Annotated in this window: 50 protein-coding genes, 1 other RNA gene and 1 pseudogene (2 of these 52 only partly in view); 25 read left to right on the top strand and 27 right to left on the bottom strand. The window is 72.4% G+C overall.

Features of this window, described 5'->3' with window-relative positions:
• A protein-coding gene (locus SCATT_RS06295) for a phytoene desaturase family protein (protein ID WP_014142119.1) crosses the window boundary here: on the top strand, positions 1–928 show its 3' portion. It extends 614 nt beyond the left edge of the window; 928 of the gene's 1,542 nt are visible here — the last part of the coding sequence; the start codon falls outside the window, past its left edge; it ends in the stop codon at positions 926–928.
• Here the strand turns inward: SCATT_RS06295 and SCATT_RS06300 are convergent.
• From SCATT_RS06300 to SCATT_RS06315, 4 genes are all read right to left on the bottom strand, one after another.
• Complete coding sequence (locus tag SCATT_RS06300) at positions 905–1,942, bottom strand: small ribosomal subunit Rsm22 family protein (protein ID WP_014142120.1); 1,038 nt, start codon at positions 1,940–1,942, stop codon at positions 905–907. The genes SCATT_RS06295 and SCATT_RS06300 overlap by 24 nt on opposite strands.
• A gap of 42 nt (positions 1,943–1,984) precedes the next feature.
• A complete protein-coding gene (locus SCATT_RS06305; RefSeq protein ID WP_014142121.1) occupies positions 1,985–3,106 on the bottom strand; it encodes a serine hydrolase domain-containing protein in 1,122 nt (373 codons plus the stop codon).
• Positions 3,103–4,425, bottom strand: a complete 1,323-nt coding sequence (locus tag SCATT_RS06310) for a Bcr/CflA family multidrug efflux MFS transporter (RefSeq protein ID WP_014142122.1) — start codon at positions 4,423–4,425, stop codon at positions 3,103–3,105. Before SCATT_RS06310 ends, SCATT_RS06305 begins: the two co-directional genes overlap by 4 nt.
• 108 nt (positions 4,426–4,533) lie before the next feature.
• The gene (locus tag SCATT_RS06315) at positions 4,534–4,833 is read right to left on the bottom strand and encodes a 4a-hydroxytetrahydrobiopterin dehydratase (RefSeq protein ID WP_014142123.1); all 300 of its coding nucleotides are present in this window, start codon (positions 4,831–4,833) and stop codon (positions 4,534–4,536) included.
• A 213-nt stretch (positions 4,834–5,046) separates the two neighbouring features.
• Between SCATT_RS06315 and SCATT_RS06320 the strand changes: the two genes are divergently transcribed.
• The 5 genes from SCATT_RS06320 to SCATT_RS06340 all read left to right on the top strand — a co-directional run bounded on the left by SCATT_RS06320 (position 5,047) and on the right by SCATT_RS06340 (position 10,584).
• Positions 5,047–6,249 (top strand): IS110 family RNA-guided transposase, encoded by a 1,203-nt coding sequence (locus SCATT_RS06320; protein WP_014142124.1) that lies wholly within the window; start codon positions 5,047–5,049, stop codon positions 6,247–6,249.
• A gap of 249 nt (positions 6,250–6,498) precedes the next feature.
• Positions 6,499–7,734: an IS110 family RNA-guided transposase gene (locus SCATT_RS06325; RefSeq protein WP_014142125.1), complete on the top strand. Its 1,236-nt coding sequence runs from the start codon at positions 6,499–6,501 to the stop codon at positions 7,732–7,734.
• Between the two features lie 83 nt (positions 7,735–7,817).
• On the top strand, positions 7,818–8,573 hold the full coding sequence (locus tag SCATT_RS06330) for an SDR family oxidoreductase (protein WP_014142126.1): 756 nt from the start codon (positions 7,818–7,820) through the stop codon (positions 8,571–8,573).
• A gap of 563 nt (positions 8,574–9,136) precedes the next feature.
• Positions 9,137–10,027 (top strand): PhzF family phenazine biosynthesis protein, encoded by an 891-nt coding sequence (locus SCATT_RS06335; protein ID WP_041824476.1) that lies wholly within the window; start codon positions 9,137–9,139, stop codon positions 10,025–10,027.
• Positions 10,028–10,155: 128 nt separating this feature from the next.
• Complete coding sequence (locus SCATT_RS06340; protein WP_014142128.1) at positions 10,156–10,584, top strand: DUF6299 family protein; 429 nt, start codon at positions 10,156–10,158, stop codon at positions 10,582–10,584.
• 73 nt (positions 10,585–10,657) lie between these two features.
• Here SCATT_RS06340 and SCATT_RS06345 read toward each other — a convergent pair whose 3' ends face one another.
• Positions 10,658–11,110: an ATP-binding protein gene (locus SCATT_RS06345; protein ID WP_014142129.1), complete on the bottom strand. Its 453-nt coding sequence runs from the start codon at positions 11,108–11,110 to the stop codon at positions 10,658–10,660.
• 151 nt (positions 11,111–11,261) lie between these two features.
• Between SCATT_RS06345 and SCATT_RS06350 the strand changes: the two genes are divergently transcribed.
• Both SCATT_RS06350 and SCATT_RS06355 read left to right on the top strand, forming a co-directional pair.
• Positions 11,262–12,146 carry a helix-turn-helix domain-containing protein gene (locus tag SCATT_RS06350; RefSeq protein ID WP_014142130.1) on the top strand — a complete coding sequence of 295 codons (885 nt, stop codon included), beginning with the start codon at positions 11,262–11,264 and terminating at the stop codon, positions 12,144–12,146.
• The gene (locus SCATT_RS06355; protein WP_014142131.1) at positions 12,143–12,403 is read left to right on the top strand and encodes a DUF397 domain-containing protein; all 261 of its coding nucleotides are present in this window, start codon (positions 12,143–12,145) and stop codon (positions 12,401–12,403) included. The genes SCATT_RS06350 and SCATT_RS06355 overlap by 4 nt, the downstream gene beginning before the upstream one ends.
• Positions 12,404–12,703: 300 nt before the next feature.
• On the opposite strand, the gene SCATT_RS06360 is transcribed toward SCATT_RS06355, so the two are convergent.
• From SCATT_RS06360 to SCATT_RS39350, 3 genes and pseudogenes are all read right to left on the bottom strand, one after another.
• Positions 12,704–13,048: a DUF6086 family protein gene (locus tag SCATT_RS06360; protein ID WP_014142132.1), complete on the bottom strand. Its 345-nt coding sequence runs from the start codon at positions 13,046–13,048 to the stop codon at positions 12,704–12,706.
• Between the two features lie 254 nt (positions 13,049–13,302).
• Positions 13,303–14,370 (bottom strand): IS3 family transposase, encoded by a 1,068-nt coding sequence (locus SCATT_RS06365; RefSeq protein WP_014142133.1) that lies wholly within the window; start codon positions 14,368–14,370, stop codon positions 13,303–13,305.
• A pseudogene (locus tag SCATT_RS39350) lies at positions 14,316–14,495 on the bottom strand (transposase); the annotation flags it as partial. The gene SCATT_RS06365 and the pseudogene SCATT_RS39350, both read right to left, overlap by 55 nt.
• 93 nt (positions 14,496–14,588) lie before the next feature.
• On the opposite strand from SCATT_RS39350, the gene SCATT_RS06375 reads away from it, so the two are divergent.
• Genes SCATT_RS06375 through SCATT_RS06385 form a run of 3 tightly spaced genes read left to right on the top strand, consistent with a single transcriptional unit; the run spans position 14,589 to position 24,354 of the window.
• A complete protein-coding gene (locus SCATT_RS06375; RefSeq protein WP_157894811.1) occupies positions 14,589–15,317 on the top strand; it encodes a hypothetical protein in 729 nt (242 codons plus the stop codon).
• Complete coding sequence (locus tag SCATT_RS06380; protein ID WP_014142136.1) at positions 15,314–22,039, top strand: DEAD/DEAH box helicase; 6,726 nt, start codon at positions 15,314–15,316, stop codon at positions 22,037–22,039. Before SCATT_RS06375 ends, SCATT_RS06380 begins: the two co-directional genes overlap by 4 nt.
• Positions 22,036–24,354, top strand: a complete 2,319-nt coding sequence (locus tag SCATT_RS06385) for a UvrD-helicase domain-containing protein (RefSeq protein WP_014142137.1) — start codon at positions 22,036–22,038, stop codon at positions 24,352–24,354. The genes SCATT_RS06380 and SCATT_RS06385 overlap by 4 nt, the downstream gene beginning before the upstream one ends.
• A gap of 57 nt (positions 24,355–24,411) precedes the next feature.
• Here the strand turns inward: SCATT_RS06385 and SCATT_RS06390 are convergent, their stop codons facing one another.
• A complete protein-coding gene (locus SCATT_RS06390) occupies positions 24,412–25,470 on the bottom strand; it encodes a PDDEXK family nuclease (protein WP_014142138.1) in 1,059 nt (352 codons plus the stop codon).
• A gap of 675 nt (positions 25,471–26,145) precedes the next feature.
• Positions 26,146–26,546, bottom strand: an RNA gene (gene rnpB, locus SCATT_RS35725) — RNase P RNA component class A.
• Between the two features lie 175 nt (positions 26,547–26,721).
• On the opposite strand from rnpB, the gene SCATT_RS06395 reads away from it, so the two are divergent.
• Together SCATT_RS06395 and yaaA are read left to right on the top strand one after the other, a co-directional pair.
• Positions 26,722–28,665, top strand: coding sequence for an FUSC family protein (locus tag SCATT_RS06395; RefSeq protein ID WP_014142140.1), 1,944 nt, complete (start codon positions 26,722–26,724; stop codon positions 28,663–28,665).
• 406 nt (positions 28,666–29,071) lie between these two features.
• The gene (gene yaaA, locus SCATT_RS06400) at positions 29,072–29,851 is read left to right on the top strand and encodes a peroxide stress protein YaaA (RefSeq protein ID WP_014142141.1); all 780 of its coding nucleotides are present in this window, start codon (positions 29,072–29,074) and stop codon (positions 29,849–29,851) included.
• Positions 29,852–29,863: 12 nt separating this feature from the next.
• On the opposite strand, the gene SCATT_RS06405 is transcribed toward yaaA, so the two are convergent.
• Together SCATT_RS06405 and SCATT_RS06410 are read right to left on the bottom strand one after the other, a co-directional pair.
• Entirely contained in the window at positions 29,864–30,448 is a 585-nt protein-coding gene (locus SCATT_RS06405; RefSeq protein ID WP_014627592.1) for a PadR family transcriptional regulator, read from the bottom strand.
• Positions 30,449–30,612: 164 nt separating this feature from the next.
• Positions 30,613–31,974 carry an FAD-dependent oxidoreductase gene (locus tag SCATT_RS06410; RefSeq protein WP_014142143.1) on the bottom strand — a complete coding sequence of 454 codons (1,362 nt, stop codon included), beginning with the start codon at positions 31,972–31,974 and terminating at the stop codon, positions 30,613–30,615.
• A 166-nt stretch (positions 31,975–32,140) separates the two neighbouring features.
• Between SCATT_RS06410 and eda the strand changes: the two genes are divergently transcribed.
• A complete protein-coding gene (eda, locus tag SCATT_RS06415) occupies positions 32,141–32,815 on the top strand; it encodes a bifunctional 4-hydroxy-2-oxoglutarate aldolase/2-dehydro-3-deoxy-phosphogluconate aldolase (RefSeq protein ID WP_014142144.1) in 675 nt (224 codons plus the stop codon).
• On the opposite strand, the gene SCATT_RS06420 is transcribed toward eda, so the two are convergent.
• From SCATT_RS06420 to SCATT_RS06430, 3 genes are read right to left on the bottom strand one after another with little or no spacing between them, the layout of a single operon-like run.
• Positions 32,787–34,046: a bifunctional RNase H/acid phosphatase gene (locus tag SCATT_RS06420; protein ID WP_014142145.1), complete on the bottom strand. Its 1,260-nt coding sequence runs from the start codon at positions 34,044–34,046 to the stop codon at positions 32,787–32,789. The two genes, eda and SCATT_RS06420, sit on opposite strands and share 29 nt — an antisense overlap.
• Positions 34,046–34,789, bottom strand: coding sequence for a zinc ribbon domain-containing protein (locus SCATT_RS06425; protein ID WP_193789282.1), 744 nt, complete (start codon positions 34,787–34,789; stop codon positions 34,046–34,048). The genes SCATT_RS06420 and SCATT_RS06425 overlap by 1 nt, the downstream gene beginning before the upstream one ends.
• On the bottom strand, positions 34,786–35,646 hold the full coding sequence (locus SCATT_RS06430; protein WP_014142147.1) for a Nif3-like dinuclear metal center hexameric protein: 861 nt from the start codon (positions 35,644–35,646) through the stop codon (positions 34,786–34,788). The genes SCATT_RS06425 and SCATT_RS06430 overlap by 4 nt, the downstream gene beginning before the upstream one ends.
• A 372-nt stretch (positions 35,647–36,018) precedes the next feature.
• Here SCATT_RS06430 and SCATT_RS06435 point away from each other — a divergent pair, with 372 nt between their 5' ends.
• The gene (locus SCATT_RS06435) at positions 36,019–37,152 is read left to right on the top strand and encodes a hypothetical protein (protein WP_014142148.1); all 1,134 of its coding nucleotides are present in this window, start codon (positions 36,019–36,021) and stop codon (positions 37,150–37,152) included.
• 134 nt (positions 37,153–37,286) lie between these two features.
• Positions 37,287–37,442, top strand: a complete 156-nt coding sequence (locus tag SCATT_RS38475) for a hypothetical protein (RefSeq protein WP_014627595.1) — start codon at positions 37,287–37,289, stop codon at positions 37,440–37,442.
• Between the two features lie 103 nt (positions 37,443–37,545).
• Here the strand turns inward: SCATT_RS38475 and SCATT_RS06440 are convergent, their stop codons facing one another.
• Genes SCATT_RS06440 through SCATT_RS06450 form a run of 3 tightly spaced genes read right to left on the bottom strand, consistent with a single transcriptional unit; the run spans position 37,546 to position 40,532 of the window.
• Positions 37,546–38,487 (bottom strand): 3-oxoacyl-ACP reductase, encoded by a 942-nt coding sequence (locus SCATT_RS06440; RefSeq protein ID WP_014142149.1) that lies wholly within the window; start codon positions 38,485–38,487, stop codon positions 37,546–37,548.
• A 44-nt stretch (positions 38,488–38,531) separates the two neighbouring features.
• Positions 38,532–39,608 carry a Zn-dependent alcohol dehydrogenase gene (locus SCATT_RS06445; RefSeq protein ID WP_014142150.1) on the bottom strand — a complete coding sequence of 359 codons (1,077 nt, stop codon included), beginning with the start codon at positions 39,606–39,608 and terminating at the stop codon, positions 38,532–38,534.
• Between the two features lie 51 nt (positions 39,609–39,659).
• Positions 39,660–40,532, bottom strand: a complete 873-nt coding sequence (locus tag SCATT_RS06450; protein ID WP_014142151.1) for a MaoC/PaaZ C-terminal domain-containing protein — start codon at positions 40,530–40,532, stop codon at positions 39,660–39,662.
• 386 nt (positions 40,533–40,918) lie between these two features.
• Here SCATT_RS06450 and SCATT_RS06455 point away from each other — a divergent pair, with 386 nt between their 5' ends.
• Positions 40,919–42,139 (top strand): sensor histidine kinase, encoded by a 1,221-nt coding sequence (locus tag SCATT_RS06455; RefSeq protein ID WP_014142152.1) that lies wholly within the window; start codon positions 40,919–40,921, stop codon positions 42,137–42,139.
• A gap of 53 nt (positions 42,140–42,192) precedes the next feature.
• On the opposite strand, the gene SCATT_RS06460 is transcribed toward SCATT_RS06455, so the two are convergent.
• The 3 genes from SCATT_RS06460 to SCATT_RS06470 form a co-directional block, all read right to left on the bottom strand.
• A complete protein-coding gene (locus tag SCATT_RS06460; RefSeq protein WP_014142153.1) occupies positions 42,193–42,540 on the bottom strand; it encodes a BP74-related protein in 348 nt (115 codons plus the stop codon).
• Between the two features lie 272 nt (positions 42,541–42,812).
• Positions 42,813–43,034, bottom strand: coding sequence for a DUF397 domain-containing protein (locus SCATT_RS06465; protein ID WP_014627598.1), 222 nt, complete (start codon positions 43,032–43,034; stop codon positions 42,813–42,815).
• Positions 43,031–43,861, bottom strand: coding sequence for a helix-turn-helix domain-containing protein (locus SCATT_RS06470; RefSeq protein ID WP_014627599.1), 831 nt, complete (start codon positions 43,859–43,861; stop codon positions 43,031–43,033). The genes SCATT_RS06465 and SCATT_RS06470 overlap by 4 nt, the downstream gene beginning before the upstream one ends.
• Positions 43,862–44,077: 216 nt before the next feature.
• Here SCATT_RS06470 and SCATT_RS06475 point away from each other — a divergent pair, with 216 nt between their 5' ends.
• Positions 44,078–44,326, top strand: a complete 249-nt coding sequence (locus tag SCATT_RS06475) for a hypothetical protein (protein WP_014142157.1) — start codon at positions 44,078–44,080, stop codon at positions 44,324–44,326.
• A 56-nt stretch (positions 44,327–44,382) separates the two neighbouring features.
• Complete coding sequence (locus SCATT_RS06480; RefSeq protein ID WP_014142158.1) at positions 44,383–45,024, top strand: response regulator transcription factor; 642 nt, start codon at positions 44,383–44,385, stop codon at positions 45,022–45,024.
• A 7-nt stretch (positions 45,025–45,031) separates the two neighbouring features.
• Here the strand turns inward: SCATT_RS06480 and SCATT_RS06485 are convergent, their stop codons facing one another.
• Entirely contained in the window at positions 45,032–46,477 is a 1,446-nt protein-coding gene (locus tag SCATT_RS06485) for an MFS transporter (RefSeq protein WP_014142159.1), read from the bottom strand.
• Positions 46,478–46,687: 210 nt separating this feature from the next.
• Between SCATT_RS06485 and SCATT_RS06490 the strand changes: the two genes are divergently transcribed.
• The 4 genes from SCATT_RS06490 to SCATT_RS06505 all read left to right on the top strand — a co-directional run bounded on the left by SCATT_RS06490 (position 46,688) and on the right by SCATT_RS06505 (position 50,398).
• Entirely contained in the window at positions 46,688–47,362 is a 675-nt protein-coding gene (locus SCATT_RS06490) for a class I SAM-dependent methyltransferase (protein ID WP_014142160.1), read from the top strand.
• A 63-nt stretch (positions 47,363–47,425) separates the two neighbouring features.
• On the top strand, positions 47,426–48,328 hold the full coding sequence (locus SCATT_RS06495; protein WP_014142161.1) for an N-acetylmuramoyl-L-alanine amidase: 903 nt from the start codon (positions 47,426–47,428) through the stop codon (positions 48,326–48,328).
• A gap of 162 nt (positions 48,329–48,490) precedes the next feature.
• Positions 48,491–49,297 carry a DUF5336 domain-containing protein gene (locus SCATT_RS06500; RefSeq protein WP_014142162.1) on the top strand — a complete coding sequence of 269 codons (807 nt, stop codon included), beginning with the start codon at positions 48,491–48,493 and terminating at the stop codon, positions 49,295–49,297.
• A gap of 90 nt (positions 49,298–49,387) precedes the next feature.
• Positions 49,388–50,398 (top strand): LLM class F420-dependent oxidoreductase, encoded by a 1,011-nt coding sequence (locus SCATT_RS06505; RefSeq protein ID WP_014142163.1) that lies wholly within the window; start codon positions 49,388–49,390, stop codon positions 50,396–50,398.
• A 10-nt stretch (positions 50,399–50,408) separates the two neighbouring features.
• On the opposite strand, the gene SCATT_RS06510 is transcribed toward SCATT_RS06505, so the two are convergent.
• From SCATT_RS06510 to SCATT_RS06525, 4 genes are all read right to left on the bottom strand, one after another.
• Positions 50,409–51,191, bottom strand: coding sequence for a maleylpyruvate isomerase family mycothiol-dependent enzyme (locus SCATT_RS06510; RefSeq protein WP_014142164.1), 783 nt, complete (start codon positions 51,189–51,191; stop codon positions 50,409–50,411).
• Between the two features lie 133 nt (positions 51,192–51,324).
• Positions 51,325–52,416: a prenyltransferase/squalene oxidase repeat-containing protein gene (locus SCATT_RS06515; RefSeq protein ID WP_014142165.1), complete on the bottom strand. Its 1,092-nt coding sequence runs from the start codon at positions 52,414–52,416 to the stop codon at positions 51,325–51,327.
• On the bottom strand, positions 52,413–53,150 hold the full coding sequence (locus SCATT_RS06520) for a class I SAM-dependent methyltransferase (protein ID WP_014142166.1): 738 nt from the start codon (positions 53,148–53,150) through the stop codon (positions 52,413–52,415). The genes SCATT_RS06515 and SCATT_RS06520 overlap by 4 nt, the downstream gene beginning before the upstream one ends.
• Before the next feature lie 13 nt (positions 53,151–53,163).
• On the bottom strand, positions 53,164–54,570 hold the full coding sequence (locus tag SCATT_RS06525; protein ID WP_014142167.1) for a glycosyltransferase family 4 protein: 1,407 nt from the start codon (positions 54,568–54,570) through the stop codon (positions 53,164–53,166).
• Between the two features lie 243 nt (positions 54,571–54,813).
• Between SCATT_RS06525 and SCATT_RS06530 the strand changes: the two genes are divergently transcribed.
• The gene (locus SCATT_RS06530) at positions 54,814–55,440 is read left to right on the top strand and encodes a TetR family transcriptional regulator (protein WP_014142168.1); all 627 of its coding nucleotides are present in this window, start codon (positions 54,814–54,816) and stop codon (positions 55,438–55,440) included.
• A gap of 321 nt (positions 55,441–55,761) precedes the next feature.
• On the top strand, positions 55,762–56,496 hold the full coding sequence (locus SCATT_RS06535) for a response regulator transcription factor (protein WP_014142169.1): 735 nt from the start codon (positions 55,762–55,764) through the stop codon (positions 56,494–56,496).
• On the opposite strand, the gene SCATT_RS06540 is transcribed toward SCATT_RS06535, so the two are convergent.
• Positions 56,473–56,602, bottom strand: the end of a protein-coding gene (locus SCATT_RS06540; protein ID WP_014627603.1) for an ATP-binding cassette domain-containing protein. It continues 1,646 nt past the right edge of the window; only the last 130 of its 1,776 coding nucleotides appear in the window; its start codon lies beyond the right edge, outside the window; its stop codon occupies positions 56,473–56,475. The genes SCATT_RS06535 and SCATT_RS06540 overlap by 24 nt on opposite strands.

Here is a 56,602-nt window from a genome sequence, read left to right on the forward strand (position 1 = left end):
GCTGCGGCAGAACCGCTGCTTCCTGTACCACGTGATCGGCGGCGGCACCGGCGAGTGGCGGGTGCCGGTGGGCGGGATGGGGGCGGTCACCGGGGCGCTGGCGGCGGCGGCCCGGTCGGCGGGGGCCGAGATCGTCACCGGGTGCGAGGTGACCGGGGTGGCCACCGACGGCCGGCGGGCCGAGGTGAGCTGGGACGGCGGCCGGGCCGGGGCGCGGTACGTGCTGGTGAACGCGGCGCCGCGGACGCTCGCCGGGCTGCTGGGCGAGGCCCCGCCGGAGCCGGCGGCCGAGGGCGCCCAGCTCAAGGTCAACATGGTGCTGCGGCGGCTGCCGCGGCCGGCCGATCCGGCGGTGCGGCCCGAGGAGGCGTTCGCCGGCACCTTCCATGTCGGCGAGTCCTACGGCGAGTTGGCGACCGCCTACCGGCAGGCGGCGGCCGGCCGGGTGCCGGAGGCGCCGCCGTGCGAGCTGTACTGCCACTCGCTGACCGATCCGTCGATCCTCTCCCCCGCGCTGGCCGCCTCCGGCCACCACACGGTGACCCTCTTCGGGCTGCACGCCCCGGCGCGGCTCTTCGCCGCCGACCCGGCGGGGGCCAAGGCGGCGCTGCTCAAGGCGGTGCTGGCCCGGCTGGACGCGGTGCTCGCCGAGCCGGTCGAGGGGTGCCTGGCCACCGACGCCGAGGGGCGGCCGTGCCTGGAGGCGAAGACCCCGCCGGAGCTGGAGGCCGAGGTGGGGCTGCCCGGCGGCCACATCTTCCACGCCGACCTGGCCTGGCCCCACGCCACCGAGGCCACCGGGCGGTGGGGCGTGGAGACCCGCCACGCCAACGTGCTGCTGTGCGGGGCGGGCGCGGTGCGCGGTGGCGGGGTGAGCGGCGTCCCCGGCCACAACGCGGCGATGTCAGTGCTGGAGCGGCCCGTCTGACCCGCCGGGTTCCCGCGGCGCCTGGGCCGGCGGCCAGGGGTCGCCCCAGCCGGCGTCGCGGGCGTCGCGGTAGGTGGCGCCCTGCCGTTTGGAGACGGTGACCCGGCGCAGCCCCTCGTCCCGGGTGCACAGGTCGAGCAGCACCTGTCCCTTGCGGATCTGCGGGTGGCGCACCACGCGGGACGGGGCGGGGCGGCCGGGCAGGCGGGCGGCGGCGACGTAGGAGAACTTCTCGTCCTCGTGGCCGAGCGTGCCGCCCTTGACCTGGCGGTGCAGCGAGGAGCGGGCGACCCGGGCGGCGAAGTGGCACCAGTCGTTCCCGGCCATCGGGCAGGCGGCGTCGTGCGGGCAGGGGGCGAGCACCGTGAAACCGGCGTCCACCAGCGCCTGCCGGGCCTGGAGCACCCGGGCGTAACCGGCCGGGGTGCCCGGCTCGACCACCAGCACGGCGCGGGCGGCGGGCACCACGGCCCGCAGCAGCGCGTCGCGGTCGGCCTCGGTGAGTTCGCCGAGCAGGTAGGAGACGGTGACGAGGTCGGCCTCGGGGACCTCGGGGGCGCCGCCGACGCCCTGCCGGCGCCACTGGGCGGAGCGCAGCGCCGGGTGCGGGGCGGCGGCGGCCAGCGACCGGCCGAGGTCGAGCGCCGCCTGCGACCAGTCGAGCACCGTGGTGCGGTGGTCGCCGTCGGGCCAGGCGTCGGCGACGGCCCAGGTGGCGGCGCCGGTGCCGCCGCCGAGGTCGACGTGGACGCGCGGCGCCCAGTCGCCGGCCCGGGCGCGGAACGCCGCCAGCGCCGAGCGCACCGCCTCGAAGGTGGCCGGCATCCGGTAGGCGGCGTACGCGGCCACGTCCGCCGCGTCACGCAGCACCGGGGCGTCGGTGGGGGTACGCCCCCGGTAGTTCGCCATCAGCCGCTCGACGGCGCGTGCGGCCTCCCGTGACGGCAGCCCGTCCAGGGCGGCGGACAGGGCGGTACGCAGCTCGTCACCGAGCGTGGCAGTGGGGACGTTCACGCCGTCCACCCTACGTGGCCGCCGGGACGGCGGCTGCGTCCCCTAGGCGGGCCGCCGGGGACGGTGGCGGGCGAGCGCGGTGGCCACCGCGGCCCGTACCGCGTTCCCCCGCCGCCAGGTGCGGCAGGGGTGGACGGCGTTGGCGAGGAGCACCACGTAGTGGCCGGTGGCCGGGTCGAGGACGAGGCTGGTGCCGGTGAAGCCGGTGTGTCCGGCGGTGCCGGGGCCGGACAGCTCGCCCATGTACCAGGGCTGGTCGAGTTCGAACCCGAGGCCGTGCGGCCGGCCGGGCAGACCGTGGTCGGCGGTCAGCTGCCGTACGGTACGCGGCTGGAGGATCCCGGCGCCACCGTCGAGCAGCGCGCGGCAGAGCAGGCCGAGGTCGGCGGCGGTGGAGAAGAGCCCGGCGTGCCCGGCGACGCCGCCGAGGGCGTGGGCGTTCTCGTCGTGCGCGGTGCCGTGCAGCATGCCGCGGTCGGCCTTGGCCCAGGGGCGGCGCTGGTCCTCGGTGGCGGCGGTGCGCGGCAGCCAGGAGGCGGGCGGGCGGAAGCGGGTGTCGGCCATGGCGAGCGGCCCGGTGACGCGGTCGCGCAGCAGGGTGTCGAGCGGGGTGCCGGTGACCCGTTCCAGCAGCAGCCCGAGGGTGATGAAGTCCAGGTCGGAGTAGCGGTAGGCGGTGCCCGGCCGGGTCAGCGGCTCCTCGGCCCACAGCGGTTCCAGCCGGGCGCTTCCGGTGGGGTGGTCGTAGAAGGGCAGCTCGGCGCGGAGTCCGGAGGTGTGCGTCAGGAGCTGACGCGGCGCCAGCTCGTGTTTGCCGGCCGCGCCGAACTCCGGCAGCGCGGCGGCGACCGGCGCGTCCAGGTCGAGTTCGCCGCGTTCGGCCGCCTGCACGGTGAGGATCGCGGTGCACAGTTTGGTCAGCGAGGCGAGGTCGAAGACGGTGTCGGCGCGCACCGGCAGCCACGCGTCGCGCGGCAGCTCCACGCCCTCGTCGCGCACCGGGTCGTACGCCGCGTACCGCACCGCCCACCCGGCCGTCTCGCACACCTCGTCGCCGCCGGCCGCCCCGGCGAGCACCACCGCCCCCGCGCACCACGGATGGCCGGAGGGCGGCGGCTCCACCGCGGCGCGCAGGGCGGTTCGCAACTGGCCGCGCAGGGTCATCCCCCGACGGTAGCGCTCCGGTCGGTGCGCCAGGGGCGGCACAGGCCGAGGAAGCACACCATGGCCACGACCGCGCAGCCGAGCTGCACCAGCGCCATCGGCACCGCGGTGTGCGCCCCGGCGATGCCGACCAGCGGCGAGGCGACCGCGCCGATCAGGAACTGCGCGGTGCCCAGCAGCGCGGAGGCGGAACCGGCCGCGTTCGGGGTACGCATCAGCGCCTGCGCGTTGGTGTTGGGCATCGCCAGCCCCATCGCCGACATCAGCACGAAGAGCCCGACGGCCACCGGCACCAGCCCGACCCGGCCGAAGACCCCCGAGGTCATCAGCAGCAGCGCCACCGCGGCCACCGTGATCACCGCCAGCCCCACGCCCAGCGCCCGGTCCAGCGACACCCGCCCCACCAGGAACTTGCCGTTGAACTGGCCCACCGCCACCAGGCCGACCGAGTTGATCCCGAACAGCAGGCTGAAGGTCTGCGGCGAGGCGCCGTAGATGTCCTGGACGACGAAGGAGGAGGCGGAGACGTACGCGAAGAGCGCGGCGAAGGCGAAGCTGCCGGCCAGCAGGTAGCCGGTGAACGGCTTGTCGGCCAGCAGGGCGCGCATGGTGGGCAGCGCCTCGCCCACCCCGCCCTCGTGCCGGCGGCCGGCCGGCAGCGTCTCCGGCAGGCGGCGCACCACGAGCAGGGTGAGCAGCGCGCCGACGACGGTGAGCACCACGAAGACCCCGCGCCAGTCGGTGAAGCGCAGGATCTGGCCGCCGATGAGCGGGGCGACCACCGGCGCCACCCCGGAGATCAGCATCAGCGTGGAGAAGAAGCGGGCCATCGCCTGTCCGTCGTACAGGTCACGCACGACCGCGCGGGCGATGACGATGCCGGCCGCCCCGGCCAGCCCCTGCAACAGCCGGAAGGCGATCAGCAGCTCGGTGTTGGGCGCGAAGGCGCACACCGCGGTGGCCAGGACGTAGCTCACCATGCCGGTGAGCAGCGGGGTGCGCCGGCCCCACTTGTCGCTCATCGGGCCGACGACGAGCTGGCCGAGGGCCATCCCGAGCAGACACGCGGTCAAGGTGAGCTGCACGGTGGCCGGCGGGCTGCCGAACGCCTTGGTGACGGCGGGCAGCGCGGGCAGGTACATGTCCATCGACAGCGGCGGCAGCGCGGTCAGTCCGCCCAGGACCAGGGTGACCAGCAGCCCGGACCGGCGTGCCGAGTCCCGCGACACCCCTGCCTCGTGCGCCTGGTGCCCGTTGTCGTCGGATATTCGGTCGTGTTCGCGGGGGGTTTCGGCCGCGGTGGGGCCGGGCTCGGTCATCTCGGTCTCCATGCTTGCGGCAACACGTGGGTGACCTGCCGGGATTCCGGCGTGTTCGATTCGTTACCCGAGGGCGGCCGGACCCGAACGCCGGGGCGCCGCCGAAGGTCACGCGGAGGCGAGGTCGCTGATCCGGCGGGCGAGGTCGAAGTCACCCTCGGTGAACGTCTCGTTGGCGTCGTGCGCCGTGATGGCGACGGTCAGCCGGTCGCGTTCCAGGACGATCCGGGCATAACGGCCGTCGGACTCCTGAAGACGGGCGATCTGCTGCACGAGCCGGGCGGCCACCAGGTGCGGCAGCCGGTGGACGAGGCAGAGCGTGCGGCCGTCCGCGCTCAGCTCCCAGCCGGGCAACTCGGCGAGGCGGTCCGCTATCTCCTTGTGCGACAACGGGTCGGGGATCGTCATCGGGTGCTCCGTAAGTTGTTAGGCGGCCCGGGAGGGCCGGATGTGGCTGATCGGGTCCTGCCAGTCGTGGCTCGAAGGGAGTGGCCGTCCGGTTCTCCGGGGCGCCCTGGCTGCTGATTGAGATGCGCGCGCCTTGCGCGGTCGCTGTTTACGGAGATGACAGCGGGGTGTTCCTCGGGCCGACGGCAGTTCACGCGGAACGAGGAGGGGCGAGTGAGCGAGCGGCGAGCCCAGGTCTGGGCCGGCATCGACGCCGGCAAGGGCCATCACTGGGCGGCGGTGGTCGACGAGAGCGGCCCGACCGTGTGGTCGAAGAAAATCGACAACGACGAGACGGCGATCCTGGCCGCGCTCGGTGAGATCCTCGACCTGGCCGAGAAGGTCCACTGGGCAGTGGACATCTCCGGTACCTCCTCCGCGCTGCTGCTGGCTCTGCTCGCGGCCCACGGCCAGCAGGCCGTCTACGTGCCCGGACGGACCGTCAACCGCATGTCCGGCGCCTACCGGGGCGAGGCCAAGACCGACGCCCGCGACGCCTACGTCATCGCCGAAACCGCCCGTCACCGCCGGGACTTGGCCGCCATCGACGTGCCCGTCCAGCTCGCGGCCCACCTCGCGCTGCTGACCGGCCACCGCACGGACCTGGTCGCCGACCGCGTACGGATGATCAATCGGCTCCGCGACGTGCTGACCGGCATCTTTCCCGCCCTGGAACGAGCCTTCGACTACTCGGCCCACAAGGGCGCCCTGGTCCTGCTGACCGGCTACCAGACCCCGGCCGCGATCCGCCGCCGAGGACGGACCCGCCTGACGGCCTGGCTGGCCAACCGCGGTGTCCGCGGCGCCGACGCGGTGGCCGCCACCGCACTGGAAGCCGCTGAGGCCCAGCACACCGCGCTGCCCGGCGAGGACATCGCCGCAGCGATCGTCGCCGACCTGGCTGCGCAGATCCTGGCCCTGGACGACCGCCTCAAGCGCATCGACAAGCAGATCCGCGACACCTTCCGCGCCCATCCTCAGGCCGAGATCATCGAGTCCCTGCCCGGCATGGGGCCGATCCTCGGGGCGGAGTTCGTCGTCGCGGCGGGCGACCTCACGGCTTACGCCGACGCCGGCCACCTCGCCTCGGCGGCCGGGCTGGTGCCCGTCCCGCGTGACTCGGGCCGGCGGACCGGCAACCTGCACCGGCCCAAGCGCTACAGCCGCCGCCTGCGCAGGGTTTTCTACCTGTCCGCGCAGACCAGCATCATCCGCGAGGGTCCTAACCGGGACTTCTACCTCAAGAAGCGCGGCGAAGGCTGCAAGCACGTCCAGGCGATCATTGCGCTCGCCCGCCGACGGGCCAGCGTCCTGTGGGCACTCCTGCGCGACGGACGGGCCTTCACCTCCGCCCCGCCTGCCGCGCAGGCGGCTTGACTCAGTCATTGAGTGATCCGATCTCCTGACGGCGACTCCCCAAAGGGGAGAAAATCGGGTTACGGCCGTCCGGCTGACGTCGCGGAATCTTGGTGCCACCGGAACCCGACATTGAGTAGGACGCCGGGGACCCGTCGTCAGGCACCCGGAAGTGTTGCTTCGAGCATGTGCATCAGATTCTTTTGCCTGCTTGGTCCCCGCCGGACGGCTGCTGCACAACAGCACACCGCGCGAGGGGAGGACCGGGGCATGGACGTTGTCCACGAACGATGCGCCGGGATCGATATCGGCAAGGCGGACGTGAAGGTCTGCGTCCGCGTTCCAGGGCCGGGCAAACGGCGCCGGAAAGAGGTACGCACCTTCTCCACCATGACCCGTGACCTGCTGGCGATGCGGGACTGGCTGATCGCCGAGGGCATCACCGTGGTCGGCATGGAGGCCACCGGCTCGTACTGGAAGCCGGTGTTCTACCTGCTGGAGAACGACATCGGGACCTGGCTGCTCAACGCCCGGCACATGAAGAACGTCCCCGGCCGCACCGACGTCGCCGATTCCGAGTGGATCTGCAAGATGGTCGAACACGGCCTGGTCCGGCCCTCGTTCGTCCCGCCGCCGGAGATCCGGCAGCTGCGGGACCTGACCCGCTACCGCACCGAGGTCATCCGCGAACGCACCCGCGAGGCCCAGCGGCTGGAGAAGCTTCTCGAAGACGCCGGGATCAAGCTCTCCGCCGTCGTCTCCGACCTGCTGGGCAAGTCGTCCCGCGCGATGCTGGAGGCCCTGATCGCCGGAGAACGCGACCCGCTGGTCCTGGCGGAGATGGCCAAGGCCAGCATGCGAGCCAAACGCGCGGTCCTGGCCCAGGCGCTGACCGGCCGGTTCACCGACCACCACGCGTTCCTGGCCCGCACCATGCTCGACCGCATCGGCGCGGTAACCGCGACCGAGGCCCGGCTGAGCGAGGAGATCACCCGCCAGCTCGCCCCCTTTCGCCGACAGGTCGAGCTGCTGACGACGATCCCGGGCGTCAACGCCAAGTCCGCCGAGGTGATCCTCGCCGAGATCGGCGTGGACATGAGCCGTTTCCCCACGGCTGCCCACCTGGCCTCGTGGGCCGGGATGTGTCCGGGCAACCACGAGTCCGCCGGCAAGCACACCTCCGGCAAGTCCCGCCCCGGCGACCCCTGGCTCAAGGGCGCCCTCGGGCTCGCCGCAACAGCAGCCGCCCGCACCAAGGGCACCTACCTTGCCGCCCGCTACAAACGCATCGCAGTCCGCCGCGGCAAGAAACGCGCACTGGTCGCCATCGGCCACACCATCCTGACCCCGATCTGGCACATGCTCACCAACGACGCCGAATACGCTGAACTCGGAGGCGACTACTTCGTCCAACGAACCGGCCGGGCCAGGCAGACGCGGCGCCTGGTCAGCCAGCTCAACATGCTCGGCTATCAAGTGTCCCTCCAATCAGCGGAAGCGGTCTGACCTGCGGGGGTGGTTGATTTTCGAATCAGACTCCCTCCGAAGGGCCTGTGACCGCATGGTCCCACCGCCTACGCTGCGTGCGCATGAGCGAAATTCAGAAGACCGCGGTGGTCACCGGGGCCGGCTCGGGCATCGGCCGCGCGGTGGCGCTGGCGCTGGCCGGGGCCGGCTGGCGGGTCACGCTCGCCGGCCGCCGCGCCGAGGCCCTGCGCGAGACCGCCGACCTCGCCGGCCCCGGCGCCCCGGTCGCCGTCCTCCCCACCGACGTCACCGTCCCCGAGCAGGTCGACGCCCTGTTCACCGCGGTACGGGAACGCTTCGGCCCGCTCGGACTGCTCTTCAACAACGCCGGCACCGGCACGCCTGCCGTCCCCGTGGACCAACTCCCCTACGACACCTGGCGGTCCGTGGTCGAGGTCAACCTCAACGGAGCCTTCCTCTGCGCCCAGGCGGCCTTCCGCGCCATGAAGAACCAACACCCGCGAGGTGGCCGGATCATCAACAACGGCTCCGTCTCCGCCCACGTCCCCCGCCCCGACAGCATCGCCTACACCGCCACCAAGCACGCCGTCACCGGCCTGACCAAGTCCCTCTCCCTCGACGGCCGCCCCCACCGGATCGCCTGCGGCCAGATCGACATCGGCAACGCCGCCACCGACATGACCGCCCCCATGCGCGACGGCATCAAGCAGGCCGACGGCACCGTACGCCCCGAACCGGTGATGGACGCCGCGGACGTGGCACGCACCGTGGTGCACATGGCGTCCCTGCCCCTGGAGGCCAACGTGCAGTTCGCGACGGTGATGGCCACGTCGATGCCGTACATCGGCCGGGGCTGAGGGGCCCCGGCCCCGGGGTGGCCGGCTACCGCCGGGGTTCGCCCCCGAGGGGGTGTCGGGGGCACGGGAACCGGTGCGGGGCGGACCCGCGCGGAGACGCCCCGGCGCACCCGGGTGCACGGCAGCGGTGGCTGGACGACGGGCGTCGACGGCGCCACGGGGTGGCAGGGCACCCGGCGGAGCGGGCCTCGACCACGTGGAAACGCCCGGAGGCACCCGAGCCGGTGCGGCGCAGGCGCCCCGTGAGAAGCCGAGGCAACCGACCTCGACCGCGCCACGGGGCAGCGAGGCACCTGGCGGAGCGGGCCTCGACCACGCGAGGCCGCCGGAGGCACCCGAGCCGATGCGACGCAGGCACCCCGCGAGAAGCCGAAGCAACCGACCTCGACCGCGCCACGGGGCAGCGGGGCAACGGGGCAGCGGGGCACCCGGCGGAGCGGGCACGTCGACTCGGCAAGAAGCGCCCGGCCGTAACGTCGACGCGGTGGAGCGCCCCGTCCCGCGGGCGGGTGGTTTCCCCGGAACCCGGGAACACCTCGCCCGGGGTCGGCGTTGGGCCCGGCATGACGACGAATTCCGTGGCCGCGCGGGACACGGCCACCGAGGTGCTGCGGTACACCGCGTTCTCCGCCGACCCGGCCGGCGGCAACCCGGCCGGGGTGGTGCTCGACGCCCGGGGGCTCGACGACGCCGCGATGCAGCGGATCGCCGCCGGGATCGGCTACTCGGAGACCGCCTTCGTCACCCCCGGTCCGACCTGCTCCGCCGAACGCGACGTCACCGTGCGGTACTTCAGCCCCGTGGCGGAGGTGCCGTTCTGCGGCCACGCCACCATCGCCACGGCGGTCGCGCTGGCGGAACGGGCGGGCGAGGGCACGTTCACGTTCGCCACCCGCGCCGGTGAGGTGCCGGTGTCGGTGGTCCGGGACGCCTCGGGCGCGTTGTACGCCACGCTGTCCAGCGTCGATCCGTACGTGGAGCCGATCGCCCCCGCCGACCTGGCGGAGGCGCTGGCGGCGCTGCGCTGGCCGGTCTCCGACCTCGACCCGGCGCTGCCGTCCCGCGTCGCGTACGCCGGCGCCCGCCACCTCGTGGTGGCCGCCGCCACCCGGGAACGCCTCGCCGACCTCGACTACGACTTCGCCCGGCTGGCCGCCGTGATGACCCGACTCGGCCTGACCACCGTGCAGTTGGTGTGGCGCGAGTCGCCGGAGGTCTTCCACGTCCGCAACCCCTTCCCGGTCGGCGGTGTGGTGGAGGACCCGGCCACCGGTGCCGCCGCGGCGGCGTTCGGCGGCTATCTGCGCACCCTCGGCCTGGTCGGCACGGACGCCTCGCTCACCCTGTTCCAGGGCGCCGATCTGGGCCGTCCGAGCCGGCTCACGGTCGAGTTGCGCCCCAGCGACCCGCGGGTTCATGTCAGCGGCACGGCAACGCGGTTGACGCCCGGCTGAGCCGAACGGGCGAACGCGCCGGGCACGCCAGGCGTGCCCGGCCCCTTCCGGCGGGCGGCGGGGGCAACCCTTGTGGGGTTTACCGCCACCGCGGTGACCCACCGCCCACCAGGAAGGAAGAGCTTCCGATGCGCAACCCTGCTCGCCTGATGTGCACCGCACTGGCGGGACTGGCGCTGGCCACGCTGCCGGTCCCGGCCGGCGGCGCCGAACCCGGGGACACCGGCCGGATCACCGTCGACCCCGTCGGCCACGTCACCCCGGCCGGTGACGTCCGCCTCTCCGGCACCTACCGCTGCTACGGCGACGGCTCCGAAGACCCCGTCTTCGTCAGCTCCACCCTCAAGCAACACGGCGCCAACCAGTCCGTCGGCGGCACCAACGCCCGCTGCGACGGCCGCGTCCACCGCTGGGTCAACGAAGAACACCAGCAATGGACCGCCTTCACCCCCGGCCCCTCCCGCGTCGAGGCCCACATCCTCCGCCTGAGCGAGCGCAGCGGCCTGCCGCTCCCGGCGTTCCTGGCGTCGAGGGAGAGGACGGTGGTGTTGCGGTAGCCCCGCGCGGGGCGGTGGTCACCGGAGTCTTGCCGCACCAACGTTTTCGCGGGGCAACGGAGTCGGACACACGTCACAGCGCCCCATGCAGATCCAACTCCACCCGCACCGTCTTGCCGACCGGCACCCGCTCGACCACCGTCCACCGGTCCGCCAGCGCCTCGACGAGCACGAGCCCCCGCCCGCGCTCGGCGAGGGCGCTCGGCACCGTGACCGTACCGGGCGCGGGCAGCCACCGCTCCGACCTGGTGTCGGAGACCTCGATCCGGACCGTCCCCGCCACCAGCGCCAGCCGCACCTCGAAGTCCCGCCCCGGCACCCGCCCGTGCGTCACCGCGTTCGCGGCCAGCTCCCCCACGATCACCCCGGCCGCCTCTACCACCCGCGTACCGGGCCCCGTCCCCCACTCCTCCAGCCGTTTCACCACCACCCGCCGGGCGAGTCGCGCCCCGAGCCGGGTCGCGCTGAAACACTGGCTGAACACCCGTACGGTGACGGCATTCTGGCTGGAAAGAGACGCTGTCATGGGCCCAATCTGGCCCGGACGCCCCCGGTTCACCAGCCCCACCCCGCGTACGCCGCGTCAGCGTACACGCACGCACGGTAGACAGTACCGGTGACCGTCCGTAACCATGAACGCCTGCCGCAGACGGTACGGGTACAGGAGGTCGCCGACGATGGGCGAGGACACGGTGGGGCCGGACGACAACACACACTCCGTGGCGGACGCGGCCACCCCGTCCCCCTGCCGCGGCGAACCCGAACCCTCCGACAGTCTGCGCACCTTCGGCGCCGTCGTCCAGGCCCTCCGCGAACACGCCGGCCTCACCCGCGAACAGTTCGCCGCCCTCGTCCGCTACTCCAAACACACCGTCGCCTCCATCGAACTCGGCCGCCGCATGCCCGACGCCGCGTTCACCGAACGCGCCGAAGAACTTCTCGGCAACACCGGCGCCCTCCGCAAAGCCGCCCAACACCTCGCCCACCAACCCGGGTTGGCGACGTGGTTCCGCCGGTGGGCGAGGCTGGAGGCGGTGGCGGTCAGTCTGTACACGTACGAGTGCCGGGTGGTGCCGGGGCTGTTGCAGACGGAGGCGTACGGGAGGACGTTGTTCGAGAACCAGTTGCCACCACTGGGTGACGAACAGATCGAGGCCCAGTGGGCAGCGCGAGCGGAACGGCAGCGGTTGCTGTGGGAACGACCCAACACCACGTACAGCTTCATCCTGGAGGAACACCTGTTCCTGCGGCGCACCGGCGGGGTAAGCATCACGCAAGAGCTGATCGACCACATCCTGGCCATCGCGGAACAGCGGAACGTCGAGATCCAGGTCATGCCTCTGGTGAGGGAAACGCATGCGGGACTGGCAGGCCCGATGCAGTTGCTGGAGACGCAGGAGAGCAGGTGGTTCGCCTACAACGAGGGCCAGCGTGGCGGGCTGTTCGTCTCCGACCCCAAGGAGACCAGCATCCTGCAACGGCGGTATGCCAGGATGCGTTCGCAGGCTCACACGCTCGAAGACTCCGTGAGTCTGTTGCGGCGAATGCGAGGAGCGCTATGAGCAGCAGCGAACTGGCCTGGTTCAAGAGCAGCTACAGCAGCAGCGGGGACGGCGACTGCATCGAGGTGGCCGTCTCCTGGCGCAAGTCGAGCTACAGCAGCGGTGGGGACGGCGACTGCATAGAGGTGGCCGCGTGCCCCTCCCTCGTCCACGTACGCGACTCCAAGGACAAAGAGGGCCCCCAGCTCACCTTCTCCCCCTCCGCCTGGTCGGACTTCGTCGCGTTCGCGGCGGGGGCACCGTACGCGGAGAGGTGAGCCAGCGCCCCCCTGCTGACTGGGACGGGGCCGGGCTGGCGGGCTGCACTCGTGGCGCTCAACGACGCCTGGACGCCCGGTTGGGTCGCAACCACCCCCGGGCAGACCAGGGAGCAGGCCGTCCTCCAGTGCTGACGGCCCCGGTCCGACCCCATCGCGACGACTCTATGCGGTGGGTCTGACAACCCGGCCGGGTACGCATGCGCGCAGTTCGCCGCGGGAACAGGAGCGGCAGACGAGTCGAGCGGTACGCCGGGAAAGCAGCGGGTGTCCATGCACGGACACCCGCTGCAACTGCTGCTACAGGAGCTTGTCCCGCGCCTCGGTCAGATACCGCCGCTCCTGCTCAGTGGTCACGGCCAAGGTGCCGCCTCCCTTCTCCACTAGCATGATCGACAGCGGAAGAATGCCGTCCAGCATGATGCTCATAGCCGGGTGGCCGACCTCAATGCGGTAAGCAAGCATCTTTTGCACCAGCACCTCGAAGACCGGCATGTCGATATAGGACTCGTCGGCACCCGGAGTAAGCCCGCTCGGCACTTTCAGTACCGCAGCGGCAGCCTCGAGCATGCCCACATAGAGTTCACCCACCCGTGACGCCGGATTCCAGACGGTCTCGTCGCCCACTTCGAAGTAGTAGCTCATGACGGCCACTTTAGCCGGATGTCCACGCCCGGGAACTCGGCTCTCAACTCTCTGATCCTCTGCTCCACCAGGGCCCGCAGGCCAGGGTTGGCCGTGTTCACGGCAGGGTCGGTGAACCAGACCCCGATGGGCGCGTGCTCGTAGTGCTTGATGTAGCGCTGGGCCTCGATGTAGCTCCGCAGCTTCTTGTCAACCTGTTTGTTGACCCACCTGTCTGAGCTGCCCCGACTTTCGTAGAGTCCGCGATCGTGTGATCAAGCGGTCTGTGGGACTTGCTCCGGTCTCGCCCAGTACGCCTGTTCGTACTCGTCGGGTGGCAGGTAGCCGAGGGCGGAGTGGAGTCGTTCACCGTTGTACCACGCGACCCACTGGAAGACGGCCCGCTCGACTTCGTCGAAGTCCCGCCACGGGCCCTGATGCTCGATCAGTTCGGCCTTGAATGTGCCATTCAAGGCCTCGGCCATCGCGTTGTCGTACGAATCGGCGACGGAGCCCACGGACGCGGAGGCGCCGGCCTCGGCCAATCGCTCCGTATAGCGAATGGACACGTATTGCGACCCGCGGTCGCTGTGATGAATGAGGCCGGCGTCCTTCTTGATCTGCTGCCGCCACAGCGCCATCTCCAGTGCGTCCAGCGGCAGGTCCGTGCGCATGTGGGTGGCGGCCTGCCAGCCCACGATCCGGCGGGAGTACGCGTCCAGGACGAACGCCACGTAGACCCAGCCCGACCACGTGCGGATGTAGGTCAGGTCCGCCAACCACAGCTGGTTCGGCCGCTCGGCGGTGAACCGCCGGTTGACCAGATCCGGCGGACGCGGCGCGGTCGGCTCGGGGACCGTGGTGCGACGACGTTGCCCGCGGATGACGCCCTCGATCCCGAGCTCCCGCATCAGCCGCTCGACCGTGCAGCGGGCCACCGCGTGGCCGGCGCGGACCAGCGCGCGGGTGACCCGGCGGGCGCCGTAGGTGCGGCCGGAGTCCTCCCACGCGGCTGTGACCAGCGGAATCAGCTCTTCATCACGCAACCGGCGGGCGGACTTCGGTCGCGTCTTGCGCGCGAAGTACGTCGAGGGAGACAAGCCCAGCACCCGGCAGACGGGATCGACCCCGAGGCCCTTGTCTCGCAGGTGGTCGATCACCTGCTCGGCCTCGTCCGGGGACGGTCGATCTCCTGGGCAAAAAACACGCTGGCGGCCTTGAGAATCTCGTTGGCCCGCCTCAACTCGGCATTCTCTTTCCGGAGTTGCTTCAGCTCCTCCAGCTCGGAGCTGGTCAGGCGGTCGTCGCGCTCGCCGGCGTCGGCCTCGGCCTGGCGAACCCATGACCGCAGGGCCTCCTTGTGGATGCCGAGGTCGCGGGCGACATGCGTCACTGGGCGGCCGGTCGAGCGGACCTCGCGGACGGCGCGCTCGCGGAGTTCATCGGGGTACTTACGTGGTGCTGGCACTGCAGGTGGTTCTCCTTACGCCTGGATCGTAACCCAGGCTTCAAGGACTCCACGAAGATCAGTGCAGCTCAACATGCTGTGCATTCCCTGGCTTTGGCAGACAACCGCGCTACTGCTTTGAATGCCGGCTTCTGGGCGTCCCTTCCGCTGGATTATCTGCTGCGGATCACTGGCCGCTCCGATCTGCAGGTCACCGAGGCGCTCAGGATGCCCGCCGCCGTTACTGACCATCCCCTCGCGCATCCGCTTCTGCTGCGTACCTTGCGCCTGAACTGCCTAACCGAGGCATACGGTCCACTGTGGCAAGAGCTCTATCACCCCACCTGGCCGCACTACGAGAACTGGGCCACCAGCTGGCCCGAGACGGTAGCGCCGCTCGCAGTCTCGCTCGCCCCTACATGGAGCACCAGGACCCCGCTGCGCACCGAGCTGGAGCGCCGTGCCGCTTTGGTCGAGCTCGACGCCCTGGTCTCGGTCTGGCTTGGTATCACGGCCGACCAACTGGTCGCGATCTACTCCTCGCGCTACGGCGTGCTGTTTGAGCGGGAGGCCGAGATGTGGTTCGACGGGGCCGGCCGCCGGCTCGCTCGCGACCCGTACGCCTACGGTCATGGCCAGGTCAAGGAGCACTTCCAGCAGTTCGAGGCGTATCGGCAAGACCCGACCAACGCTCCCGTCCCTGAGGGCTACACGACTCCCTTCTACAAAGCCGACCGTGAGAAAGAAATGCGCGAGGCGCACGCCTATTTCCAGAAGCGACTCGACGACGCGATCGCCCGCGGTGAGTGGGACCCGGTGAAGCAGGAGGTGCCCAAGCCGTGAGGCCGACGCTGCAAGCACGCGGGCTCAAGGAGAGTCTGCTGCAGTATCTGTCCACCACGTACGCGCTCACCGACGAGGGGGCGCGGGAGGCGCTGCACCGGTTCCTCGGGGACGAGACCTCCGGCATGTTCCGGGGTCCGTACCTGCGGATCCGAACGCCCTTCACCGTCGCCGACGAGACATGGCGCAAGCACCTGGAGTGGCAACGGGAGGGGTTCCGGCCGTACGCGCACCAGGCAGTCGCGTTCGCGCGGCTGAGCTCCGCGCACGGCCATACCCCACAGCCGACGCTGGTCACCACGGGTACCGGTTCCGGTAAGACGGAGTCGTTCCTCTACCCCGTGCTCGACCACTGCCGCCGGGAGCGCGAGGCGGGCAATACGGGCGTCAAAGCGGTGTTCCTCTACCCGATGAACGCCCTCGCCACGGATCAGGCGCAGCGCATCAACGAGTTGCTCACGCAGAACGCCGAACTGGGCAAGTTGTCGGCCGGGTTGTACATCGGTGAGCGGGCTGCGACGCAGTACGAGAAGGTGCTGACGCGGCGCTCGGACATGCAGCTGTCGCCGCCGGACATCCTGATAACGAACTACAAGATGCTGGACCTTCTCCTCCAGCGCGCCGACGACGCGCCGCTGTGGCGGGAGTCGGGCATCCGCTACGTCGTCGTGGACGAGTTCCACACCTACGACGGCGCGCAGGGCACGGACGTCGGGATGCTGCTGCGGCGACTCGCAGCAGCCGTGGGCGCGTCCGAGGAAGGCCGGCCGCTGGGGAAGATCTGTCCGGTGGCGACCTCCGCGACGCTGGCGTCGGGCACGGACGAGGACGGTGTGGCGCGTCTGCTGGAGGTGGCCACGCATGTCTTCGGGACGGAGTTCACTCCCGACGCGATCGTCGGGGAGAACCGGCTGTCGGTGGACGAGTTTCTCCCTCTCGGGGAGGTGACGTTGCAGCCGATGCCGACGCCGGAGGAGTTGCTGGCGTTGCCCGATCCGTCGTCCGGGGACGAGGCGTTGCTGGATCTGATCGAGAAAGTGACGGGCGTCCGTGACCTCGATCCCTTCACGCTCGGCGGGAATCTCAAGCGGCATCTGTTCACCCGTGCGGTGATGCAGGCGCTGGGTGGTGAGGTGAAGACCAGCGCCGAGGTGCTGGATGTGATGTGGCGAGCCGGGGCTGCGGGCTGGTCCGAGGCGGTGACCCGGCAGCCGGAGAAGGCTGCGGAGGCACTGGCACGGTTCGTCGCACTGCTGTCCTACGCACGGGATGCGGATTCCTCGCCCCAGGAGCCACGGCCGTTTGTTCACGTGGAGGTGCATCAGTGGGCGCGTTCGGTGTCGCGGCTGCTGCGCGGGGTGCTGCCGTGGCCAAAGGCGGAGTTCCGCTGGGACGCGGCCGGGATGGCGGACGCCGGAGCGGCCGACAGCGGCCGTACGGCGCCGGTGACGACAGCGACGTCGGGGCAGAACGCGAACCTGTTCCTGCCGGCGGTCTACTGCCGTGATTGCGGGCGGTCGGGCTGGGCGGTGTTCTCGCCCGAGAGTGACGACCACGACGTCCAGTTCGACACGTACAAGATCCGGCGAGCCTCGCTGGGCCAGGACAAGGTGCGGGTGCGGAACCTGATCGCCGCGACGAACCATGAGGCCCGTGAGGGTTCCGGCGCGGCACTGCTCACGGCGGCCAGCGGCAAGCAGGGTCCGGCCGCCTCGCAGGGGGCGGGCGGCATCCTGATGGTGCTGGACGGCACGCGCAAGCGGCTGCGGCTGCCCGATCCGCTCAACGACTACGACCGGGAGACGAAGGAGCCGCGGCTGACGGCTCGTGACTCGGCGTTCGTGCTGGTGAACTTCGGGGAGACGGCGAATACGGCGGCCAAGGAGGACTGGTGTCCGGCATGCGGTGAGCGCAACGCGATCCGCTACCTGGGTACCGGTGCCGCGGCGATGGCCGCGGCGTCGATCACCCAGCTGTTCACCGGCGGGGAGCTCGACAAGAAGCTTCGCGAGGACAAAACGCTGATGTTCAACGACTCGGTGCAGGACGCCGCGCACCGGGCCGGATTCGTCGCGAACCGCTCCTACACCTTCTCGCTGCGCGCGCTGCTCGCCGAGCATCTGCGCCACGATGAGCCGACCGCGTTGAACGATCTGCTCGCGAACGTTGTCGAGGCGACGACGGACAAGGACACCCTCTCCGCGGTGGTGCCACCGGACTTGCACGGGTTCAAGGGCGTGGACCGGCTGCTGTCCGGCCAAGGCCGTGGCGGCGACCTGAAGACATGGCGGCTGATCGGTCAGCGGCTGGCGTTCGAGGCGCTGATGGAGTTCGGGTTCCGCTCCCGTAACGGCCGCACACTTGAGCTGACCCGGACCGCCGCCGCGCAGGTGCGCATCGACGACCCGTCGGCCGTGACCGCGCTGGTCAGGCAGGTGCATGAGGAGTGCGTGCGCGACGGGCTGCCGCTGGTGGTGCAGGACGACGCCCGGTATCTGGCGTTCGTACGCATCTTCCTGGAGCGGCTGCGCACCCGTGGTGCCGTAGCCCATCAGTGGCTGGACAAGTACATCGACGAGGCGGGCACCAGCCGGTACTTCATCTGGGGCAAGCGGGCACCGGGTATGCGTGCCTTCCCCAGAGGGATCGCCGCCCCGGTATTTCTCCTCGGTCAGCCGAAGAACGGCAGCGAGTTCGACTTCGCGACCGGCAGGCTGTCCTGGTACGAGCGGTGGGCGGGACGGTGCCTGGAGCTGCCCCGTGAGCTGATGCCGGAGCTGTGGAGCAGGCTGTTGCCCGAACTCGCCTCGATGGGCCTGCTGTCGGTGCGTACGCCGAATGACACTTCGGTGCGGGTGTACGGGCTCAAGCCCGGCAACATCGAGGCCCGGCTGCTGGACGACGCGCAGGTCCGGGTCTCGTATGTGCGCTGCCCGGTGTGCTTCTGGGAGCAGACGGTGCACCCGTCGCTGCTGGACCAGTGGCATGGCCAGCCCTGCCCCTTCTACCGGTGCCGCAAGGGCCGCCTGGTAGCCGGCGACCGGCCCGAGGGCCTCGGGATACACCACCGCGACCGCGACTACACCAACGACTACTACCGGCGCCTGTACCTCAAGGCGGGCACCTATCAGGTGGTCACGGCCGAGCACACCGGCATGCTCACGCGGCACCAGCGGGAGAAGGTCGAGGAAGCGTTCAAGCGCGGCGGGGGCTTCAAAGACCCCAATGTGCTCTCCTGCACACCGACGCTGGAGATGGGCATCGACATCGGTGACCTGTCAGCCGTCGTACTGGCCGCGTTGCCGCGCCGCCCGGCCTCCTACGCACAGCAGGTCGGGCGGGCCGGGCGCCGCACCGGCAATGCCTTCCTGCTGACCATCCCGGACCGGCGGCGGCGCGATCTGTACTTCCTGGAGCGCCCCAAGGACCTGATCGCCGGCACCATCGTGCCGCCCGGCTGCTATCTGTCCGCCGTGGAGATCCTGCGCCGGCAGTACCTGGCGCACCTGCTCGATCTGGCCGCCGCCGGCCGCCTGGTGCGAGCGGACGGCATCGTGCTGCGCGCGCTGCCGCACAAGGCACCCCGCCTGTTCGGGCCGTCGGGGTACCTGGCCGATCTGGTCGAGGTGGCCATCGCGCAGGGCGAGGAGCTGGTCAAGGGGTTTTTGCGGCTGTTTCCGACGGGCGTCAGCGACCAGGCCAAGGCCGACCTGGCGGCGTACGCGACCCATGGCCTGCGCAGCGCGGTGGAGGAGGCCGAACGCGAGTGGCGGCGCGCCGAGGACGCCTTGCGGGCGCGGCTGCGTGACATCGACGAGGCTCACGGCGAGTTGCACGACTCCGATCCCGACCAGGCCCGGCAGAAGGCGGAGCTGGACGCTGAACGACGCGGTGTGGGCAGGCAGTTGCTGCGCTTGGGCGACACCTCGGCGCAGAGCGCGCTGTGCGACCTTGGGCTGCTGCCGAACTACGCGCTGATCGACTCGGCGACGACGCTGTCGGCAACCCTGTACGGCGAAGACGGCATCGATCCGAAGACCGGCAAGGTGGTGTACTCCTCCGAGACCGTCTCCTACGAGCGGCCCCGTCGCTTGGCGATTCAGGAGCTGGCGCCGGGCAACACCTTCTACGTCAACGGCTACCGCCATGAGATCACCGGCCTGGAACTGTCCACCGGCGGGCGTCAGGAGTGGCGGACTTGGCGAGTGTGTCCGGGCTGCGGCTACGTACGCACCGAGAACGCCGCCGAGGACCGCTCTCCGTGCCCTCGCTGCAAGACCAGCCAGATCGCCGACGACGGCTCCTGCCTGTTCCAGGTCGTCGAGCCGGCCACCGTGACCTCGCGCGACAAGCGCGAGGACGCCCGGATCCGGGACGACAAGGACGACCGTGACCGCCGCGCGTACACCGTTGTGGACGCGGTCGATATTCCGGTCGAGAAGATCGAGCGGGGTCTGTCCTGGCGGCACGACCGGGAGACGTTCGGCGTGGACTACTGCCGCACCGCGGTGATCCGCCGGATCAACGTAGGGCCGGTCCGCTATGACGTGCCGGCCCGCGACGACTTCGCCGGCCACCTGGTCCGCCTCAACCCCTTCCATGTGTGCACCGCGTGTGGTGCCGCCTCGGCGGACGGCCGTCCGGTCTTCGACCACGACACCGATGCCCTGGACTCTGCCGCGGCCCGTGCCCCGCAGCTCAAGCACCACCGCCCGTGGTGCCCGCTGCGCCGCGGGAAGAAAGACGGCGTCACGCAGGAGCAGGTACTGCTCGCGCACCAGCTGCAGACCGAGGCCCTGCGGATCCTCATCCCGGCGGCGACTGCGGACGTGGACGCACGGGTGCACTCCTTCCGGGCCGCCCTGCGACTGGGCGTGGACCTGCACTTCGGCGGCGACCCGCAGCACCTGGACACCACGGTGGCATCCATGCCGGACCTCGACAGCGGCGAGCGCCGCTGGTTCCTGGTGCTCTTCGACTCTCTACCGGGCGGCACCGGCTACCTGGACCGGCTCACCGACCGCCACGCCTTCCGGGACACCCTTGCGCGGGCGTACGAACAGCTCACAGCATGTCCCTGCGCGGAAGAACAGCGGCGCGCCTGCCACCGCTGCCTGCACCGCTACACCCCCGAGCAGTTCCAGGACGTCGTCTCCCGGCAGGCGGCACTCACCGTGCTGGAATCGCTGCTGTTCAAGAGGGATGGCGAGGATGGCTGGGACGTCAGCGATGTGGAGCACACCGGGCTGGTCGGACTGGACGCCCAGGTCGAATCCGACCTGGAAGCCCGCTTCCTGGCCGCCCTGCGGGACTGGGTGAAGGTCACCGACGACGCGGCCCTGGACGAGGACGGTCACGCCAGCGGGCATCTGCGGTTCACCGATGGCTCGGACATCATGCACTGGCGGCTCACTGCCCAACGGCAGCTGGAGGGAACCCGTACGGACTTCACCTTCACCCGGGTCGGCGGGCCGACGCAGAGCGTCCACGTCTATCTCGAAGGTTTCCGCTTCCACGCCACCCGGGAGCACAACCTCATCGCGAAGAACGCCGCTCAGCGCACCCGCCTTCGCGCCGACGGGACGATCGTCTTCCAGATCACCTGGGCGGACATCGACCTGTTCGAGCAGCGTCCCACCCGTACCAAGGCCGTCTGGCCGCCGTACCGGGGGACCGCCCAGGAGCAGGCCAAGGCCGCGTACGAGCAGTACGGAGGCAACCGCGCCCACCTCGGCGAAGCCGTGTTCACCAACCCCATCGACACGCTCATCGCCTACCTGCGCGATCCCGACGGCGAGCGCTGGGCCCGCCGCGCCCGCGCCCTGGTCACCGGCCTGACCGCCGTACCCGACACGACCGCTGTGGCTGCGACCAGCCGACGCAGCGAGCTCGTCGCCGCACTGCGTGACCAGCTCGCCTCTCTCGCGCCCGGCGAGCATCACGCCAGGCCGGTCAAGGCGGATACAGCGGGCATCGGTCCGGTCCATGTCTTCCGCACCCGGGACGAGCACGGTCTGCCGATCGTCTTCGCCCTGGACGCCGCCGATCCCGAGAACCTGCGGTGGACGGCCCTGACCGTCCTCGACGACACCGAGGCCATTCTCGACACGGAGGAACACAAGCTGCGGTGGCGGTCCTGGCTGTACTGGACCAACATCACCCAGTTCCTGTCCCTCGCCGGCGGTGATGGTGTCCAACTCGCCGCCAGCCGGGCGGCGGACTTCGAGGTCGAGGTCCTCGCCGTCTGCGGCGGGCTCGGCGAACTCCACTCGCTCACCGCCGCTGTGCCACCGGCAGCCGAGCAGGCCGTGCGCCTCCCCCACCTGGAGCGGAAGACCGACTCGTCGGCGGAAGCCGCCCTTCGCCAGATCATCCGGGACGCGGCCTGGGACGAGGACATTCTGGAGATCCTCCGCGAAGACCCGGACGAGGCGCCCGATCTCCTTCGCCTCGCCGAGACGCTCGCCGACCACGGCAAGCAGGCCCCCGTCTTCGGCTTCGAACTCGGGCCGAGCCGCTGGCAGGTCGACTTCGCCTGGCAGATCCCCGGCCTCAAGATCGCCGTGGTCATGTCCCACCAAGGTGACGACGACCCTGAGGCCCAGCGACGCAACGCCGCCTACGCCCAGGACGGCTGGACCATCCGCACCGCCGCCGAATGGCTCGACCACCTCGACACGCTGCTCGAACAGCTCCCCGACACGGAAGGCACCACTCGATGACCGCCCGGCTCAGCCTGTACCGCAAGGCCGAACAGGAGCTGTACAAGCTCAACGGCTCGGTCAAAGCCGAGTTCTACAACTTCTGCCACGTCTTCCGGAACAATCCGAAGCAGCCGGGCCTGAGGCTCAAGAAGCTCAAGGGTGATTCGCGCATCTGGTCGGCGCGGGTCAATGATTCCTACCGGGCCCTGCTGGCGCGGGCCGGTGTCGATCCGGATGGCACGGAGAGCTGGCTGGTCATCGCCGTCCGCCACCGCAAGGACGTCTACGAGGAACTCCAGGTCGCGGTCAACCGCATCACCGGTGAGATCGAGTTCGTCGACCTCGCCGTCGTCGGCGACAGCGCTCTGCGCCGCGCCGGCATCACCCTGACCCCGGCCGAGCCCGACGAGGCCGTGCCCTCCACCGTGCCCGCCCCGGCCCCGCAGCCCGCAGCAGCGGCTGATGTCCCTCCGCTGCTCGCCGCATACAGCGCCGTCGATCTACGGGAGCTGGGCGTTGCCGACCAGCTGATCGAGTTGGCCCTCGCCGTCACCGACAGCGCCGAGCTGGACCAGCTCGTCGAGGGTGCGCCGCTGCTGTCCAAGGACATCCTCTACGGCCTGGCCTCAGGCATGTCCATCGACGAGGTCCGTAAGGAGATCACCCAGCCCGTCGAGCTCGGCCACGAACCCGACCTCGGCGACTTCGCCGCGGCCCTGACCCGGACCAAGGTCACCACTGTCGACGACGCCGTGCAAGCGATCATCGACGAAGGTGACTTCCGCGCCTGGAAGGTGTTCCTCCACCCCACCCAGGAACGCATCGTCCACCGCCACTACAACGGCCCCGCACGCGTCTCCGGCGGCCCCGGCACCGGAAAGACCATCGTCGCCCTGCACCGGGTCAAGCACCTCGCCGAGCACCTTCCTCCCGGCAACAACAAGCCCATCCTGCTGACCACCTTCACCAAGAACCTCACCACCGACCTCCGGCAGCGCCTGGCGTCCCTCATCGAACCCAAGCTGCTTGCTCGCGTCGAAATCGCCCACATCGATCAGCTCGCCGCCCGCGTCCTGGGCGAGAACACCGCACCTGGACGCGCCAAACAACGCGTCTACAACCACGTGGCGCTGAACGAAATGCGCCAGCTCCTCGCCGAACTGGACGACCACCGCTGGGAGGCGGAGTTCCTCCTTGAAGAATGGGAACAGGTCATCCTCGGCCAGTCCGTCCCCACCCGCTCCGCCTACTTCCAAGCCCGCCGCGCCGGCCGCGGCCGTTCCCTGACCCGGCCCGAACGCAACCACATCTGGAAGTTGATCGAACAGTTCACCGCCCGCCTGGACAAGCTCGGCGTGGAGACCTGGGGCCAGGCGTCCGAGCGCGCCGCCCGCTTCGAGATCGAACGCGCCGCGAAGATCCGCGCCCGCCGCGAATACAAAGACGAGATCGGCGGCGTGGACCTCATCCACCGCGACAACAGCTCCGGCATGCGCTACCTCGGCTACCGCTACCGGCACATCATCGTCGACGAAGCACAGGACCTCAGCCCCGCCCACTGGAAGATGCTGCGGGCCATGGCCGACCCGGACCTGTCCAACGACATCTTCATCGCCGGCGACACCCACCAGCGGATCTACGACCACCAGGTCTCGCTCGGCGCCCTCGGCATCAACATCCGAGGCCGCTCCTCCCGCCTAACCCTCAGCTACCGCACCACCAAGGAAATCCTCGCCGAGGCCCTGCGCGTCGTCGAACCCCGCAACCCCATCCAGAAGGTCAGCTACGACGACCTCGACGACGGCACCGACAACCTCGTCGGATACCGCTCCGTCCTCCACGGCCCCGCCCCCACCTTCACCCCCTACGAAACCTGGGACGAAGAACTCGCCGGGCTCGCCGCAACACTGACCACCTGGCGCCAGGAACTCTCAGTTGACGACAAAGGCTCTCCCCGTGACCCCAGCGGCCACATCGCCGTCTGCGTCGCAGACCGCGACATGGTCAGCCAGACCATGTACTACCTGACCACCAAGGCCAAAATCACCTGCGCCGAACTCACCAAGGACGGCCCCAAGGGCAACGGGGAGGTCCACGTCGGCACCATGCACCGCTTCAAAGGTCTGGAGTACCAGCGCCTGGCGATCGTCGGCGCCAGCGACGGCATCATCCCCAGAACCCACGTCATCGACCGATACCGCACCGAAGACCCGCCCCGCTACGAGCGCGAGCAACGCAAGGCCCGCTCCCTGCTGTTCGTCGCCACCACCCGGGCCCGCGATGCCCTGGCCATCAGCTGGCACGGCAAGCCCAGTCCCTACCTGCCGGTCTGACCTTCACGGTCGGCCTCCCCCCGCCAGGGGGAGGCCGGGCCCCAAACACCACCGGGCTCAGAAGCGGGAGAGGGAACCCGCCTCATAGCGCAACTGATAGGCCCGCACCCCGCCGCCATTCATGCGGTAGATCGTGATCACAGACAGGAACTGCTCCTTCACCTCAAGCGTGCGCAGCCGCTCCTTGCTGTCGTTGTCGCTGATCCACTCCTCCACATGCTCCGGCAGTTTGAAGGCCAGCTCGTAGGCGTCTTCCTCACCCAACGGCGACAGTGTCCACTCCGCCGAACCGCCGCTGCCCCGGCGCCGAATGCGCACCGCGTGATCAGGCCGGACATCCGCGTAGGCCGTGAACGCCAGGTGATTGCTTACCGCCAACGGCAAAATGAACGGTGCCGAGGGAAAGCCCAGCAGCAGCTCGGCCTCATTGTTCTGCCGCAGCGCGGCAACGAAGCCTTCGATCGCCGCCACAGCCGCTGTCCGGAACCTGCCTGCGTCAGGAGCCACCGTCGGCAGCAGCGTCGGCGACGCCGTCCAGGTCCCCAATTTCTTGCGCAGCTCCGTACGCATCCACGTCACCGGGAACGCTTCGGAGGCATCGAGATGCTTCTGCTCCTGTTCCAACGTCCACGCTGTGGTACCGATCGCCCCGAGCAGCCAGGCGAACGAGGCACCTGACATGTCCACCAACGAGATCTGGTGCGCCAATGCGTATTTCTGTGCATCCGCCGTGAACCCACTCGTCGAGAACAGGGCGTACGCGTACTGGTACCGCTGTTGCGGCCTTTTGCCAGCGTGCATCATGAAGTTCTCGTTCACGTCGTGCAGCACGCCATGGGCGTTGCGCACGATCTCCAGCCCACAGGGTTGCTGGTAGAACTTCGCCTCCAGAAACAGCCGCACCGGCATCGAGAACGCCGGCGTGAACGCGAACTCCCCCAACGCGTCGACCTGATGCAGCGCACCCCGGCCCCGCACTCGCAGCGTATACCCGTCGGTCACCAGCTCTTCAGGATCCTGGCTTCCATGCACCAGCAGGCGGTAACCGGACGAGCGAAGAAGCCAGGCGAGTGCCTCCTCCAACAGGTAGCCGCGCAGCGCGGACCCTTTGACCACTGGCTATTCCTTCCCCTGCTCGGCGGTGACCGCCCGATCATCCCACCGGACGACCGCCCCCCTTCGCCCATCTTCATCTCGGCAGCAAACTGGCCTCGTGTGCCACCTGGCCACGCGGGAGGTCAGTCGACGTCTTGAGTTCCACGACCGTAGCGAGGTCCACCATCATGGACAGAGTGCCACGCAGTTCCTCCGGGGCGATGGCGAATACCTTGCGGTAGCGGTGGAGCAGCGTGGGGGTCACCGTCCAGGGCGCGTTCGGCGGCGACTCGGTCCAGTGCGCTGCGCCTCTGTTCGACGTTCACATAGTTGTGGCGGGCGAATTCGGTCGGCCAGTGGCTGATGTCGTAGTTGATGATCGCTTCGAGGAGACGCGCGGCGCCCTGGCCGCCTAACGGCCGTCATGTAAGCACCTGACGTGCAAAAACGCCTGGGAACTGTCCGGTTTCCGGAGCCGCGTGCGCAGGTTCGAATCCTGCCACGGTTCGAACCTGCGCAGCACTCGCTCGGCAACCCGTCCGACGAGGCGTGTCGCGCCCCGCCACCCGCTCCCCCATTTCACAACCGTTGCACGATCACGCGGGGGCTCCCGGGCAACCGCAGTAGAAGCAGGAACCCTCTCTCTGCCAAACCGGCCCTGACCCGAGTAAATCCCCAAGTCAGAGCCATAAGCGGCAGACGAGTCGAGCTGTACGCCGGGTTCTGTGCCCGGGGGCCTCGCGGCCCGCCGGGCGGCGGCCATCCATCTAGGACCGACGTTGCCGCCGGCCTCGTGCGGTCTACCCGCGGACTCGGGCGGGCAGCCCTCGGTCGTCCGCGCAGGAGCCGCCGGGGCGGCTCCCTTTTGACCTTGCTCCGGGTGGGGTTTACCGAGCCGTCCGGGTCACCCCGGACGCTGGTGGTCTCTTACACCACCGTTTCACCCTTACCAGGTGCCTTGCGGCCCTGGCGGTTTGCTTTCTGTGGCACTGTCCCGCGGGTCACCCCGGGTGGGCGTTACCCACCACCCTGCCCTGTGGAGCCCGGACGTTCCTCGGCGGGGTCGATGACCCCGACGCGACCGCCCGCTCGGCTCGTCTGCCGTGTCGCCATCGTAGTCGATGAACGGAACGCGCAACGCCGGGCCGGTCGCACATGTGTTCACTCATCCGGGTGAAACACTCTGGTTACGGAATGTCCTCATTGCCGCTGTACGTTCACCGTACGTACGCGATGCCGCAGGGGCATCGCATCGAACGACGAGGGGGAACCTTGTACAGCTTCCGGCCCGCGCTTCCCGACTGGCTGACGCATCCGGTGCGTGGCCTGCGCGGGGTGGCCGGGCCGGTGCCGTGGGGTGCGGTGCTGCGCGGGGCGCTGGGGGTCGGCCCGGTGCTCGGCGCGGGGGTGGCCGCGGGGCGTCCGGCGATGGGGGTGATGGCCGGGCTGGGCGCGATGTTCGCGCACGTCAACGATGTTCCGGCGACCCGGAGCACCCGGGTGGTGCGGATCGGGCTGCCCGCGCTGGCGGGGGCGCTCGGGCTGCTGGCCGGGGCCTGGCTCGGCGGGCTCGGCATCGGGATGTGGATCGCCCTCGGCCTGGCCGTGGTGGGCCTGGTCTCGGGTGCGGTGAGCGCGATCGGCCCGGTCTGCTCGGCCGCCGGTGTGCAGCTGGTGGTGCTGGCGATCGTGGGGGCCGGGATGCCGCTGCCGATATCCCCGCCGGTGCGGGCCGCGCTGCTGCTGGCCGGTGCCGGCTGGGTGATCCTGTGGGCCACGTTGCTGCCCCGGCTGCTGCCCCGCCGTCGGCACGGCGCCGCGCTCCCCGACGACCGGTACGCCGTCGCCGCGGTCTACGACGCGCTCGCCGCGCTCCTCGCCGCCGTCGGCACGGAGCGGGGACGGACGACGGCCCGGCGGCGGCTGACCAAGGCGTACGACACCGCCTACGAGGCGTTGTACGTGCACCGCCTGCCGGGGCGGCGCCCGTCGGCCGGTGAACGCCTGCTGCGGGACCGGCTGGCGGTGGCGGGCGCGCTCAGCGAGGCGGCGCTCACCCTGCTGTGGGAGGGCACCCGGGTTCCGTCGCGGGTGGCCCGCACCCCGGCGCTGCTGGCCCGCTCGATACGCACCGGCCGGCCGCCCGGTCCGCTGGCGGCGCCGGCGCCGTCGACCCCGGGCGGGCTCGCCGCCCACCGCGCCGTTCTGCTGGCCGCGCGGGTCTTCGACGGCGAGCCGGCCCCGGCGGTCGGCGCGGTCGGGCCCGGATGGCGCGAACGGCTGCGGCGGCTGACCGGCTCGGCGGGACGGGAGTACGCGGCCCGGGTGGCGCTCTGCGTGGGCGTGGGCACCGTGCTGGCCCGGTGGCTCGCCGAACCGCACTGGTACTGGCTGCCCGCGACCGCCGCCTTCCTGGTCAAGCCGGATCTCGGTCCGTTGTTCTCGCGGGCGGTGTGCCGGGCGCTGGGCACGGCGGTGGGCGTCGCCGCGTTCGCCGGGCTGGACGCGGTGGCCGGCCCGCACGGGGCCTGGCCGGTCGGGGTGGCGGCGGTGTGCGCGGCGCTGATACCGGTGTCGGTACGCCACTTCGCCACGCAGACCGCGGTGCTCACGCCGTTGCTGCTGGCGCTGGTCCAGCTCGGCGGTGACCCCGGGGCGGGGTACGCGCGGCTGGTGGACACGTTGCTGGGGTGCGCGGTGGTGCTGGCGGCCGGGGCGCTGCCGGGGCTGGGCGGTCCGCGGGCGCAGGTGTCGGTGCGGCTGTCGCTGGCGGTGCGGGCCACCCGCGACCACCTCGACCGGGTGCTGGCGGCCGAGGCGCCCTACCCGGTACGGCTGCGGCTGCGGCGCGAGGCGTACCGGGCGCTGGCCGAGGCCCGCCGGGCGGTGGAGGTCGCCGGTGCGGAGCATCCGCCCTTCGGCCGCGACCTGGCGGCGTGGGCACCGGTGGTCACCGCGCTGGAGGAGATCGTGGACGCCGCCACGGCCTGCGGGGTCCGGCTCGACCTGGGCGCCGCCCAGCCGGATCCGGCGCTCGCCGACCGGCTGCGGGCCGGCCTGTCCGACCTCGCCGAAGCCGTGGCCGCCCGGCGTCCCCCGGCGCCCGTCCCCCTCCCCGCCGCCCCGGCCGTGGCCGGCTGCCCCACCCTCGCCGACGTGACCGCGGGCCTCCGCAAAGCCCGCCGCCTCGCCGCCGCCACCGCGCAAGCCGCCTGACGCCCCGCCCGCCCCCGTGCCCGTGCGCACCCCCGCCGGGAGGAGCACGTCACGGCCGTCGTGGGCCCGCTCGCGGACGCCCGGATCCGCAGCCTGTTCCCGCCAGGGGCGCGTCGCGGACGGCCCGGCCGGGCACTCTCGTGCCGGCCGAGTCGGCACACCAACCCCGGCCGCGCCGGCCCGGCAACCGGGGACGTGAACCCCCCGTGGGTCCGGACACCCCCGTCCAGCCGCGCACCCGGGCCCGGCTGCGCGCCGAACGCCAACGCCCTCCGTGGTGGAGCGCCGCCGCACGGCCACGCAGCCAAGCCCTCCGTTACCGGGCCGTCCCCGGTCCCGGGAACGGCACCCGTACGCTTGGGGCTCAGTCGTCGTTTCCTACGAGGCCGTCCGAGGGAGATCTGCCGTGCTCGTCCTGTTGCCGCCGTCCGAGGGGAAGGCCACCGGGGGGACCGGTGGGGTGCTGGATGTGGGCGGGTTGTCGGTGGAGGGGCTGCGGGGGGCGCGGGAGAGGGTGCTGGCGGAGCTGGTCGAGCTGTGCCGGGGGGACGAGGGCAAGGCGATGGAGGTGCTGGGGCTCGGCGCGAAGTTGCGGGGGGAGGTGGCCCGGAACGCGGAGTTGCGGTCGGCGCCGACGATGCCGGCGGGTGAGCTGTACACCGGGGTGCTGTACGACGCGTTGGGGCTGGCGACGCTGGACGCGGCGGCACGGCGGCGGGCGGAGGAGGCGTTGCTGGTCTTCTCCGGGTTGTGGGGCGCGTTGCGGGTGACCGACATGGTGCCGGCCTACCGCTGTTCGATGGGGGTCAAGCTGCCCGGCCTCGGCGCGCTCGGCGCGTACTGGCGGGGGCCGATGGCCGAGGTGATGCCGGAGGTGGCCGGGGACAGGCTCGTGCTCGACCTGAGGTCGGCGGCGTACGCGGCGGCGTGGAAGCCCACCGGGGAGGTGGCGCGGCGCACGGTCACGGTGCGGGTGCTCCAGGTGCGCGTGGTGGACGGTGTGGAGAAGCGCTCGGTGGTGAGCCACTTCAACAAGGCGACCAAGGGCCGTCTGGTGCGGGCCCTGCTGACCGAGGGCGCCGATCCGCGCGACGCGGGCCAACTCGCCGACACCTGGCGGGACTTGGGCTTCACGGTGGAGGCGCCGGCGGCGGGCGGGCTGGACGTCCTGGTCACCGAGGTGTGACGCGCGGGCGGCTCACTCCGGCTCGGCGGCGAACCCCTCGATCGCCCGCTCCAGCCAGGCGAGTTCGGCGGAGCACATGGTGCGCAGGTAGTCGTACTCGATGAGGTTGACCGGTTCGAGGTGGCCTTCGGGGAGGGCGGCGATGGCGGCGGCGACCTCGGCGTCCTCGCGTTCGAGGCGTTCGGCCAGGGTACGGGCGCGTTCCCGCAGGGCGGCCAGGACGGTCTCGCGGGGCAGGACGCCGAGGAAGGCGAGGGCGGCGGGGAAGGAGGGGTATTCCTCCACGGGTTCGGTGAGCAGTTCCAGCAGCCAGCGCCGGGCGGTCTCGGCGCCCTCCTCGGTGGTGCGGTAGAGCGTCTTGTCGGGGCGCTTCTCCTGCTGGGCGGTGCCGACCTGGGTGATCAGTCCGGCGCGTTCCAGCCGTTCGACGGTCTGGTAGACGGAGTTGCGCTGGGTGACGTTGACCACGCGGTCCTTGTCCCAGTCGTGGATGCGCCGGCGCAGTCCGTAGGGGTGCAGCGGCTCGATGCCCAGGAGCAGCAGCACGGCCATGGCCAGCGGTGATCTGCGTGGGGCTGCGGAGGCGGGGCCGGCCATCGGTGGACTCCTCGGACGGGACGGGCGGAACGTGCGGAACGGGCGGGTGCGAACGCGTACGGACGCGTGTCGCGGGTGCCGTACGCGGAGGTGGTACGCCGCGTACGGCACCGGCGCCGATGGTATGCGCCGCGCACCGATCCCCCGCGCCCCACCCGCCCCGCTCACCCCTCGCGTCCCGCGCCCCGGCTGTCCGCCATGCGCTCGGTGAACTTGCGCTTCAGCGCCGGGAAGCGGTTGACCGCGCGGAGCATGGTGCGCTGGCCGACCAGGGCGAGGGCGCCGACGACGGGCTTGTGGACGATGGCGTCGCCGGTCATCCGCTCGCGGGAGGCGAGGACGGCGGGGTAGGCGTAGTCGCGCATCCGTTCCTCGTAGTCGCCGACGGCGTCGAGCAGGGTGCGGCGGCCGGCGTGGTGGTCGGCGAGGTTGCGGCCGAGGAGTACGGCGTCGCGCAGCGCGGTGTTGGCGCCGACGCCCATGCCCGGGGTCATGGTGTGGATGGCGTCGCCGAGCAGAGTGACGTTGCCGGGTTTCCAGGGGGCCACCGGTTCGGAGGTGCGGATGACGAGCGGGAAGGCCGAGGAGGAGTCGGAGAGCGTCATCAGGGTGCGCAGGTCGGGGTGCCAGTGCGGGGTGAGCCGCAGCGCGAGGTCGACGACGTCCTGGCCGCGCAGCCGTCGTACGTCCGGCGGGAACTTGTCGGTGGCCGCCCAGATGCCCCAGTTGATGTAGTCGCGGGTGTTGTCGTAGAGCAGGCCGGGCCAGCGGGCGATGAGTTCGGCGTCGTTGCCTCCGATGCCGTTCTTCACGACGCCGTCGCGATCCCAGTTGAACTCCATGGTGTGCAGGATGCCGTTGAAGCCCCTGGGCGCCACGATCAGTCCGACGCCCTCGGCGACGTGCGCGGGGACGAGGGAGCGGGTGCGCGCGGTGAGCGGGGCCTTGGCGGTCAGGCCGACGATGCCGCAGTCGGTCACCCGGGCGTGCGGCAGGTACTGGGCGCGGACGCGGGAGTTGGCGCCGTCGGCGGCGACCAGCAGGTCGGCGTTGGCGTGGGTGCCGTCGGCGAAGTGGGCGGTGACGGTGGCGTCGTCGTGGCGCTCGTAGTGGGTGAACTCCTTGTCGAAGTGGACGACGTCCTCGAGTCCGGTGAGGAGCACCTGACGTAGCGTCATGCGGCTGACGGAGTGTTCGGCCTCGCCCGGGTCGGCGCCGGGGTCGAAGGGGATGTCGAGGAGGGTGCCGAGTTTCTCGGTGACCATCGTCATCCGGCGGGGCGCGCGGGCGCAGGTGGCCGCGAAGGTGGCGAACAGGTCGGGCGGCAGGCTCGCCTTGAGGGCCCGGCTGCCGTCCGGGTCGATGCCGACGCGGTAGCCGTGGAGGCCGTCCGCGCGGGTGCGGTCGCATTCGTAGACGTCCACGGCGATGCCGGAGCGCTTGAGGTGGTGCGCGAGGCACAGGCCGCCGAAGCCGGCGCCGACGACGGCGACGCGCAGCGGCCGGGTGGAGGAGGGGCTGGGCATGGTGACGGATCCCTTCCGAGGGACGCGATATAGCCATAACTTCTCTAGTCATATTATGGCTATCGCGTTGACCGTCAAGCCCCGCGGCGTTCGCAGGTCAGAGAGGGGTGTTGCAGTATGTGCAATGATCGTTGCGCAACGTGGCGGACGGGGTCAGGATGACGCCATGACGTCCGTGTTGGATCTCGCCCGCGTGCTCCCCGTCGTCGTGCTGGAGGACGTGGCGGACGCCGTGCCGCTGGCCCGGGCGCTGGTGGCGGGCGGGCTGCCGGCGATCGAGGTGACGCTGCGGACCCCGGCCGCGACGGCGGCGATCGAGCGGATCGCGGCGGCGGTGCCGGAGGCGGTGGTGGGCGCCGGGACCGTGCTGTCGCCCCGGCAGGCACGGGCAGCGGCGGACGCGGGGGCCCGGTTCCTGGTGAGCCCGGGGTGGACGCCCCGGCTGCTGGACGCCATGGCCGCCACCGGGCTGCCGTTCCTCCCCGGCGCCTCGACCGCCTCGGAGGTGATGGCGCTGCTGGAACGAGGGGTGGGCGAGGTGAAGTTCTTCCCCGCCGAGGCCGCGGGCGGCGCCGCCTATCTGGCCTCGCTCGCCGGCCCGCTGCCCGGTGCGCGGTTCTGCCCGACCGGCGGGATCGACGCCGGACGAGCCCGCGCCTACCTGGCGCTGCCCAACGTGGGCTGCGTGGGCGGCTCTTGGATGCTGCCGCGGTCGGCGGTGGGCGCCAAGGACTGGCCGGCGGTGGAACGACTGGCCCGGGCGGCGGCGGAGCTGACCCCCGCCGCCGCTCCCGGGCCCTCGGCCCCCGGCGTCAACCCCGCAGGTGCGCCGTGTCGTTGAGCAGCCGCACCGAGGCGTTGCCGTCCGCGTAGTACGCCACCGCCGACAGGGAGCCCGCCGACAGGTCCATGCGGAACAGCGATTCCGGCGGCGCCCCGAGCGCGAGCCGGACCAGGGTCTTGACCGGGGTGACATGGCTGACCAGCAGCACCGTCATCCCCGGGTAGCGGGCGAGCAGCCGGTCGCGGGCGGCGGCCACCCGGCGGGAGACGGTGGTGAAGCTCTCGCCACCGCCGGTGGGGGCGGCCTTGGCGGAGTTGAGCCAGGCGTCGAGGTCGGCCGGGTGGCGTTCCCGTACCTCGGCGAAGGTCAGCCCCTCCCAGGCCCCGAAGTCGGTCTCGCGCAGCCCGTCCTCGACCACCACCTCCAGCCCGAGGCGGCCGGCCACGATGGCGGCGGTCTCCCGGCAGCGCGCCAGCGGGGAGGTGACGACGGCCTGGACGCTGCCCCGGGCGGCCAGCGCCTCGGCGGCGCGCTCGGCCTGCCACCGGCCCTTGTCGGTGAGCTCGGGGTCTCCCCCGCCGCTGCCGGAGAACCGCTTCTGCGGGGTGAGCGGGGTCTCGCCGTGCCGCAGCAGGACGAATGTGGTGGAGGTGCCCAGATCGGGCGCGGCGGTGCGGGCGGCCGGCGGGGCCACCGGTTCGCGCGCCGTCTCCTCGGCCGCGGTCACCGCGTCGACGGGACGAGTGGCCCCGCGCAGCGCGGCCCGGGCCGCGGCGAGACCGGCCGCGGCGTCCCCGGGGGCGGTGGCCGGGGCGATCCGGGCGACCCCGGTCTCCTCGCGCACCACGGTGCCGGAGTCCTTGGGCTGCCACTGCCTGCCCTGCTTGCCGGCGTCCATCGCCTCGTTGGCCAGCCGGTCGGCGTGCTTGTTGCGGGCGCGCGGCACCCACTGGTACGTGACCCGCTCCGGCGCGAACGCGGTACGGGCCTCGGCGGCCAGCGGGCGCATCCCCGGGTGCTTGATCTTCCAGCGCCCCGACATCTGCTCGACGACGAGCTTGGAGTCCATCCGCACCTCGACCCGCGCCTCGGGGTCGAGTTCGTGAGCGGCCCGCAGTCCGGCGATCAGGCCGCGGTACTCGGCGACGTTGTTGGTGGCGGTGCCCAGGTACTCGGCGGCCTCCACCAGCGTCTCGCCGGTCTCCGCGTCGAAGACCACGGCACCGTAGCCCGCGGGTCCCGGGTTGCCCCGGGACCCGCCGTCGGCCTCGACGACGAACTTGCGCATCACAGACCGGAGTCCGGGGTGCGCACCAGGATGCGCCGGCAGTTCTCGCAGCGGACGACGGCGTCGGCGGGGGCCGAGCGGACGTCGTTCAGCTCGGTGATGTTGAGTTCCAGCCGGCAGCCCTCGCAGCGCTTCTGGTAGAGCTTGGCCGCGCCGACGCCGCCGGACTGGGCGCGCAGCTTGTCGTAGAGGGCCAGCAGGTCGGCCGGGACGGCGGAGGCGACCACCTCGCGCTCCTTGGCGGCGGTGGCCGCCTCGGTGTCGATCCCCTCCAGCGCGGCGGCCCGGCGTGCCTCGGCCTCGGCGACCTTGGCCCGCACCGATGCCAGCCGCTCGGCGAGTTCGGCGGCGCGCTCGGCGGCCTTCTCGCGGCGTTCCATCACCTCCAGGACGACGTCCTCCAGGTCGCCCTGGCGCTTGGCGAGCGAGGCGATCTCGCGCTGGAGGTTCTCCAGGTCACGCGGGGAGGAGACGGCGCCGGAGTCGAGCCGCTGCTGGTCGCGGGCGGCGCGCTGGCGCACCTGGTCCACGTCCTGCTCGGCCTTGGTCTGCTCGCGGGCGGTGTCGCTCTCCTCGGTCCTGGCGGCCACCAGCAGGTCGTTGACCTGCTTGGCGTCGGCGCTCAGACGCTCGATCTCGGCGTGCTCGGGCAGGTTGTTGCGCTTGTGTTCCAGCTGCCCCAGGCGCAGGTCGAGGGCCTGGACCTCGAGGAGTCGGATCTGGTCGGCGGGCGCGGCGTTCAGCTTGGGGCTCCTGATGGGGTATGGGGGTCGATCGGGGAAGGGGCGTGGAGCGTCCACGGGTCGGTGACCCGACGCGACACATGGGTCCGCAGGGCCCAGCCGTGCCGGTCGGAGATCTCGTCGAGCTGTCCGGCCGCCTGTTCGCACCACGGCCACTCGGTGGCCCAGTGGGCCGCGTCCAGCAGGGCCGGGCCGCCGTGCTGGCAGGCCTCGGAGGCGGGGTGGTGGCGCAGGTCGGCGGTGAGGTAGGCGTCCACCCCGGCCCGCCTGACCTCGTCGAAGAGGCTGTCGCCGGAGCCGCCGCAGACCGCGACGGTACGGATGGTGCGCTCCGGGTCGCCGGCCACCCGCAGCCCGGTCGCGGTGGCCGGCAGCCCGGCCGCGGCCTGCGCGGCGAACTCGGCGAGGGTCAGCGGGGCCGGCAGCTCGCCGATCCGCCCGAGGCCGCGGCGGCCCGCCGGGTCGGTGGCGTCCGGCACGAGCGGACCGGTGATGCGCAGGCCCACGGCGGCGGCGAGGGCGTCGGAGACCCCGGGGTCGGCGCGGTCGGCGTTGGTGTGCGCCACGTGCAGCGCGATGTCGTGCTTGATCAGGTCGTGCACGACCCGGCCCTTGAACCCGGTGGCCGCCACGGTGGTGGTGCCGCGCAAGTAGAGCGGGTGGTGGGTGACCAGCAGGTCGGCGCCGATCCGCACGGCCTCCTCGGCGGTCTCCCGGACCGGGTCCACCGCGAAGAGCACCCGGCTCACCTCGGCGTCCGGGTCGCCGCAGACCAGGCCCACGGCGTCCCACTGCTCGGCCCGCTCGGCGGGCCACAGGGTTTCGAGCGCGGCGATGACGTCGGACAGTTTGGGCACGTGTGGAAGGTTACCCCCCGCATGCGTACACCCCCCAGGCCGATGTCCCCGCCCGCCGCGGCCCCGCCCGCCGAGCGTTCCCGGCCGTGGCGGTGGCGGCCTCGGGGTGGGCGGGGGTGCGTCGGTGGTGACGGCCTCGCGCGGGTGCGGGTGCGGGCGGGGGTACGTCGGTGGTGACGGCTGGGCCTCGCCCGCGCCGAGGGCTGTCCACTCGTCACGGCGACAAGGGACCCCCCGACCCGATACGCACACACCGACGCCCGAACGGCGGGAAATGGGGTGGGGGCCACACGAACGGGTGAATGCGCTCAACTCGGCTTGTTCGGCTGGAAGTGCGAAAAGCTAGCGTCTGGTGGCGGAGGTGAGGTCACCATGACGGCCTGTGTCCTGGCGGACGGCACGGGGGTGCGGGCGCCGGTGGTGGGGCGGCGCGGGTTCACGGTGGCGGCGGGGGGCGGGTACGCGGCGTGCCTGGCCGACGCCGGGGAGGGCTGCTGGTACCCGGAGCGCTGGACGATGGACGGACCGGAGCCGTACGCCGTGGCGTTGCCGGGGAACCAGCCGGAGGAGCCGGATGCGCAGGTGGTGCCGATGGCGGACGGGCGGGTGCTGATCCGCCGCCGGGTGGCCGCGCGCCATGATCTCGCGCTGCTCTATCCGGCCGGGCCGGGTACGGGCGAGCTACCGCTGGGTTCGCTGCCCGGGCCGGACGGCGTGCTGCTGCCGCCGCCGCCCGGCCCGGGCGTCTGGGCGCTCACCGGTACCGCGGAGGCCACCACGGTGTGGCTGGTGGACCCGGACGACGAGGGCGGCCCGCGGGCCCGCGCCCGGGTGCCGGGCCGGTGCACCGGCGGGGTCTGGCTGGACCGGGCCGGACGGCTGCTGGCCCTGGACCGGGAGGCGGACGGCCGCACCAAGACGGTGGTGGTGGACCTGGCCACCGCGGAGGTCACCCCGCTGCTCCAGATCACCGAGGACAGCGACGACCGGCTGCTGCTCGCCGACCCCGACAGCGGTCTGCTGCTGGTGCGCAGCGACGCCCCCGGGAGCGAGCGGATCGGCTGGGGGGTGCTGGGCAGCCGGCAGCCGGTGCGGTTCCCCGAGGCGCTGCGCGGTTCCCCGGAGGAGGACCGGATCACCCCGCTCGCGGCGCAGCCCGGTCGGTCGCTGACCCCCGGGGAGTGCGCCGTGGTGCTGGCGGTCGGCGACAGCGCGGTGCTGTGGCGGCCGGACGCCCGTGCCACGTTGCCGTTGCCGACGCCGCCCGGCTGGCTGCCGGGTGGTGTCCGGTGGTCCTCGCCGGACCGGCTGCGGCTGCCGTACTCCGCGCCGGAACAACCGTGCGGTGTGCGGGAGTTGGGCCCGCAGGAGCTGGCCTTCCCGGTGGCGCCGGAACCGGGGCCGGAACCGGGGCGGTCCGGCCGCCGGGTGATGCCGCTCCAGCAGGCCCCGCTGGCCGCCGTGGGGCGCGGCCCCTCCTGGCCGGTGGATCTTGTCCGCCGTTAGACTTCGCCAAGGGCTACGCAGCCGGGCAGCCCGGCCACGACGGTGAGCCAAGGGCGGCTGGTGTAGACGCACCGTCCGGTGCGGTCCGCCCCGACTGGCCAACCCCACAAGCGATCCCGACGGAGAGACTCCTGATGTCCGAAGCCCGTACCGACACCGCCGACGACCGCGCCCACCAGCCGGCCGCCCTGGGCGCCGGGGGCGGAAAGCACCGCGGTTCTGCCTCTTCCGCCGACCAGACCGACATCCCCGCGCACGGCAAGCACCGGCGCCCGGAGGACAACGGCTGAGCCGGCACGTCACCAGGCACGTCGTCCACGGCGGCCGGTGCGGGGGAACGCCCCGCACCGGCCGCCGTGTCGTGGTAGCCGGCGCGGGCACCTGACCACGGAGTCAGCCGCCCTGGCCGCGGCGGAGCCCGAGCACCTCGGTGGCCGCGAACGTCTCGCCCGGCTCGCGGGCCGCGAAGAACGGGGTGAGGGTGTCGTCGAGTTCGGCGTAGGAGAAGGCGTCCTTGGCGGTGTCCCACCGGGCGGCGACCCGGGGGCGGTCCAGCAGGGCGACCATGCCGCCGTGCACCACGAAGACCTGGCCGGTGATCCGGGCGGCGGCCGGGGAGGCGAGGTAGCCGACGAGCGGCGCGACGTGCTCGGGGGCGAGCGGGTCGAGCCCGGCGGCCGGTGCCTGGAAGGCGGCGAAGACGTCCTCGGTCATCCGGGTGCGGGCGCGCGGGCATATCGCGTTGGCGGTCACCCCGTACTTGGCGAGGGCGGCGGCCGTGGAGGTGGTCAGCCCCACGATGCCGCCCTTGGCCGCGGCGTAGTTGGGCTGGCCCGCGGAGCCGGCCAGGAACGCCTCCGAGGAGGTGTTGACGATCCGCGCGCCGACCGGTTCACCGGTGGACTTGGCCCGTTCCCGCCAGTGCGCGGCGGCGAACCGGATGGTGTTGAAGTGGCCCTTGAGGTGGACCCGGAGCACCGAGTCCCATTCCTCCTCCTCCATCGTGAAGACCATCCGGTCGCGCAGGATGCCGGCGTTGTTGACGAGGATGTCCAGCGAGCCGAACCGGTCGAGGGCCAGCCGCACCAGCGCCCGGGCCTGTTCGAAGTCGGCCACGTCACCGTGGTGGGCCACCGCGGTGCCGCCGGCCGCGGTGATCTCGGCGACGGTCTCCTGGGCCGGGGTGGCCGAGGCGGCCCCGGTGCCGTCGCGGCCCGGCTGTCCGAAGTCGTTGACCACGACGTTGGCGCCGAGCCGGGCGAGTTCGAGCGCTTCGGCCCGGCCGAGGCCGCGCCCGGCCCCGGTGACGATCGCGGTCCTTCCGTGCAGCACCATGGCGGCCCCTCGTCGGTCGGTCGGATGTCGGCTCGTGTCCGGGTTCAGATGGTGATGGTGGTGCGCAGCGCCTCCCCGCTGCGCATCTGCGTCAGGGCGTCGTTGACCTCCTCCAGCCGCACCCGGTGGGTGATCAGGGAAGCCAGGTCGATGCGGCCGGCCCGCCACAGCCGGATGACGCGCCGGTAGGAGCGGAGCACGTCACCGCCGCCGTACAGGGAGGGCAGGATGCGCTTCTCGTCGAAGAACAGCTCGAACATGTTGAGCTTGAGGAAGTCGTCCATGGCGCCGGCGCCGACGACGCACAGGGTGCCGCCGCGCCGGGTGGTCTCGTAGGCGGTGCGCGCGGTGGCGGAGCGGCCGACGACCTCGAAGACGTAGTCGAACCCCTCGCCGCCGGTGAGCCTGCCCTTGGCGTCGGCGAGCCCGTCCGGCTCGACCGCCTCGGTGGCGCCGAACCGCAGCGCGGCCTCCCGGCGGGCGGCCACCGGGTCCACGGCGACGATCTCGGCGGCGCCGGCCGCCCGGGCGCCCTGGAGCACCGAGAGCCCCACGCCGCCGCAGCCGATGACGGCCACCGAGGAACCGGGCTCTACCCGGGCGGTGTTGAGCACCGCGCCGATGCCGGTGGTGACGCCGCAGCCGATCAGCGCGGCGATCTCGAACGGCAGGTCGTCCGGGATGGGCACCGCGCAGGCCGCGCCCACCACCATCTCCTCGGCGAACGTGCCGGTGCCGGCGAAGCCGTACAGATCCCCGGACGGGCGGCGGTAGTTGGGGGTGCCGGCGTTGAGGAAGCCGGTCAGGCACAGCTGGGTCTGGCCGCGCAGACAGGACGGGCAGTCGCCGCAGGCGGGCAGCCAGCACACCAGCACCCGGTCGCCGGGGCTCAGCCCGGTGACCCCCTCGCCGACCTCGACCACCTCGCCCGCCCCCTCGTGGCCGGGGACGAAGGGCGCCGGCTGCGGCAGGACACCGCTCATCGCGGACAGGTCGGAGTGGCACAGTCCGGTGGCCTTGATCCGCAGCCGTACCTTGCCCGGTCCGAAGCCCACCGCTTCGGCGTCGTCGACGACTTCGAGTTTCTCCTGGCCGGTCTCCTGGAGTACGGCTGCGCGCACGGTGCGGCTCCTTCCGTAGGGCGGCGGTCCGGCGGGTGCGGACGCGCGGTGTCAGACGTGCTCGACCACGGTGTCGGTCAGGACGGGGGCGTCGGAGCGCTCCGCCGCGACGGCGGTGACCAGGATCCGGCCGGCCTCGGCCCACATGCGCACGCGCAGCGTCTCACCGGGGAGGACGACCCCGGCGAAGCGGGCGGAGCAGGCGCGTATCCGCAGGACGTCGCCGTCGAGGAGGGTGTCGGTGACGGCCTTGAGCACGATGCCGTAGGAGCACAGGCCGTGCAGGATGGGGCGGTCGAAGCCGGCCCGGCGGGCGAACTCCGGGTCGGCGTGGAGCGGGTTCCAGTCACCGGAGAGCCGGTAGAGCAGCGCCTGGTCGGGCCGGATGGGGCGGGTGACCTCCCGGTCGGGGGCGCGGCCGGGCGGGTCGGTGCGGACCGAGGGGCCGCGGTCGCCGCCGAAGCCGCCCTCGCCGCGGACGAAGATCTGGGTGTCGCAGGTCCACAGCGGGCCGTCGGCGTCGGCGACGTCGGAGCGCAGCACGATCACGGCGGCCTTGCCCTTGTCGTACACGGCGGCGACCCGGGAGGTCTGGACGGCGCTGCCGCGTACCGGGATCGGCCGGTGGACCTCGACGCGCTGGCCGCCGTGGAGCACGGCCGCCAGGTCGACGTCGATGCCGGGGGCGGTCAGCCCGCCGGCGAGCGCCATGCCGCCGCCGGCGACGGTGGCGAAGCTGGGCAGCACGTGGAGCCGGGATTCCAGGGTGTAGCGCAGTTCGGCGGGGTCGGTGGCCGGGTCGGCGAGGTCGGGCCGGGATCCCGCGCCGATGCCGAGGTGGTAGAGCTGGACGTCCTTGTGGTCCCAGGAGATGGGGGTACTGCGGGGCTCGGCCGAGGTGGCCTTGACGGCGTCGATGGGCATGTTCGGCTGCTCCCTCGCGGTCGGCTGCGCCGTGGTCTGCTGCTGCTCCCCTGCTCGTGTGGTCGCCGCGTCCGGATCGCCGGGGTGCGGCGGGCCGGACCCCGGCGCGACCGTCCGCACCGTCGGCCGCACCGGGGCGATCGGGCATCTCCGGAACGGCGGCCGTCGGGCCGGGGTCGTCTCCGCGGCGGGATGGAACCCGTTCCAGCGATGGGGACTGTATAACGCATCCCACCGGAGCCAGGGAAGACTGACGGACCGTCAGCTGTGGACAACCCGCCGGTTGTGGATACCGCCATCACCCTTGTCGGAGCACGGGCGCATGATGGATTCGCGCGGCCGTTCCGTGACCGCGCCCATAACCACGAGAGGCGGGGGACGGAACGATGGCGGGACCACGGGGGACGTCCGGTGCGCGAAGTCGCACCGACTGGCGTGCGGTGCTCACCGGACGCGGTGCCGCGGGCGGCGGCTACAGCCTGGAGCGGGAGATCGAGCGGCTCAAGCGGCCGGACGGACGGGCGCTGCTGCCGTGGGTGTTGATGGCGTTCGCCCCGGCCGCCGACATCCTGCACCAGCGGGCGACCCCGCCGGTGGTGGCCGGCGCCGGACTCGCCGTCCACGTGGCCCTCTACGTGGCCACGGCGCTGTCGGCGTTCCGTCCCGGGACCAAGGAGGGCCCGCTGCCGCGGCGGCTGCTGGCGGCGCTGGCGGTGGTGACGTACGCGCTGGCGATCGCGTTCGGCCACAACTTCGACATGCTGTTCATCCTGCTCTCGCTGGCCTGCGGGGCGCTGCTGCGCGGTCTGCGGTTCGGGCAGGTCATGATGGCGCTGGGCGCCTCGGCCGGGCTCGTCGCGGCGCTCCGCGGCGCGGACACCTGGGACGCCGTCAGCACCGGTTACTCGACCATGCTCTCCGGTCTGGTGACCGCCGCCATCCTCACCCTGCACGACGCGGTCTCCCAGTTGCGCGCGACCCGGCAGGAGCTGGCCCGTACCGCGGTCTCGCAGGAACGGCTGCGGTTCTCCCGCGACCTGCACGATCTGCTCGGCCACACCATGTCGGTGGTGGTCGTCAAGGCGGAGGCGGTGCGCCGGCTGGCCCCGCGCGACCTGGACGCCGCGCTGGCCCAGGCCGCCGACATCGAGTCGGTGGGCCGCCAGGCGCTCACCGAGATACGCGAGGCGGTCAGCGGCTACCGCGAGTGCAGCCTGGCCACCGAACTCGACCGCGCCCGCTCGGCGTTGGACGCCTCCGGCATCACGCCGCGGGTGCGCGAGTCCGGTCCTCCGGTGCCGCCGCAGACCGAGGCGCTGCTGGGCTGGGTGGTCCGGGAAGGGGTCACCAACGTGGTGCGGCACAGCGGTGCCGGTTCCTGTGTGATCACCGTGGACACCGGCGGCGACCGGGCCCGGCTGGAGATCACCGACGACGGCGACGGCTCCGGCGCGGGCGGCGGCAGCGGCACCGGGCTGACGGGGCTCACCGAACGCCTGGCCATGGCCGGCGGCTCGCTGCGCGCCGGGCCGGACGCCCGGCGCGGTTTCCGGCTGGTCGCCGAGCTGCCGGTGGAGGAGCCGGCGGTCGCGGTGGACCCGGGGTGAGACGTGCCGGAGCGGCGCCGGGCGTCGTCCGGCGCCGCTTCGCGCGGGCCCGGTCAGCCGCGCTTCACCTCACGCGTCAGCCGGGAATCCCACGGACACCAGTGGCCGCCCGGCAGAAAGGCACCGCCCGCCTCGTCGAGATGGTCCTCCACGTATTGCATGTTGGCGTCGCACACTTCGATCGCGATTTCGAAGAAGTTGATGGTGGACGGGTCCAGATGGAAATCCCAGGCCGGGTTGTAGGGTTCCTTGCGCTTGATGATCCGGCCGTGGACGTGGACCTTGTTCTTTTCCCCGCCGGAGAGGATCTTCCGGGCCTCGGCGATCCGGTCCTCGTCGGTGAGTTTGAAGATGAACTCCTGTCCCTGGTACTGGGTGAGCGCGAAATATGCTTCGGCCATGCCGGGAACCCCCCTGCCTCATAACATTATGCGGATGATCGCACCGAAGGTATCCGCCCGTTCAGCGGAGCCACAATTACCCGATGGAGTGACACGCAATCCGTTGCGCGACCTGACGAATTGGCTCCGGCGAAACGTTAATCCGTTCGACCGTCACGCAGACGCACGGCCCCCGGGCAGCAGAGCGCCCCGCCGCTCCGGGGGTGGTGGGCAGCGGGGCTCAGGTCGCGGCCTTACGGTTCAGGCAGCGGACACGGCCTTACCGTCACGGCTCAGGCAGCGGGGAATTCACCGTCACGGACAGCGGCCACGAATTCCGCCCAGGCGGCCGTGGTGAACGCCAGCGCCGGACCCTGCGGGTCTTTCGAGTCCCGGACCGGGACGACGCCGGCCGGGGCGAACTTCGGTGCCCACTCGAGGCAATTGGCTCCGCCGTTTCCGCTGTACGACGACTTGGCCCACTCCGCGCGGGAGAGGTCAAGGTGGGTGCTCATCTTGGTAGTGCCTCCATAACGGACCGGATGAACGCTGCCGAATTCTTCGGCGACAGGGCGCACGCCCTGAGCAGATCGTAGGCCCGCTGCCGGGCCGTCACGTCCCCCGGATCCTCCAGCAAAGTGCCGGTGGAGATGCCCTCCTCCCAGGCGACCTGCGTTCCGTCGGCCATGGTGAGCAGCGCCATCGAGCCCCCCATCAGGGCATGTCCGCCGTGTTCGAAGGGGAGGACCTGCACGACGCTGGTGGGGGTGAGGGTCAGGTCGGCCAGTCGCGCGAGTTGTTCACGCATGACCGCGGGTCCTCCGAACGAGCGGCGCAGCACCGCCTCGTCGAGGATCATCGAGTGGTCCGGAGGGGGGTCGGCGCGCAACAGCGCTTGACGGCTCATGCGCGCGGTGACCAGTTCCTCCATCTCCCCGGCGGGCGCCTTGGGGTTGTGGGTCCGGAAGAGCGCGCGGGCGTACTCCTCCGTCTGCACCAGCCCCGGCACGATCTGCCCGGAGTACTCCTGGATGAGCCGGGCCTGGGCCTCGATCTCCATCCGGCGGCGGAACTGGTCGGGGTGGATCTCCCGCCGGGCGAGCCCGTAGAGCCGGCCGAACGACCCGTCCGTGCCGAACGCGGCGTCCAGACTGCCCGGCAGATCGGGCGGGACCATGCATTCCGCGCTCTCGATCCGGGCGAGATGGCTCTTGCTGTACTTCACGACCTCCGCCAGGCGCTCCAGGCTCATCGCGGCGAGCTCCCGGTGCCGGCGCACCTCGGCGCCGAACAGGTGCCGGGCCGATCTGTCGGGGGTCAGCGGGCGAGGGGTCCGTGCCATGCGTGCTACCTCCAATTCCCAAGGTCGCGCTCGGGACATGGGAACAGTTCAGATTCTAGTCACGGATGGCGACTCTCTAGGTACGGAAAGTAATCGAGAGACGGAAGGGCCGATCGTGAAGCTCTCCCCCGAACTGGCATACCGTGCCGCCGAGTTGTCTCTCGTCACCGGCCGGACGGCCATAGACCCGCCGCCGCACGGGCGGGGGGTGGCCTGATGAGGCGCAAACAGGTGTCCCGGCGGCCGGCCAAGGTTCGGCGGCGGGAGATCGTCGAGGACCTCAGGACCGGTGAGGTCGGAGAACTGATGGACATGTACATGGGGTTGTGTTTCGTCCGTCCGCTGCACGGCGGCCGGGAGTGGTCCGTGGCCCCCGAGTTCGTCCGGCGGCTGGGCAGCGCGGATCTGTTGCGGGTGCGCAGGGCCGACCGCGAACGGGCCCGGCGCGGCGCCGACGCCGGATAGCGCGCGCTTCCGGCGGCGCCGACTCCGCCGGACGAGGTCCCGTCTACCCTGGCCGCATGACCGATCTTGCGGACGGGGAGCGCCTGACGGGGCCGACGCGGATCCTGCTCGCCGAGGACCAGGGGATGATGCGCGGCGCGCTGGCGCTCCTCCTCGGTCTGGAGGCGGACATGGAGGTCGTCGCGCAGGTGGGGGACGGGGACGCGATCGTGCCCACGGCCCGCCGGCTGTGCCCCGACGTGGCGCTGTTGGACATCGAGTTGCCCGGGCGCAACGGGCTGGACGCCGCCGCCGAGCTGCGCGAGGCGGTGCCCGGGTGCCGGGTGCTGATCCTGACCACGTTCGGTCGCCCGGGGTATCTGCGCCGGGCGATGGAGGCCGGCGCCGCGGGGTTCATGGTCAAGGACGGTCCGGTGGAGGAACTGGCGGCGGCGGTGCGGCGGGTGCTGGCCGGCGAACGCGTGGTGGACCCCACGCTGGCCGCGGCGGCGCTGAGCGCCGGCCCCAACCCGCTGACCGGGCGGGAACGGGACGTCCTCGCCGCCGCCGCGGACGGCGCGACCGTCGCCGACGTCTCGGCCCGCCTCGGCCTGTCGCAGTCCACCGTGCGCAACTACCTGTCCGCCGCGATCGGCAAGACCGGCACCCGCAACCGGATGGAAGCCGTCCGCGCCGCCCGCGCCAACGGCTGGCTGTGAACCCCGGTCACGCCTCGGCCGGCTGGGCGGTGCGCTTGACGCGCGGCAGGGTGGTGAGGACGAGCACGGTGGCGACGAGGACGAAGCCGGCCGCCACCAGGTAGACGCGGCCGTATCCGGCGGAGAGGGCGGCCGGGTCGGTGGCGGTGCCGATGCGGTCGGCGGCCACCGTGGTCAGGACGGTCAGGCCGAGGGCGCCGCCGATCTGCCGGGAGGTGTTGACCAGCCCGGAGACGAGCCCGGCCTCGGCGGGGCCGGCCCCGGAGGTGGCGGCGGCGGCCAGCGGGGTCATCAGCAGCCCCGCGCCGAAGGACATCACGATCGCGGGGCCCAGGATCGTCCCGGTGAAGGTGCCGTCCGCGGAGAGCCGGCTCACCCAGGCGAACCCGGCCGCCTCCAGCACCGCGCCCACCGCGGCCAGCGTCCGGCCGTCGAACCGGGTCATCAGCCGCGGGGCCAGCGTGGAGCCGGCCACGATCGACAGCGAGAACGGCAGGAAGGCGAGACCGGCCCGCAACGGGCTGTAGTGGAGCACGTTCTGCAGGTAGAGCGACATGAAGTACCACATCGAGAACATCGCGGCGCCGCACACCAGCATCACCGCGTTCCCCGCCGACACCGAGCGCACCCGGAACAGGGCGAGCGGCATCAGCGGTTCACGGGTACGGGACTCCACGACGCCGAAGAGCACCAGCACCGCCACCCCGCCGAGCAGCGGCAGCAGGGCGCCGGCGGAGCCCCAGCCGCGTTCCCCGGTCTGCACGATGCCGTACGCCAGGGCGGCCACGCCGCCGGTGACCAGGACGGCCCCGGGTATGTCGAGCCGGCGGGCGGCGGCGGACCGGGACTCGGCGAGGCGCAGCGCGCTGAGGACCAGCACCAGGGCCCCGATCGGCACGTTGACCAGCAGCACCCAGCGCCACGACAGGTAGTCGGTGAGGACGCCGCCGACCAGGCCGCCGGCCGCGCCGCCGCCGGCCCCGACCGCCGTCCAGGTGCCGATGGCCCGGGTGCGGGCCGGGCCGGCCGGGAAGGAGGTGGTGAGGATGGTCAAGGTGGCCGGGGAGAGCACGGCGGCGCCCAGGCCCTGCACCGCGCGGGCGGTGAGCAGCTGCCACGGCTGGTGGGAGAGGCCGCCGGCCAGGCTGGCGAGGGTGAACAGGGACAGGCCGGTGAGGAAGACCCGCTTGCGGCCGAAGAGGTCGGCGGCCCGGCCGCCCAGCAGCAGGAACCCGGCGAAGGTGAGCGCGTAGGCGTTGACCACCCATTGCAGCCCGGTGGCGCTCAGCCCGAGGGTGGTGCGTATCGCGGGCAGCGCGACGTTGACCACGGAGACGTCGAGGACCACGAGGAACTGCCCGGCGCAGGCGGCGACCAGGACCGCCCACGCCGGAGGGGTGCCACCGGAACGTACGGCGGGTCGTCGGCTCTGCTGCTCGGTGAGGTCGGTCATGCTCCCATGGTCTCGTCGGTCGCGTGTGCGACGCATCGGTTTTTGGAAGGAAGACCCGGCGTACCGGTCCTAGGACGCGCGACGTACCCGGGCCGACGCCGCCCGCCCCGAACCTGATGACGCGTCAGCCACGTGCCCCACCCGTCGCCCCGTGCGCCGCGGTAGGGCACGATGGGCCGCACATCGACGACCGGAGAGGCGGCAGTACGTATGACCCAGGCACCGGTGCCGACGCGAGCGGGGACGGGGGCACGGCCGGACGAGGCCGTGCTGGCGGCCTTCGAGGCGGCCAAGGGGTTCATGCCCGTGGACGAGGGGCTGGCGCTGTACGCGGCGGCGGTGACGGCGGGGCGGCTGGGGCTGCCGCTGCTGGAGGTCGGCACGTACTGCGGGCGCTCCACCATCCTGCTGGCCGCCGCCGCGCGGGAGGCCGGGGTGAGCGCGGTCACCGTGGACCACCACCGCGGCAGCGAGGAGCAGCAGCCCGGCTGGGAGTACCACGACCCCGGGCTGGTCGACCCGGAGGTCGGGCTGATGGACACGCTGCCCTCGTTCCGCCGCACCCTGCACGCGGCCGGCCTGGAGGACCAGGTGATCGCGCTGGTCGGCCGCTCCCCCCGGGCCGCCGCGCTCTGGGCCGCCCCGCTCGGCCTGGTCTTCATCGACGGCGGCCACACCGACGAACACGCCACCGCCGACTACGAGGGGTGGACCCCGCACCTGGCCGACGGCGGCCTCCTCGTCATCCACGACGTCTTCCCCGACCCCGCCGACGGCGGCCAGGCCCCCTACCGCGTCTACCTCCGCGCCCTGGACTCCGGCCGCTTCGAAGAGCTCTCCGTCACCGGCTCACTCCGCGTCCTGCGCCGCACCCCGCCCCGCTGACGCCTCCGGGCGGAGCCGCCCCGGGGCCGGGCACTCCGCGGGGCGGGAGGTAGCATCGCGGGGATGTCCGGCGACAGCGGCGAACCGACGAGGGGCCCGCGCCGTGGCCCTGGCGGGGCGGCGGCGCTGGCGGTGGCGGCGTTGGTGCCGACGGGGTTCGCCGGGTGGCTGGTGTACCAGGCGGCGCAGGGGCACGCGCAAGGGCACCCGCACGCCGCACCGGCGCCGGTCCACACGCCGACGGCGTCCGCGTCCCGGCCCGTACCCTCCCCCACCGCCGCCGGCCGTCCGCTGGCCGGCAAGGTGGTCGTGCTGGACCCGGGCCACAACAACGGCAACCAGTTCCACACGGTCGAGATCGACCGCCAGGTCGACATCGGTACCAACCGCAAGGAATGCGACACCACGGGCACCTCCACCGACGCCGGTTACCCGGAGGCGTCCTTCACCCTGGACGTCTCGCGGCGGGTGCGGACGCTGCTGACCGCGCTGGGCGCCAAGGTGGAGCTGACCCAGGACGGCGACCGGGCGTGGGGGCCGTGCGTGGACGAGCGGGCCCGGATCGCCAACGAGGCGCACGCCGACGCGAGCGTGTCGGTGCACGCGGACGGCGGCCCGGCGGACGGCCGGGGCTTCCATGTGATCATGCCCGCGCCGGTGCGCGCCGGGGCGGCCGACACCACCGGCATCGCGGCCCCGTCGCGCCGGCTGGGACTGGCGGTGCGTTCCCGTTTCGCGGCCGACACCGGCACCTCGTACGCCGACTACCTCGGCGGCGGCAGCGGGATGACGGTCCGCGACGACCTCGGCGGGCTCAACCTGTCGAAGGTCCCCAAGGTCTTCGTCGAGTGCGGGAACATGCGCAACGCGCGGGACGCGGCGCTGCTGACCGATCCGGCGTGGCGGCAGCGGGCCGCCCGGGGCATCTCGGACGGGATCGCCGCTTTTCTCCAGGGCCGCGGCTGACGTTCGCGCCCCGCGAGCGCCCCCCGCACGTCAACCCGGGTCACCCGATCGAGTAAGCCCCCGTACCATGGGGCCCGCCCCCGCGCTCCTACCGCCGTGCGGAGCCGGCCCAGGCCACCGCCGCCGGCGACGAACCACCACACCGACGAAGAGGACCACCACGTGAACATCCGCTCCCTCACCCGAGGAGACGGCGGGGTGATCGGTGCAGCGGTGCTGCTGCTGATCGCGTCCTTCCTGCCGTACTTCTCCATCGACCAGTGCAACACCTCCGACTGCTCGGTCAGCGGCTGGAGCCCGGCGCTCTACCCGCTGCTGCCGGCCGTGACGCTGGCCGGGCTGATCGCCGCGGCGTTCCTGATCGCCGCCCGCGCGCTGCCGGAGGACCGCCGGCTGCTGGGGATATCGCTGCCGTACTGGGGCACCGTGACCGCGGTGGTCACCGCCTGGTCGGCGATCTGGTCGCTCTTCGGCGACCTCGCCTACGACCCGCACGGGCAGGGGTTCAACAAGCAGGTGAGCCTGGGCATCGGCGCCTACCTGGGGCTGGTGGCGGCGCTGGCGCTGGCCGCGCTGTCGGTGCTCTCGCGTACCGCGCCGGCCCTGAAGGCGCCGCTGCTGCCGGCCGCCAAGCCGGCGCCGCAGCAGTACACGGGGCAGCCGTACGGGGCCTCGCCGGCCGCCGGTTACGGCTATCCGGCGGCGGGTCAGCCGGGGTACGCGGCGGCGCCGCAGGCGGGCGGACCGGGCGCGGCGGGGGCGCCCGAGCCGGAGTTCGCGCCGTTCTGGTTCGCCGTGCCGGTGACCCGGCCGCTGTACTCGGAGGACGGTTCTCCGGTGCCGATCGACGAGTTGGCGCCGGGCACCTGGTACCTGGCGGTGGAGCAGCGGGGTTCGGCGCTGGTGGCGCAGACCCAGACCGGGCGCCGCGGGGTGCTCCAGGACACCTCGGGCATCCAGCGCGGCTGAACCGCCGTACCGTACGGGCCCCTTCCGCACCACGCGGAGGGGGCCCTACGCTTACCTGACGGTACGTCAGATTCAGGGGCGGTGGACGCGATGCGGCTGGGGCTGGCGCTGGGGTACTGGGGGCGGGGCCCGGACCCCGGGCACGTGGCGCTCGCGGTGGAGGCCGAACGCCTCGGCTACCACTCGGTGTGGACCGCGGAGTCCTGGGGCTCGGACGCCTTCACCCCGCTGACCTGGATCGCGGCCCGTACCAGCCGCATCCTGCTGGGCACCGCGGTGGCCCAGATGGCCGCCCGCGCCCCGGCCGCCACCGCCATGCACGCGCTCACCCTGGACCATCTGTCCGGCGGGCGGATGCTGCTGGGGCTGGGGCTGTCCGGCCCGCAGGTTGTCGAGGGGTGGTACGGACGCCCGTTCCCGGCCAGCCCGCTGACCGCGACCCGCGAGTACGTGGCCGTGGTCCGCCAGGTGCTGCGCCGCGAGGCCCCGGTGGAGCTGGCCGGGGAGTACCACCCGCTGCCGTACCGGGGGCCGGACGCCACCGGGCTCGGCCGGCCGCTCAAGGCGATCACCCATCCGCTCCGCCCCGGTCTGCCGGTGCTGCTCGGCGCCGAGGGCCCGCGCAACGTCGCCCAGGCCGCCCGGATCGCCGACGGCTGGTTGCCGTTGTACTGGTCGCCGGAGCGCGCCGGGCTCTTCGCCGACGCGCTGGCGGCGGCGGAACCGGGCTTCATGGTGGCCCCGCTGGTCCGCGCGGCGGTCTGCGACAACCCGGCGCAGGGGCTGGCCCCGGTCAAGGCGATGCTGGGGTTCTACATCGGCGGCATGGGCGCCGCGTCGCGCAACTTCCACGCCGATCTGATGGCCCGGATGGGATACCCGGAGCAGGCGCGGGAGATCCGGCGGCTCTTCCTGGCCGGGCGGCGGGCGGAGGCGGTGGCGGCGGTGCCGGACGCCTTCGCCGACGAGATCTCGCTGGTCGGGCCACGCGAGCGGATCGCCGAGCGGCTGGCCGCCTGGCGCGCCGGCCCGGTGACCGATCTGCTGGTCACCGCGCCGGACGCGGACACCCTGCGGGTGCTGGCCGAACTGGTGCTGTGAGCCGGTTCGTTCAGAACGCGGTGTGCTCCAGCCAGTGGTCGAGCAGCGCCCGGTCGCCGATGATCTCCAGCCGTTCGTGGTCCAGCGGGAGCCGGCGGTGGAAGGCGAGGAAGAGGTCGGTGAGCGGGGCACGCAACGCTACGTCGCCCTTGGCGTGCTCGCGGCGCCAGGTGATGCCCTGCGGGGTGCGTTCGACGACCCATTCGGCGTTCAGCTGGGCCGGGGCGTCGGTGGCGTGCAGGTGCAACCGCTCGCCGTCGCCGCGCAGTTCGGCCAGTTGCGGGCGGAACCGCAGGGCCGACTCGGACGCCATGAGCTCCAGCCACTCGTCGATGGCGTCGGCGGCGAGTTCGGCGGGGGCGTCGTAGGGGCGCTGGAGCGCGATGGCCGCGTCCGCCCGGTGCACCAGCGTCTCCAGCACCATCCGGCGGGACCAGAACGCGGTGGTGGGCACGCCCGCCCAGGACCACACCCGGGTGTCGGGGCCGGCCTCGCGCAGCGCGGCCACCAGCGGGGTGACCCCGTCGCCGAGCCATCGGGCCAGCCCCTCGGCGTCCTTCGGGGGCTCGTCGCCGGCCACCAGGTCGCGGCGGAGCGGCTCCTGCGCCCGGGTGGTCACCACCTGGGTGACCCAGCGGTGGACGCCGCCGAGGTGTCCGATCAGTTCGGCCAGCGACCAGTCGGGGCAGGTCGGGACGTGGGCGCCGGGGTCGGCGTCCCGCAGGACCTCGCGCAGGCGGTCGGCCTCCGCGGTCAGCTGGGACAGGTAAGCGTCATGGTCGAGCACGGGCACCAGCGGCCTCCATGTCGTCTGCCGGCTGTCGTTCCGGCACACAGTAGCGGACCGGTCACTCCTCGGACCGGTCCATCACGAACAGACGTTCGACAGCCTACCGCCGCGGACGATCCGGCGCGGGCCCCCGCGATCAGCGGAGCTGCCCGGCCGCCCCGCCGCAGCAGCGGTCGGCGGGGCCGGTGAGGCCGACCGGGAGCCGGCCGCCCTCGAAGACCGCGGTGGTCGCCTCGTCACCGCCGAGCGCCGCCACCGCCAGCAGCAGCGCGCCCGCGGTCCAGGTGGTCTTCTCCTCCGGCCACACCGCGTCGTCGGCGAAGACGTACCCGGTCCAGTACATCCCGTCCTCGGCGCGCAGATGGCCGATGGAGCGCAGGATCTCCACCGCCCGGTCCGACTCGCCCATCGCCCACAGCGCCAGCGCCAGTTCGGCGCTCTCGCCGCCGGTCACCCACGGGTTGGGCAGCACGCAGCGGGCGCCGAGGCCGGGCACCACGAACTCGTCCCAGCGGGACTCGATCCGGGCCTTGGCCGCCGGGCCGCGCAGCGCGCCGCCGAGCACCGGGTAGTACCAGTCCATCGAGTAGCGCCCCTTGTCCAGGAAGCGCTCGGGGTGATGGGTGATGGCGTGGCCCAGCGCGCCGGTGGCCAGCTCCCAGTCGGGCTGCGGGTCCTCGCGGTGCTCGGCGGCGGCCAGCGCGCAGCGCAGCGCCTGGTAGATGGAGGAGCACCCGGTCAGCAGCGCCTCGGCGGGCACGTCGCCGTCCTCCCCGCACCGCCAGGCGATCTGGCCGCCGGGCAGCGCGAGGGAGAGCACGAACTCGACGGCCGCGAAGACGTGCGGCCACATGGTGTCGAGGAACGCCTCGTCACCGGTGGACAGGTAGTGGTGCCAGACGCCGACCGCGATGTAGGCGCAGAAGTTGGACTCCCGGCCGCGGTCGGTCGGTTCGCCGTCGACGTAGGCGGCGTACCAGGAGCCGTCCGGGTTCTGGCGCTCCGCCAGCCAGCGGTAGGCCGCCGCGGCGCGCTCGTGCTCGCCGGCCGCGTCGAGCGCCATGGCCGCCTCGACGTGGTCCCACGGGTCGAGGTGGCCGCCGGTGAACCACGGTATGGAGCCGTCCGGACGCTGCGTCGCGGCGATCCCGGCGACCGTGCGGGCGGCCTGCTCCGCGGTGAGCACCCCCGGCAGGACGAGTCGCTCGGTGCGCCCCGGACTCGTCACGGACGCACCTCGGCGCGCGGGGTGTGCGGCTTGGTGGCGTAGGCGACGAAGCTCTTGCCGATCAGCGGGTTGAGCGCGCGTTCGGCGACCCGGGTGACCAGCGGCTTCTTCATGATGTCCCACACCAGCAGCTTGTGGTACGCCTTCACCGGCAGCGCCTGGTCGTTGTCGACGCCGAAGGCGCACTTGAGCCACCAGTAGGGGCTGTGCAGCCCGTGCGCGTGGTGGGTGCCGTACGGGCGCAGCCCCGCCTCGCGCATCCGCTCCAGCAGTTCGTCGGCGCGGTAGATGCGGATGTGGCCGCCCTCGACCTCGTGGTAGGCGTCGGAGAGTGCCCAGCAGACCTTCTCCGGGCCGTAACGGGGCACGGTGACCGCGATCCGGCCGCCGGGGCGCAACACCCGGACCATCTCGGCGAGCACCCCCTTGTCGTCCGGTATGTGCTCCATGACCTCGGAGATGATGACCACGTCGAAGCTCTCGTCGGGGAACGGCAGTTGGAGCGCGTCCCCCTCCATGGCGGTGGCGCTCGCCCCGGCGGGCGCCTCCCCGGCCTCCTTCATGGCCGCGAACCACTTGGCGACCTCGCGGATCTCGTCGCCGTCGCGGTCCAGGGCGACGACGTTCGCGCCGCGCCGGTAGCACTCGAAGGCATGGCGCCCGGCACCGCATCCGAGGTCGAGCACCCGGTCGCCGGGGGCGAGCGGGAAGCGGGAGAAGTCGACGGTCAGCACGTGGACTCAGCTTTCAGTTGGGGGTCCGGGGGGCGGTCCCCGGGAGACTCCTGCGTCGGGCGATGGCTTCCCGGTAGCGCTCCGCCGTGCCGCGCGCGGCCTGCTCCCAGGTGAAGCGGGCCAGTACGCGGTCGCGGCCGGCGGCGCCGAGCCGGGCACGCAGGGCCGGGTCCCCCAGCAGCCGGCCGAGCGCGGTGGCCAGGGCGTCCGCGTCACCGGGCGGCACGGCCAGGCACGTCTCGCCGTCCGCCCCGGCGACCTCGGGGATCGCGCCGCCGGTGGTGGCGACCAGCGGGGTGCCGGTGGCCATCGCCTCGGCGGCGGGCAGCGAGAAACCTTCGTAGAGCGAGGGCACGCAGGCCACCTCGGCGGAGCGCACCAGGTCCACCAGTTCGGGGTCGGAGATGCCCTTGACGAACTCGACGTGGCGGCCGAGCCCGAGGCGTTCGATGGCGGCGGCCACCGGCCCGTCGTCGGCGCGCTTGCCGACCACCACCAGGTGGGCGTCCGGGTGCCGGGAGCGCACCGCGGCGAGCGCCTCGATCAGGAAGACCAGCCCCTTGAGCGGGACGTCGGCGCTGGAGGTGGTGACGATCCGCCCGGGCACCTCGGGCACCGAGGGGTCGGGGGCGAACAGCCGGGTGTCGGCGCCGATCGGGACGACGTGGACGCGCTCCGGGCGCACCCCGAGGTCGTCGACGATCTCCCGGCGCGAGGAGCCGGAGACGGTGAGCACGCTGGGCAGCCGGCGGGCCACCCGCTTCTGCATCTGCGTGAAGCCGTACCAGCGGCGTACCGACAGCCGCCGCTTCCAGTCCTGCGCGGCGGCCAGGTCGAGCCGGCGGTCCACGGTGACGGGGTGGTGGATGGTGGTGACCAGCGGCAGGCCTACGCGGTCCATGCCCAGCAGTCCGTAGCCGAGGGTCTGGTTGTCGTGGACGACGTCGAAGTCACGGCGCCGGGCGGCCAGCAGACGGCGTACCCGCAGCGAGAAGGTGAGCGGTTCGGGGAAGCCGCCGGTCCACATGGTGGCCACTTCGAGGGCGTCGATCCAGTCCCGGTACTCCTCGCGGGCGGGGGTGCGGAACGGGTCGGGCTGCCGGTACAGGTCGAGGCTGGGCAGTTCGGTGAGGGTGACGCCGTCGTCGAGCACCGGGTAGGGCTGGGCGCCGATGACCTCGACGGTGTGGCCGAGCCGGGCGAGTTCCCGGGACAGGTGGCGGACGTAGACGCCCTGGCCGCCGCAGAAGGGGTTGCCCTTGTAGGTGAGCAGGGCGACGCGCAGCGGCCCTTCGGGGTCGGCGGGGGCCTGGCGGTGCGGGGCGCGGTCGGTCAGCGGGCGTCCGGCGAGGCGGCCGGAGGGCGCCGCGGACGCGGGGGGTGCCTGCCCGACTGCTGCCTGAGCGGCCTCGGCTGTCACTCACGGCCCCCTTCTCACTGCGCTTCGGCCGGAGCGTAACCGGTCGCGTCAATCTAGAACAAGTTTCAGACTTGGGCGTCCAACGAACCTCGAATGTACCGGCAGGTAGCCGGGCCGCCAGGGGGCCGTCGGGTGATTCGCGCCACGGCTCGGCGCCTGCCATCATGCGCACACCAGCCTGCCATGATGCGCGGAGCACCCGGCCCGGCCGGGGCTGCGGACGGATTCCACGGAAGGGGACATATGGCCACCGGACCGAAGCCGGCCACCCCGCCGCTGACGGAACGTCAGGAGGCCCGCCGCCGACGCATCCTCGACGCCGGCGCGGCGCTGGCGGGCCGGGGCGGTTTCGACGCCGTCCAGATGCGCGAGGTCGCCGAGAACTCCCAGGTGGCACTGGGCACTTTGTACCGGTACTTCCCCTCCAAGGTGCATCTGCTGGTGGCCACCATGCAGGACCAGTTGCGGCAGATGCACGAGGCGCTGCGCAAGCGCCCGCCGACCGCCGCCGAGCCGTCGGCCCGGGTCGCCGAGACGCTGATGCGGGCGTTCCGTGCCATGCAGCGCGAACCGCATCTGGCCGACGCCATGGTGCGCGCGCTCACCTTCGCCGACCGGTCGGTCAGCGCCGAGGTGGACACCGTCTCCCGGCTGACCACCGCGATCATCCTGGACGCCATGCGGCTGCCCGGGCCGCCCGGCCCCGACCAGCTCTCCGTGGTCCGGGTCATCGAACACACCTGGCACTCCGCGCTGGTGACCTGGCTGTCCGGCCGCGCCTCCATCGCCCAGGTCAAGATCGACATCGAGACGGTGTGCCGACTGATCGACCTGCCGGTCCCGGCGGGCGCCGGGCGCGCCGACGGCTGACCGTACGCCGGGGGCGGACCGGCGGACGGCCTCGACGGCGGAACGCGCCCGTACGAGCGCGGCCGGGTTCCGCCGGGGGCACTTCGGAGCCTTTCGCTGCCCGCGAGGGCACTGCGGGGGCGCGCCCTCGGAGCGCACTTCCGCAGGTGTCGCCCTGGGGGCGCACGGGTTGGGGCGTGCGGAAGGGAAACGCGCGCCGCGCGCGCTCCCTGGCGCACTCTGCCTTGGCCGGAATCGACGCCCTTGGGGCCGCCGACCCCGGGTACTAATGGTCCTGTTTCGGGGGGCACGGCGGTACTGGGGGTAAAGGGGAGGCTGTTCGTGATACGGGTCCTTGTGGTGCATGACACCCGCCTGCTCGGGTCGGCGCTGGCGGCGCTGCTCGGCCGGGAGGACGACCTGGACGTGACGGCGACGAGTTGGGGGGAGCTGAAATCGGCCGTGCGCACCGTACGGCCGGATGTCTGCGTGGTCGACGTGGAGTGTCCCGGCTCCGCCGGACTGGGCACCGAGGAGGGTCCGGCGGGGCTGAACAACGTCCTGGCACCGCACTCCGGCCCGGCCGCCGCGGGGGACCCCGCCGCCGGGCCGTCGGCACGGCCGCGTACGGCCGCCCCCGCACCGGCGCCGGGCAGCCGAACACCGGGCGCCGGTGACCCCGGCAGACCGTCCCGGCCCGCGCTGCTCGTGCTGGCCGCGCCGAGCAAGCCCGGCCTGCTGCGCCGCGCCTCGCGGGCCCAGGCGCTCGGGTACGTCAACAAGGACGCCCCGCCGGACGCCCTCGCCACGGCGATCCGCCGCGTCGCGGAAGGGAAACGTTTCGTCGACACCTCGCTCGGTTTCGACTTCCTGCGCGCCTCCGAAATCCCGCTCACCAACCGCGAGTTGAGCGTGCTGACGCTGGCCGCCGAGGGTGCCTCGGTCGCCGAGATCGCCCGCAGCCTCCACCTGTCCAACGGCACGGTGCGCAACTACATGGCGGCGATCAACCGCAAGACCGGCGCCCGCAACCGGGTGGACGCCATCCGCATCTCACAGGGGGCCGGCTGGGTGTGAGCGGCCGACCCGCTCCGTTCCCGTCGCCGCCTCCGGCGCCTCTTCCTCCGCCCCGGCCTCCGCATCCGCCCGGCCGTCCCACGCGCCGACCAGGTCCCGGTAGCGG

It is taken from the genome of Streptantibioticus cattleyicolor NRRL 8057 = DSM 46488 (assembly GCF_000240165.1).
Taxonomy (GTDB): Bacteria; Actinomycetota; Actinomycetes; order Streptomycetales; family Streptomycetaceae; genus Streptantibioticus; species Streptantibioticus cattleyicolor.

Bases quoted from the DNA above. Each gene is read 5' to 3' on its own strand.
- SCATT_RS06305 (WP_014142121.1), bottom strand. From the start codon at position 3,106: ATGACCCTGCGCGGCCAGTTGCGAACCGCCCTGCGCGCCGCGGTGGAG.
- SCATT_RS06310 (WP_014142122.1), bottom strand. From the start codon at position 4,425: ATGACCGAGCCCGGCCCCACCGCGGCCGAAACCCCCCGCGAACACGAC.
- SCATT_RS06315 (WP_014142123.1), bottom strand. From the start codon at position 4,833: ATGACGATCCCCGACCCGTTGTCGCACAAGGAGATAGCGGACCGCCTC.
- SCATT_RS06325 (WP_014142125.1), top strand. From the start codon at position 6,499: ATGGACGTTGTCCACGAACGATGCGCCGGGATCGATATCGGCAAGGCG.
- SCATT_RS06330 (WP_014142126.1), top strand. From the start codon at position 7,818: ATGAGCGAAATTCAGAAGACCGCGGTGGTCACCGGGGCCGGCTCGGGC.
- SCATT_RS06335 (WP_041824476.1), top strand. From the start codon at position 9,137: ATGACGACGAATTCCGTGGCCGCGCGGGACACGGCCACCGAGGTGCTG.
- SCATT_RS06340 (WP_014142128.1), top strand. From the start codon at position 10,156: ATGCGCAACCCTGCTCGCCTGATGTGCACCGCACTGGCGGGACTGGCG.
- SCATT_RS06345 (WP_014142129.1), bottom strand. From the start codon at position 11,110: ATGACAGCGTCTCTTTCCAGCCAGAATGCCGTCACCGTACGGGTGTTC.
- SCATT_RS06350 (WP_014142130.1), top strand. From the start codon at position 11,262: ATGGGCGAGGACACGGTGGGGCCGGACGACAACACACACTCCGTGGCG.
- SCATT_RS06355 (WP_014142131.1), top strand. From the start codon at position 12,143: ATGAGCAGCAGCGAACTGGCCTGGTTCAAGAGCAGCTACAGCAGCAGC.
- SCATT_RS06360 (WP_014142132.1), bottom strand. From the start codon at position 13,048: ATGAGCTACTACTTCGAAGTGGGCGACGAGACCGTCTGGAATCCGGCG.
- SCATT_RS06365 (WP_014142133.1), bottom strand. From the start codon at position 14,370: ATGGGTTCGCCAGGCCGAGGCCGACGCCGGCGAGCGCGACGACCGCCT.
- SCATT_RS06385 (WP_014142137.1), top strand. From the start codon at position 22,036: ATGACCGCCCGGCTCAGCCTGTACCGCAAGGCCGAACAGGAGCTGTAC.
- SCATT_RS06405 (WP_014627592.1), bottom strand. From the start codon at position 30,448: ATGGCCGGCCCCGCCTCCGCAGCCCCACGCAGATCACCGCTGGCCATG.
- SCATT_RS06410 (WP_014142143.1), bottom strand. From the start codon at position 31,974: ATGCCCAGCCCCTCCTCCACCCGGCCGCTGCGCGTCGCCGTCGTCGGC.
- eda (WP_014142144.1), top strand. From the start codon at position 32,141: ATGACGTCCGTGTTGGATCTCGCCCGCGTGCTCCCCGTCGTCGTGCTG.
- SCATT_RS06420 (WP_014142145.1), bottom strand. From the start codon at position 34,046: ATGCGCAAGTTCGTCGTCGAGGCCGACGGCGGGTCCCGGGGCAACCCG.
- SCATT_RS06435 (WP_014142148.1), top strand. From the start codon at position 36,019: ATGACGGCCTGTGTCCTGGCGGACGGCACGGGGGTGCGGGCGCCGGTG.
- SCATT_RS38475 (WP_014627595.1), top strand. From the start codon at position 37,287: ATGTCCGAAGCCCGTACCGACACCGCCGACGACCGCGCCCACCAGCCG.
- SCATT_RS06440 (WP_014142149.1), bottom strand. From the start codon at position 38,487: ATGGTGCTGCACGGAAGGACCGCGATCGTCACCGGGGCCGGGCGCGGC.
- SCATT_RS06450 (WP_014142151.1), bottom strand. From the start codon at position 40,532: ATGCCCATCGACGCCGTCAAGGCCACCTCGGCCGAGCCCCGCAGTACC.
- SCATT_RS06455 (WP_014142152.1), top strand. From the start codon at position 40,919: ATGGCGGGACCACGGGGGACGTCCGGTGCGCGAAGTCGCACCGACTGG.
- SCATT_RS06460 (WP_014142153.1), bottom strand. From the start codon at position 42,540: ATGGCCGAAGCATATTTCGCGCTCACCCAGTACCAGGGACAGGAGTTC.
- SCATT_RS06465 (WP_014627598.1), bottom strand. From the start codon at position 43,034: ATGAGCACCCACCTTGACCTCTCCCGCGCGGAGTGGGCCAAGTCGTCG.
- SCATT_RS06470 (WP_014627599.1), bottom strand. From the start codon at position 43,861: ATGGCACGGACCCCTCGCCCGCTGACCCCCGACAGATCGGCCCGGCAC.
- SCATT_RS06475 (WP_014142157.1), top strand. From the start codon at position 44,078: ATGAGGCGCAAACAGGTGTCCCGGCGGCCGGCCAAGGTTCGGCGGCGG.
- SCATT_RS06480 (WP_014142158.1), top strand. From the start codon at position 44,383: ATGACCGATCTTGCGGACGGGGAGCGCCTGACGGGGCCGACGCGGATC.
- SCATT_RS06485 (WP_014142159.1), bottom strand. From the start codon at position 46,477: ATGACCGACCTCACCGAGCAGCAGAGCCGACGACCCGCCGTACGTTCC.
- SCATT_RS06490 (WP_014142160.1), top strand. From the start codon at position 46,688: ATGACCCAGGCACCGGTGCCGACGCGAGCGGGGACGGGGGCACGGCCG.
- SCATT_RS06495 (WP_014142161.1), top strand. From the start codon at position 47,426: ATGTCCGGCGACAGCGGCGAACCGACGAGGGGCCCGCGCCGTGGCCCT.
- SCATT_RS06505 (WP_014142163.1), top strand. From the start codon at position 49,388: ATGCGGCTGGGGCTGGCGCTGGGGTACTGGGGGCGGGGCCCGGACCCC.
- SCATT_RS06530 (WP_014142168.1), top strand. From the start codon at position 54,814: ATGGCCACCGGACCGAAGCCGGCCACCCCGCCGCTGACGGAACGTCAG.